This is a genomic window from Embleya sp. NPDC055664, from assembly GCF_053618075.1.
On record NZ_JBSHGZ010000015.1, the window covers coordinates 173,015 to 223,965 of the forward strand.

The 50,951-nt window shown below is 71.7% G+C and carries 46 protein-coding genes, 1 other RNA gene and 2 pseudogenes (1 of these 49 cut by a window edge); 23 read left to right on the plus strand and 26 right to left on the minus strand.

From position 1 onward, the window contains the following. A protein-coding gene (locus ACWGR4_RS24525) for a prolyl oligopeptidase family serine peptidase (protein WP_379997280.1) crosses the window boundary here: on the minus strand, nt 1-477 show its 5' portion. Its footprint begins 1,341 nt before the window's first position; 477 of the gene's 1,818 nt are visible here — the first part of the coding sequence; it begins with the start codon at nt 475-477; the stop codon falls past the left edge of the window. 5 nt (nt 478-482) lie between these two features. Next, nucleotides 483-3,473 (minus strand): class IV lanthionine synthetase LanL, encoded by a 2,991-nt coding sequence (gene lanL, locus ACWGR4_RS24530; protein WP_452132824.1) that lies wholly within the window; start codon nt 3,471-3,473, stop codon nt 483-485. 542 nt (nt 3,474-4,015) lie between these two features. Between lanL and ACWGR4_RS24535 the strand changes: the two genes are divergently transcribed. Both ACWGR4_RS24535 and ACWGR4_RS24540 read left to right on the plus strand, forming a co-directional pair. Continuing rightward, nucleotides 4,016-4,522, plus strand: coding sequence for a DUF6879 family protein (locus tag ACWGR4_RS24535; protein WP_452132823.1), 507 nt, complete (start codon nt 4,016-4,018; stop codon nt 4,520-4,522). Nucleotides 4,523-4,919: 397 nt separating this feature from the next. Then, nucleotides 4,920-5,387 (plus strand): hypothetical protein, encoded by a 468-nt coding sequence (locus ACWGR4_RS24540; protein WP_452132822.1) that lies wholly within the window; start codon nt 4,920-4,922, stop codon nt 5,385-5,387. On the opposite strand, the gene ACWGR4_RS24545 is transcribed toward ACWGR4_RS24540, so the two are convergent. The 4 genes from ACWGR4_RS24545 to ACWGR4_RS24560 form a co-directional block, all read right to left on the minus strand. Beyond that, the gene (locus ACWGR4_RS24545; protein WP_452132821.1) at nt 5,384-6,055 is read right to left on the minus strand and encodes a response regulator; all 672 of its coding nucleotides are present in this window, start codon (nt 6,053-6,055) and stop codon (nt 5,384-5,386) included. The two genes, ACWGR4_RS24540 and ACWGR4_RS24545, sit on opposite strands and share 4 nt — an antisense overlap. Next, the gene (locus ACWGR4_RS24550) at nt 6,052-7,317 is read right to left on the minus strand and encodes a sensor histidine kinase (protein WP_379995876.1); all 1,266 of its coding nucleotides are present in this window, start codon (nt 7,315-7,317) and stop codon (nt 6,052-6,054) included. The genes ACWGR4_RS24545 and ACWGR4_RS24550 overlap by 4 nt, the downstream gene beginning before the upstream one ends. A gap of 86 nt (nt 7,318-7,403) precedes the next feature. Next, nucleotides 7,404-8,165, minus strand: a complete 762-nt coding sequence (locus ACWGR4_RS24555; RefSeq protein WP_452132826.1) for an SDR family NAD(P)-dependent oxidoreductase — start codon at nt 8,163-8,165, stop codon at nt 7,404-7,406. Between the two features lie 100 nt (nt 8,166-8,265). Continuing rightward, nucleotides 8,266-9,567, minus strand: a complete 1,302-nt coding sequence (locus tag ACWGR4_RS24560) for a PASTA domain-containing protein (protein ID WP_452132820.1) — start codon at nt 9,565-9,567, stop codon at nt 8,266-8,268. A 165-nt stretch (nt 9,568-9,732) separates the two neighbouring features. On the opposite strand from ACWGR4_RS24560, the gene ACWGR4_RS24565 reads away from it, so the two are divergent. The 3 genes from ACWGR4_RS24565 (at nt 9,733) to ACWGR4_RS24575 (ending at nt 12,698) form a co-directional block, all read left to right on the plus strand. Then, entirely contained in the window at nt 9,733-10,560 is an 828-nt protein-coding gene (locus tag ACWGR4_RS24565) for a Nif3-like dinuclear metal center hexameric protein (protein WP_452132819.1), read from the plus strand. 231 nt (nt 10,561-10,791) lie between these two features. Continuing rightward, complete coding sequence (locus tag ACWGR4_RS24570; RefSeq protein ID WP_380031762.1) at nt 10,792-11,535, plus strand: zinc ribbon domain-containing protein; 744 nt, start codon at nt 10,792-10,794, stop codon at nt 11,533-11,535. Next, the gene (locus ACWGR4_RS24575; RefSeq protein ID WP_379995886.1) at nt 11,532-12,698 is read left to right on the plus strand and encodes a bifunctional RNase H/acid phosphatase; all 1,167 of its coding nucleotides are present in this window, start codon (nt 11,532-11,534) and stop codon (nt 12,696-12,698) included. Before ACWGR4_RS24570 ends, ACWGR4_RS24575 begins: the two co-directional genes overlap by 4 nt. 171 nt (nt 12,699-12,869) lie before the next feature. On the opposite strand, the gene ACWGR4_RS24580 is transcribed toward ACWGR4_RS24575, so the two are convergent. From ACWGR4_RS24580 to ACWGR4_RS24600, 5 genes and pseudogenes are all read right to left on the minus strand, one after another. Further along, nucleotides 12,870-13,007, minus strand: a complete 138-nt coding sequence (locus ACWGR4_RS24580; RefSeq protein ID WP_379995888.1) for a hypothetical protein — start codon at nt 13,005-13,007, stop codon at nt 12,870-12,872. 89 nt (nt 13,008-13,096) lie between these two features. After that, nucleotides 13,097-13,849, minus strand: a complete 753-nt coding sequence (locus ACWGR4_RS24585) for a hypothetical protein (RefSeq protein WP_452132818.1) — start codon at nt 13,847-13,849, stop codon at nt 13,097-13,099. A gap of 31 nt (nt 13,850-13,880) precedes the next feature. Continuing rightward, nucleotides 13,881-15,068: a 4-hydroxybenzoate 3-monooxygenase gene (locus tag ACWGR4_RS24590; RefSeq protein WP_452132817.1), complete on the minus strand. Its 1,188-nt coding sequence runs from the start codon at nt 15,066-15,068 to the stop codon at nt 13,881-13,883. A gap of 201 nt (nt 15,069-15,269) precedes the next feature. Beyond that, nucleotides 15,270-15,679: RNase P RNA component class A (gene rnpB / locus ACWGR4_RS24595), an RNA gene on the minus strand. Between the two features lie 80 nt (nt 15,680-15,759). Next, nucleotides 15,760-16,920, minus strand: a pseudogene (locus tag ACWGR4_RS24600) (RNB domain-containing ribonuclease); the annotation flags it as partial. 386 nt (nt 16,921-17,306) lie between these two features. On the opposite strand from ACWGR4_RS24600, the gene yaaA reads away from it, so the two are divergent. From yaaA to ACWGR4_RS24620, 4 genes are all read left to right on the plus strand, one after another. Continuing rightward, entirely contained in the window at nt 17,307-18,104 is a 798-nt protein-coding gene (gene yaaA, locus ACWGR4_RS24605; protein ID WP_379995894.1) for a peroxide stress protein YaaA, read from the plus strand. 418 nt (nt 18,105-18,522) lie between these two features. Then, a complete protein-coding gene (locus ACWGR4_RS24610) occupies nt 18,523-19,233 on the plus strand; it encodes a DUF732 domain-containing protein (protein WP_452134237.1) in 711 nt (236 codons plus the stop codon). A 125-nt stretch (nt 19,234-19,358) separates the two neighbouring features. Next, nucleotides 19,359-19,646 (plus strand): chaplin, encoded by a 288-nt coding sequence (locus ACWGR4_RS24615; protein ID WP_379995898.1) that lies wholly within the window; start codon nt 19,359-19,361, stop codon nt 19,644-19,646. Between the two features lie 318 nt (nt 19,647-19,964). Then, complete coding sequence (locus ACWGR4_RS24620; protein ID WP_452132334.1) at nt 19,965-20,654, plus strand: bifunctional DNA primase/polymerase; 690 nt, start codon at nt 19,965-19,967, stop codon at nt 20,652-20,654. 44 nt (nt 20,655-20,698) lie between these two features. On the opposite strand, the gene ACWGR4_RS24625 is transcribed toward ACWGR4_RS24620, so the two are convergent. Both ACWGR4_RS24625 and map read right to left on the minus strand, forming a co-directional pair. Continuing rightward, on the minus strand, nt 20,699-21,658 hold the full coding sequence (locus tag ACWGR4_RS24625) for a hypothetical protein (RefSeq protein WP_379995902.1): 960 nt from the start codon (nt 21,656-21,658) through the stop codon (nt 20,699-20,701). 111 nt (nt 21,659-21,769) lie between these two features. Continuing rightward, a complete protein-coding gene (gene map / locus ACWGR4_RS24630) occupies nt 21,770-22,618 on the minus strand; it encodes a type I methionyl aminopeptidase (RefSeq protein ID WP_379995904.1) in 849 nt (282 codons plus the stop codon). A gap of 81 nt (nt 22,619-22,699) precedes the next feature. Here map and ACWGR4_RS24635 point away from each other — a divergent pair, with 81 nt between their 5' ends. Next, entirely contained in the window at nt 22,700-22,918 is a 219-nt protein-coding gene (locus ACWGR4_RS24635) for a hypothetical protein (RefSeq protein WP_246127151.1), read from the plus strand. A 25-nt stretch (nt 22,919-22,943) separates the two neighbouring features. On the opposite strand, the gene ACWGR4_RS24640 is transcribed toward ACWGR4_RS24635, so the two are convergent. Beyond that, a complete protein-coding gene (locus tag ACWGR4_RS24640) occupies nt 22,944-23,717 on the minus strand; it encodes an MgtC/SapB family protein (RefSeq protein ID WP_452132333.1) in 774 nt (257 codons plus the stop codon). A gap of 143 nt (nt 23,718-23,860) precedes the next feature. Next, complete coding sequence (locus tag ACWGR4_RS24645) at nt 23,861-24,349, minus strand: YegP family protein (RefSeq protein WP_379995908.1); 489 nt, start codon at nt 24,347-24,349, stop codon at nt 23,861-23,863. A 135-nt stretch (nt 24,350-24,484) separates the two neighbouring features. On the opposite strand from ACWGR4_RS24645, the gene npdG reads away from it, so the two are divergent. Beyond that, nucleotides 24,485-25,177 (plus strand): NADPH-dependent F420 reductase, encoded by a 693-nt coding sequence (npdG, locus tag ACWGR4_RS24650; protein WP_101897013.1) that lies wholly within the window; start codon nt 24,485-24,487, stop codon nt 25,175-25,177. Between the two features lie 145 nt (nt 25,178-25,322). On the opposite strand, the gene ACWGR4_RS24655 is transcribed toward npdG, so the two are convergent. Then, nucleotides 25,323-25,931, minus strand: a complete 609-nt coding sequence (locus ACWGR4_RS24655; protein ID WP_379995910.1) for an NADPH-dependent FMN reductase — start codon at nt 25,929-25,931, stop codon at nt 25,323-25,325. Between the two features lie 241 nt (nt 25,932-26,172). On the opposite strand from ACWGR4_RS24655, the gene ACWGR4_RS24660 reads away from it, so the two are divergent. The 5 genes and pseudogenes from ACWGR4_RS24660 to ACWGR4_RS24680 all read left to right on the plus strand — a co-directional run bounded on the left by ACWGR4_RS24660 (nt 26,173) and on the right by ACWGR4_RS24680 (nt 30,575). Further along, on the plus strand, nt 26,173-26,364 hold the full coding sequence (locus ACWGR4_RS24660) for a hypothetical protein (RefSeq protein WP_078975031.1): 192 nt from the start codon (nt 26,173-26,175) through the stop codon (nt 26,362-26,364). A 233-nt stretch (nt 26,365-26,597) separates the two neighbouring features. Continuing rightward, nucleotides 26,598-27,611 (plus strand): annotated as a pseudogene (gene recA / locus ACWGR4_RS24665) (recombinase RecA); the annotation flags it as partial. A 25-nt stretch (nt 27,612-27,636) separates the two neighbouring features. Beyond that, a complete protein-coding gene (locus tag ACWGR4_RS24670) occupies nt 27,637-28,620 on the plus strand; it encodes a regulatory protein RecX (RefSeq protein WP_452132332.1) in 984 nt (327 codons plus the stop codon). 123 nt (nt 28,621-28,743) lie between these two features. Next, on the plus strand, nt 28,744-30,111 hold the full coding sequence (locus ACWGR4_RS24675; protein ID WP_379995914.1) for an L-serine ammonia-lyase: 1,368 nt from the start codon (nt 28,744-28,746) through the stop codon (nt 30,109-30,111). Between the two features lie 86 nt (nt 30,112-30,197). Continuing rightward, on the plus strand, nt 30,198-30,575 hold the full coding sequence (locus ACWGR4_RS24680) for an STAS domain-containing protein (protein WP_379995916.1): 378 nt from the start codon (nt 30,198-30,200) through the stop codon (nt 30,573-30,575). 239 nt (nt 30,576-30,814) lie between these two features. Here the strand turns inward: ACWGR4_RS24680 and ACWGR4_RS24685 are convergent, their stop codons facing one another. Continuing rightward, nucleotides 30,815-31,777, minus strand: a complete 963-nt coding sequence (locus ACWGR4_RS24685) for an alpha/beta hydrolase (RefSeq protein WP_452132331.1) — start codon at nt 31,775-31,777, stop codon at nt 30,815-30,817. Between the two features lie 168 nt (nt 31,778-31,945). Between ACWGR4_RS24685 and ACWGR4_RS24690 the strand changes: the two genes are divergently transcribed. Further along, the gene (locus ACWGR4_RS24690; RefSeq protein ID WP_379995920.1) at nt 31,946-33,163 is read left to right on the plus strand and encodes a hypothetical protein; all 1,218 of its coding nucleotides are present in this window, start codon (nt 31,946-31,948) and stop codon (nt 33,161-33,163) included. A 223-nt stretch (nt 33,164-33,386) separates the two neighbouring features. On the opposite strand, the gene ACWGR4_RS24695 is transcribed toward ACWGR4_RS24690, so the two are convergent. The 5 genes from ACWGR4_RS24695 to ACWGR4_RS24715 form a co-directional block, all read right to left on the minus strand. Further along, nucleotides 33,387-35,096 (minus strand): FAD-dependent monooxygenase, encoded by a 1,710-nt coding sequence (locus ACWGR4_RS24695; protein ID WP_452132329.1) that lies wholly within the window; start codon nt 35,094-35,096, stop codon nt 33,387-33,389. Nucleotides 35,097-35,244: 148 nt separating this feature from the next. Further along, complete coding sequence (locus ACWGR4_RS24700; RefSeq protein ID WP_379995924.1) at nt 35,245-36,132, minus strand: amino acid ABC transporter permease; 888 nt, start codon at nt 36,130-36,132, stop codon at nt 35,245-35,247. Then, entirely contained in the window at nt 36,129-36,776 is a 648-nt protein-coding gene (locus ACWGR4_RS24705) for an amino acid ABC transporter permease (protein WP_379995927.1), read from the minus strand. The genes ACWGR4_RS24700 and ACWGR4_RS24705 overlap by 4 nt, the downstream gene beginning before the upstream one ends. A gap of 149 nt (nt 36,777-36,925) precedes the next feature. After that, nucleotides 36,926-37,876 (minus strand): glutamate ABC transporter substrate-binding protein, encoded by a 951-nt coding sequence (locus tag ACWGR4_RS24710; RefSeq protein WP_379995929.1) that lies wholly within the window; start codon nt 37,874-37,876, stop codon nt 36,926-36,928. 107 nt (nt 37,877-37,983) lie between these two features. After that, complete coding sequence (locus tag ACWGR4_RS24715; protein ID WP_126641699.1) at nt 37,984-38,763, minus strand: amino acid ABC transporter ATP-binding protein; 780 nt, start codon at nt 38,761-38,763, stop codon at nt 37,984-37,986. Nucleotides 38,764-38,988: 225 nt separating this feature from the next. On the opposite strand from ACWGR4_RS24715, the gene ACWGR4_RS24720 reads away from it, so the two are divergent. Further along, nucleotides 38,989-39,666, plus strand: a complete 678-nt coding sequence (locus tag ACWGR4_RS24720; RefSeq protein WP_452132328.1) for a response regulator transcription factor — start codon at nt 38,989-38,991, stop codon at nt 39,664-39,666. Between the two features lie 36 nt (nt 39,667-39,702). After that, nucleotides 39,703-41,118: an ATP-binding protein gene (locus tag ACWGR4_RS24725; RefSeq protein ID WP_452132327.1), complete on the plus strand. Its 1,416-nt coding sequence runs from the start codon at nt 39,703-39,705 to the stop codon at nt 41,116-41,118. A 123-nt stretch (nt 41,119-41,241) separates the two neighbouring features. Here ACWGR4_RS24725 and ACWGR4_RS24730 read toward each other — a convergent pair whose 3' ends face one another. Together ACWGR4_RS24730 and ACWGR4_RS24735 are read right to left on the minus strand one after the other, a co-directional pair. Next, entirely contained in the window at nt 41,242-43,161 is a 1,920-nt protein-coding gene (locus ACWGR4_RS24730; RefSeq protein WP_452132326.1) for a bifunctional serine/threonine-protein kinase/glutamate ABC transporter substrate-binding protein, read from the minus strand. A 210-nt stretch (nt 43,162-43,371) separates the two neighbouring features. After that, nucleotides 43,372-44,373: a TAXI family TRAP transporter solute-binding subunit gene (locus ACWGR4_RS24735; protein ID WP_452132325.1), complete on the minus strand. Its 1,002-nt coding sequence runs from the start codon at nt 44,371-44,373 to the stop codon at nt 43,372-43,374. Nucleotides 44,374-44,441: 68 nt separating this feature from the next. On the opposite strand from ACWGR4_RS24735, the gene miaB reads away from it, so the two are divergent. After that, entirely contained in the window at nt 44,442-45,923 is a 1,482-nt protein-coding gene (miaB, locus tag ACWGR4_RS24740) for a tRNA (N6-isopentenyl adenosine(37)-C2)-methylthiotransferase MiaB (protein ID WP_379995938.1), read from the plus strand. A 28-nt stretch (nt 45,924-45,951) separates the two neighbouring features. Here miaB and ACWGR4_RS24745 read toward each other — a convergent pair whose 3' ends face one another. Beyond that, entirely contained in the window at nt 45,952-46,539 is a 588-nt protein-coding gene (locus ACWGR4_RS24745; RefSeq protein ID WP_379995940.1) for a histidine phosphatase family protein, read from the minus strand. A 61-nt stretch (nt 46,540-46,600) separates the two neighbouring features. Between ACWGR4_RS24745 and ACWGR4_RS24750 the strand changes: the two genes are divergently transcribed. Then, the gene (locus ACWGR4_RS24750; protein WP_379995942.1) at nt 46,601-47,320 is read left to right on the plus strand and encodes a class III extradiol ring-cleavage dioxygenase family protein; all 720 of its coding nucleotides are present in this window, start codon (nt 46,601-46,603) and stop codon (nt 47,318-47,320) included. Between the two features lie 167 nt (nt 47,321-47,487). Here ACWGR4_RS24750 and ACWGR4_RS24755 read toward each other — a convergent pair whose 3' ends face one another. After that, complete coding sequence (locus ACWGR4_RS24755) at nt 47,488-47,829, minus strand: hypothetical protein (RefSeq protein WP_452134106.1); 342 nt, start codon at nt 47,827-47,829, stop codon at nt 47,488-47,490. A 181-nt stretch (nt 47,830-48,010) separates the two neighbouring features. Between ACWGR4_RS24755 and miaA the strand changes: the two genes are divergently transcribed. Next, entirely contained in the window at nt 48,011-48,916 is a 906-nt protein-coding gene (gene miaA, locus ACWGR4_RS24760; protein ID WP_452134105.1) for a tRNA (adenosine(37)-N6)-dimethylallyltransferase MiaA, read from the plus strand. A 197-nt stretch (nt 48,917-49,113) separates the two neighbouring features. Next, entirely contained in the window at nt 49,114-50,904 is a 1,791-nt protein-coding gene (ggt, locus tag ACWGR4_RS24765; protein ID WP_452134238.1) for a gamma-glutamyltransferase, read from the plus strand. The last annotated feature ends 47 nt before the right edge of the window (nt 50,905-50,951 follow it).

Here is a 50,951-nt window from a genome sequence, read left to right on the forward strand (position 1 = left end):
GTAGCCGTCCGGGTCGAGCCAGACCCCGCCGCTGTACAGCCCCGACAATTCGGCGACGGGGTCCAATCGCCCGTCCTCGCGGACCAGCCACACCGTCGTCGACGGCGACGTGTCCGCCCCGAGGGCGAGGGCGAGCGCGTCCGTACCGGGGTAGGGGAGCAGTCGCAGACCGGGCAGCCGCACCATGGCCAAGTGCCGTTCGCTGCCCGCGTCGTCGGCTTCGAGCAGGACCAACTCGTGGCGCCCGGGCTCGTGTCGGCAGGCCAGTACCCGACCGTCGGGGAGGGCGAGCAACTGGGTGTGCAGCCGCTCGGGCGCACCGGTGCCGACCGGGATCGCGCCACTGGCCCGCCCCGGCCGCAACGACCACGACTCCACCCGCCACGTGCCGTCGCCCGGCGTGGCCAGGCACGCTGCGTGCCCGCCGTCGGCCGCGAACGACCAACTGATCCGGCGCATCGGTCGAGTCGTCACCATGGTGCTCACGCTTCCTCACCGTCCAACCACAACCGCGGTCCGCCGTGGCGGAGCCGGAGCAGGAAGCCGAGGACACCGGCGGTGCCGGTGCCGTACGAGGCGGACACACCCGTGGCGCTTTCGTCGGCCGGCACCCGCAGGCCGTCGACGATCGCGGTTCGCACCCGCAGCTGATCGGCGAGCTCGGCGGCCCGCGCACGATGGATCGGCTCGTCCAGCGCCTCGGCCAGGTCGAGCAGGAACTCCCCGTTGCCCGCGAGGCCGTGGCACGCGGTGGTGCCCGAATGCCACCGGGCACGATGGGCCGCCGCGCCGGCTGCCTCGGCCAGGTCGCGGTGGAGCGGATCGTGGTCCGCCCGCCACAGCCGGATCAGGAACGTCCCGACGCCGGCCGAGCCGCTGCACCAGTACGCCAGCCGGACCCCGGCCGGATCGCCCGGCCCCTGAGGCCACCACGCGCCGTCGCCGTCCACGCGCGCGGTGCGGGTGAGGGTGCGCGCCGCCGCCCGGGCGCCGTCGAGGTAGCCCTCGCGGCCGGTGGCCAGCGCCGCTTCGAGGAGGAACGTACCCACCCCGGCGACGCCGTGCGCGAATCCGAGGTGCGCGGCGCCGGCGAGGCGCGAATCGAAGTCCTGCGGTACGGGCCACAGGGTCAGGTCGCCGGCCTGCCGGGCGGCGCCGAGCAGCGAGTCGGCACACGCGACGACGCGCTGCCGGAAACGTTCGTCGCCGGTGGCCCGCCACATCCGGACCTGGAGCAGACCGGCCCCGGCGGCGCCGTGGCACACGTCCGGGTTGGGCCAGGCGATCGGTACGCGCAGGGCGAGGTCGGCGGCGTCGGCGGCCAGTTCGGCGTCGCCGAGCAGCGCCGCCGCGTCGTGCAGCGCCCAGGCGGTGCCGGAACGCCCGAAGTGCAGCCCGGGTAAGACCACCGGCTCGGCCGCGGCCCGATCGCGCAGCCAGGCGGCGCCGTCCTCGACCGCGCGATGCAGGGTGTAGCGCAGCCGGGGTTCGAGCGTGGTGGTGTGCGCGGCTCGGGCCAGTACGCCGAGCACGCCGGCCGCGCCGTACTGCACGCTGCACGGATCCATCGCCGCCGCGCCGGCCGTCATCGGCCACAGCCGATCCACCCGCCCGGGCGTCATCGTGGCCACGAGGTGCGCGAGCCCGTCCCGAAGCAGCACGTCGTCCTCGGGCGGCTGCGGATGCGGCGGCACCTTGTCGCCCTCGGTATCCGGATGCGGCCGAGGCCCATCCGGCCCGTCCCGCCGGCCGGCACACCCGCCACGCCCATCGACGGCACCGCCAACGAGGCCGGCCTCACAACGAGGCTCCGCCTCCGACAGCCCCGCCGACACGCGATCCGACGCATCCTTCGCCCCACCCCTCGACCCGTCGCCCGAGCCCGAGTGCGCATCCTCGACCGCGTCTGCCCCGCCCCCGCCCCCGCGCGCAAGTCCCGCCACGAAGGCCGACGTCCGCTCCGTCGACCAGCGTTGTGTCGGGTCCTCGCGCCACAGGCCGCGGATCGCCGGGGCCAGGCGCTGTGCGGTTTCGCCGTGTCGGGCCGCCAACTCCAGCCACGTACCCAGGCGTTCCACCGTGTCGCGGGTGGTGCCCACGTCCTCGGGCAGGGTCGGGTCGGCGCCGGTGGCGAGCAGGAAGAACAGGCCGCCGAGGCTGTACAGGTCGGCCGAGGGATGCGCACGATGGTTGCCGTCGACGCCCGGCCGCTGCTCCGGCGCCCGATAGCCGGGCGTACCCGCGGCGCCGGCCGGCACACCGATCTCGGCGGCCAGCTCCAGATCCACCAGCCGCAGCGCGCCGTCCGGCCCGACCAGCACATTCGTCGGCGACAGGTCGCGAATCACCAGACCCTCGCCGTGCACGGTCCGAACCAGTCGGATCAGCCCCTCGACGAGAGGCCGAGCGAGTGTCCACGCCACACCCGGATCCGCGGCGTGTCGGACCACCCAGGCACGCAACGGCTCGCCCGGTATCCGCTCCTGGGCCAGGAAGATCGTCTCGGCCTCTTCGAGCAGCGCGACGTGCCGAGGGGTCACGCCGGTGTGCTCCAGCCGCCGCATCAGCACCGCCTCGTGCCGCAGCGCCGCACACGCGTCCCGCCCGGAGCGGTCCACCTCGATGTGCGCGCGGGCCTGCTTGACCACGACGTCGGCATCGTCGGTGGTGTCCTTGCCCAGGAACACGCCGCCCTTGGCGGAGTGCCGCAGCGCCGAGGTGACCGCGAATCGGCCGCCGATCAGCACCTCCGCCCGCCGAGGCGCCGGCTCGGACGCGGCGGCCGGTGCCGAACGGGCCCGCCGTACCAGCGGATCGGGCGCCCACGACGGCGGAGTGAACCACGCCTCCCGGGCGTCGTCCACGGCCGACCCGTCGGGATCGGTCAGCACCGCGCGATAGCCGCCGTCGTTGCCGAGCACCGCTCGACGGCCGAACCCGCCGTAGCGGTAGTGCACCACGCTGCCGGGCCGGCACGGCCGGTCGGAGAGGATGCCCGGGCCGGTCAGCTCGCGGGTGACCTCGTCGAGCGCGTCCACCAGTTCCATGAACTGCTCGTCGTCGTCGGGATAGACGGTGATGAACTTGCCTGCCGAAGCCCGGTCCGCCTCACGGGAGTTGAGCATCCGCAACCGCTCCAGGTCACCGGCGAACTTGAACGCCACCCGGCGCGGCAACAACACGTCGCACACCCGGCCGAGCACATGCGGGGCGTCCCCGGTCCGCGCGCTGACATGGATCTTCCAGCCCTGCGCGCGAGCCGCGTGGCCCGGCGGCCGTACGGTGCACCAGAAGTCGTCGGAGCGCACATCCCACGCATCGGCCGAGCCCGGGGCCTGCTCCCCGTTTCCCTGTTCCCGGGCACCGACCGCATCGCGATCGAGCGCCGCACGGACGCGGTCGACCAGGTTCGTACCCGGCGCGCCGTGGCCGCCGGTGCGCTCCGCCCGGTGCCCACGAGTCGTCGTCGCCATCCCTGGACTTCCCCCCTCGACAGTGCCCTCGCGCCCCGGCCGACGACGCGTCGCGCGCCCGTCGACCGATGCCCGGAAACGGTTGTCGAGCGACCGGGTGCCCCGGTCGCCGACGCGGCCGCCCCGCCTCGGATCGCTCCCCCCGACGGGACGGCATGACCGTACGCAGCGCCTTCGGGCCACCTCAACGAGTTGCGACTCCCTTCACCCAATTGAGTGAAGTGACCCGCATCGAGCACCGATTGGTCAGTTCATCTGCATATTCCCGCCCAATCACCATCCCCCCAGCTCAGCCCTCCCACCGCCCCGCCCCCAAACGCCAGAGGATGGCCCAATCGAGCGAGCCCCACCCCGATCCCCACACTCGGCAATCGGCCCTCAATGCCAGTGCCGAATCGCCTCTGCAACGCCGGGCAGCGCAGGCGGCGTACGGGGAGCGTGACCAAAGCAGATTTCCCGTTCCGGAAAGTGACGAAGCTTGGACCCGGCCTTCGCTGCCGAAGCAGCATCGGACGTAACGGAGCGTGCACCGCCGAGGGGGAATGAGCCGCGTTCATGTCCTCAAATCACCGCTCACCGACTATTTTTGGTTCGAACTGGGATGGGGATATCCAGGAAACATCGCGGCAGGTGAAGATATCCGAATCCTCGACGTGGCGGAGAAGGTCGTGAGCGACCTCCCGGGTCACGACTTCTGGATCTTCGACGACAGTCGGGTCTATCGCATGCATTACACCGATGGCGGGCAGTTCCTCGGCGCCGCTCCCCAGGCCCATGAATCACTTGAGCGATATCGCAACTACCGGGATACGGCTCTGTTTCAGGCGAGCCCCCGGAATCCGGCGGTGACGATGACCGCTTGGTCGGTGTGTGTGGAAAATGCGCGGCGCGAAGATCGAATCGATGCATTGGGAGGTTCGATGATGGGGCGGCACGAAAAGCCGGGTGACGACGGGGACGGCAAGACTCCGCTTCGTGAGCGGGATGGGAAGTTCCCGAGGCCGTTGCCGCCGGATCCGAAGGACAAGGACAAGGGCAAAGAGAAGTGACTTCGGTCGACTGGGATCGTGTGTTCGCGGAAACGCCTCGGCGTCCGTACATCCCCGACGTGGTGTGGGGGAACGACAACACGCCACTCGACCGCACGACGGACCCGCGAGCGTGGGCCGAAGCCGTGGCGGCGGATGTTCCCCTGGTCACCCAGATGGATGATGGGGCGGCAACCGGCGACCTGATGTCGTCGTCGGCGTCGATGCCATCGCTGGTCCGGCTCACGCTCGATCGGCTCGACGTCGACCCGCGTCATGCCGTCCTGGAAATCGGCACCGGCACCGGTTGGAATGCCGTGTCATCCTCACGCCGTGGGGCACGGATACCACAACTCCGGGGTTGCTGTGTTTGGTCGTCGCGGACGACGGTACGGCGTCGGGCCCGTTCGTGGGAGGCGTGAACTTCATGTGGGCCCGGTCGCAGCGTCGCCGGTTCGACAACCGCGAATTCGTGGGCGACGTCATCCCGAGAGAGCGGGCCCCGCGTACCCGACACACCCCGATCGACCCGCGCCCGATGCTCGACGAATACGCCGACTTCGCGATCGGACTCCGTCTCCCCGACGTGGAGCAGCGCGTCTACCAGGGGCGCGGGGAGGCAGCGTGCGAATACACACAATGGCTCAGCGACGGCCGGTCGTGGGCGTCAGTGGACTACGCGCCGGGGGACGAGTTGTTCGAGGTGCAGGAGGGCGGACCGCGAAGTCTGTGGGCGGAGACCGAGCGGGCCTACGCGGAGTGGCGCGATCAGGGTGAACCGCCCCGGGAGCGGCACGGGGTCACCGTGTCTCCCGAGGGTCAATGGGCCTGGGTCGAGGGTGCGCGTGGACGGGTGGAGATCGGGGCGATCGTGGGGTCGTGTTAATCGGCGATGCCGCGTTGTTGGGCCAGGATTGCGGCTTGGACTCGGCTGTTGAGGCCGAGTTTGGTGAGGATGCGGCTGACGTGGGTTTTCGCGGTGGCCTCGGCCATGTCCAGGTGGGCGGCGATGCGTTGGTTCGACATGCCGCGGCCCAGGCAGGCCAGGACGTCGCTTTCGCGTGGGGTGAGTGAGGCCAGGGCCTCGGCGGGGACCTCCGGGCCGTCCGTCGGCCGGGTCGGGGGCGGGCTCGCGAACGCGTGGATCAGCCGACGGGTGACCTCCGGCGCGACGAAGCCGTCGCCGCGCGCGACCAGGCGTACCGCCTCGACCAACCGGGCGGCGTCGGCCGTCTTGAGCAGGAACCCGGCCGCGCCCGCGCGCAGTGCGCCGAAGACGTACTCGTCCAGGTCGAACGTGGTCAGCACGAGCACGTCCAGGCCCGCCGCGGTCAACTCCCGGGTGGCGCTGATCCCGTCGAGGCGCGGCATCCGTACGTCCATCAGCACCACGTCCGGCCGCAGCGTCCGGGCCAGCGCCACCGCGTCCTCGCCGTCGGCGGCCTCGCCGACCACCTCGATGCCCGGCTCCGCGTCCAGGATCAGGACGAGCCCCGCCCGGACCGCCGCCTGATCCTCCGCGACCAGCACCCGCAGCGTCTCGGCGTCGCTCACCCGGTCCCACCTTTCGGCCCCATCGGGGCGTTCTTGATTCCGGCGTCGAGCACCACGTCGTCACCGCACGGGAGTTCGGCCCGCAGATGCCACCGGCCGTCGCGCGGGCCCGCCTCGAACAGGCCGCCGAGCAACGAGACCCGCTCCGACATGCCGACCAGACCTGCCCGCGCGCCGGGCAGTCCGGTGACGTGGTCGGGGTCGATCCCGTTCTCGCCGGTGATCACCACATCATCGGCGCGATAGGTGAAGACCAGGCGCAACCGCTGCGGCGTGGCGTGCTTGAGGGCGTTGGTCAGTGTCTCCTGGACCACCCGATAGGCCGCGAGGTCGACCGGGGTGGGCAACTCGCGCACCACGCCGACGATCTCGATGTCCACGAGCAGTCCGGCCCGGCGCACGTGTTCGACCAGTCGATCGGTCTCGGCCAGCCGAGGAACCGACACCGGCTCCTCGGGAGTGTTCTCCGAGCGCAGCAGACCGATCATCCGGCGCATCTCGGTGAGCCCCTGCACGCTGCTCTCCCGGATCACCTCCAGCGCCTCGCGCAGCCGCGCCTCGTCCAGGCTCTTCACGGACAACGCGGCGGTGGACTGGACCGCGACCGCGCTCAGATGGTTGGCGATCACGTCGTGCAACTCGCGGGCCATCCGGGCACGTTCGGCGATCACGGCGGCCTGGTGGTCGAGTTCGGCCAGCCGTGCCGTCTGGGCGGAGCGCAGTCGTTCCACCTCGGCCTTCTCCCGGTGCTCGCGCACCGAGAACCCGGTGAGCGCGGGGGAGATGGCGACCAGGCCGATGTAGAAGACGGCGAGGACGAAGATCCGGAAGCTGCGGGTCGTCGCCCAGATGGTGATCGTACTCACCACCAGCACCGTCAGATTGCCGTACAACAGGCGCCAGGCCAGCCGCGAACTGCCGTACACGCTGACCGCGTACAGCACGTCCGACCACATGATCAGGCCGCCGATCGAGGGCCCGAGCACGGTGTCGACGCCCTCGCCGACGAGTCCGATGGCGAGTGCGAAGCGCGGCGACGAACTGCGGTGGCATTGGGCGACGGTGAGCAGCAGCAACGGCGCGAGCCGCAACCACGGACTCGGATCCCACACGTTCCAGACCACATACGAACGGGTGAAGAGCAGGACGAGCGCGCCCGCGAACACCACGCCGCCGATCGCGCAGTCGCGACGGATCGGCGGCGCCAGTCCGGGCAGGTGCAGGGGCAGGGGACGCTGCCATGCGGAGGTCTGATCGCTCACGACCCCATCCCAACATCATGGGGACGGGTGTGCCGACCATTGCCGCCGATCGACGGGGGAAATCTCCCGGTTCACAGCGATTACCGCTATTTCGGCTGAAAGCGAATCCCGCCGTCGAGCCGGATCACCTCGGCGTTGAGGTAGCTGTTCGTGAGCAATTCGTACGCCAGCGAGGCGAACTCGTCGGGCACGCCCATGCGCTTGGGGAAGAGCACCTGCGCGCCGAGGGTGTCCTTGACCGCCTGCGGCGCGGCGGCGAACAGCGCGGTGTCCATCGTGCCCGGCGCGATGGTGTTGACCCGTACGCCGATCGCGGACAGATCGCGTGCCACCGGCAGGGTCAGGCCGACCACGCCGGCCTTGGAGGCGCCGTACGCGGCCTGCCCGATCTGCCCGTCGAACGCGGCCACCGAGGCGGTGCACACGATCGCGCCCCGCTCGCCGTCGGCCTGCGGCTCGACCGAGGCCATCGCGGCGGCGGCCAGGCGGACGGCGTTGAACGTGCCGATCAGGTTCAGCCGGACGATGAACTCGAACGCGGCCAGCGCGTGCGGGGTGCCGTCCCGGGCCACGGTACGCGCGCCCATGCCGGTGCCCGCGCAGGACACCAGGGCGCGCAGCGGCGCGACGGCGACGGCCGCGTCCACCGCGGCCTGTACCTGGTCCTCCTGCGTGACGTCGGTGGCGACGAAGACACCGCCGATCTCGGCGGCGACCGCCTTGCCGCGTTCCTCGTTCTTGTCCGCGATCACCACGGAGGTGCCGCCGGCCGCGAGCCGGCGGGCGGTGGCCTCGCCGAGCCCGGAGGCCCCGCCGGTGACGATCGCGGACGCGCCGGTGAGATCCAGCATGAGCAAGCTCCCTTCGCCTGTTCTTGACTGAAGCAAGCTATTGCATGGCATGGGGAAGCGGCCAGGCCCGCAGCGTCGACCGGCTCCGGCCCCGCTGTCAGCGCGGCGCCGGCGACCCCGTGCTCGGCGCCGTCGCCACCTTCACGGTCACCGTCGAGCCGCGCCCAACCTTCGCCCCCTCGCCCGGAGCGCAGTCGACGACCGTGTCCTCCGGCGTATCGGCGGTCGGCACCCGCACGATGTGCGCCACCAGGTCGGCCCCGCGCAGCCGGGACTCCGCCTCGGACGACGACGCGCCGATCAGCGGCGGCACCGTGGTCGTCGCCGGCGCGGTCGCCGTGGGGGAGGAGATCGGCGCGGCGGTGGTCGGCGGCGGGGTCGTCCTGGCCCCCGACATCACCACCACGACCTCGGCCCGGTCCCGGTCCAGCTTCGTCCCTGCGGCCGGATCGGTGGACACGATCGTGCCGCCGCTGCCCCGGACGGTGCCCCGGAAGCCCTTCTCGCGCAGCAGCGCGACGCCCTGCGCCTCGCTCATCCCGACCACGTTCGGCACGGTCAGCCGGGTGGGCGCGCTCGTACTCGGTACGGCCGAGTCGCTCGCATCCGGCGTGCTGGTCACCGGCGCCTCGGTGGTCGGCCCGGCGGCCGGCCTCGGGCTCGTCGACTCCGGCACGGACGTGGTCGGACTCGTCTTGGCCGCCGGCGAGGTGTCGTCCGAATCCGCCATCGCCATGCCGACCACCACGGCCACCACGATCGCGGCCACGGTGGCGAACACGGCCGCGACGACCTTCGTCCGCCGATTCCCGTTCCGGTGCTCGCGGTCGACCGCCGCGCCCGCGGCCGCCCCCGTCGCGCCCCACGCCCCCGCACCGCCGCCGGCGACCACCTGTACCGAGAACGGCGCGCACGCCGCCACCCGCATGTCCCGGGCGGAGACCACCCGCACCGGCACGTCGTTCTCCTCGACGACCCGGGAGTCCTCTTCGAACGCGCTGCCGCCACCGTCCGCGCCGACCTCGCCGAGGCCGAACATCCCGTTCGGCGCGAGCTGGTCCTCCACGTCCGGGGGCACCGTGTACACGATCGTCCAGGTCCGCACCTCGCCCGGATGCAGCTCGGGCGGCCCGGGCCGGTCGAGGCCGATCCGCCGGGCGGCGTCCCGGGGCAGTTCCGGGTCGTAGACGTCCGACACGCTGCCCGTGTTGCGCAGGGTCAGCGTCACCATGACCGTCTCGCCGGGAACCGCGGTGATCCGACGGGGCTCGCACCACGCCTGTACCGCGCAGGCCGGGTCGCCCATGCGCTGGCCGTGCAGGTCGGTGCCGCATTGTTCGCCCGGGCAGTACGCGTCCGTCTCCAGATAGGGCGTACCGCACAGCAGACAGTGCAGCATCGTCGTCGTCCCCCTCGTGTGTACGACAGTGCGAGCCTGCATACCGCACAAACGCTTCGGATGGGGCCGACTTCACACAACCCGGAGGCATTCCGGTGTGCTCCGTCACCGTCCGTCCGGGATGCCCGAATCGGGGCGGCGGGCGCGGAGAGGTAACCTCCCTTCGTGCCCAAGCTCTCCGACGTCGTCGCCACCCTCGAACGGATCTACCACCCCGACTGGGCCGAATCCTGGGACGCGGTCGGGTTGGTCTGCGGCGACCCGGACGCCGAGGTGCGCTCGGTGCTGTTCGCCGTCGACCCGACCCTGGCGGTCGCCGAGGAAGCGCTCGCGCGCGGCGCCGACCTCCTGGTCACCCACCACCCGCTCTTCCTGCGTGGCGTGCACTCGGTGGCCGCGACCGGGTTCAAGGGGCGTGTCGTCCACCGACTGATCACCGGTGGCTGCGCCCTGCACGTGGCGCACACCAATGCCGACTCGGCCGCCCCCGGCGTCTCCGACGCACTGGCCACCGCCCTCGGACTGACCGTCACCGCGCCGCTCGACCCGGCCCCGGCCGACCCGAGCGAGTGCCGGGGTATCGGCCGGATCGGCGAGTTGGCCGCCCCCGAGACGCTGGCCGCGTTCGCCGCCCGGGCCGCCCGAGCCCTGCCCGCCACCGCGACGGGCCTGCGGGTGGCCGGCGACCCGGATCGCCTCGTGCGTACCGTCGCGGTGTGCGGCGGCGCGGGCGACAGCCTCTTCGCCGCGGTCCGGCGCAGTCGCGCCGACGTCTACGTCACCGCCGACCTGCGCCACCACCCGGCGTCCGAGGCGCTGGAGGCCGGCGGCCCCGCGCTGCTCGATGCCCCACACTGGGCCACCGAGTGGCCGTGGTTGCGCTACGCGGCCGACGAACTCACCCGTGCGCTGACCGCCGACGGTACTACGGTGGAAACCCACGTCTCGGAACTAGTCACCGACCCATGGACGTTCCACACACCGCATCCCTGAACACCGCCGTACACACAGCGACACCGTCACACAGCCACACCGTTACACAGCCACACCACACTTGCCACACCGCGACCGGGCACCGCGACGCGGGTGATCGGGCCCGCCCGGCCCGTCCGCCGTCCGCAGCACCCGAACCCACCCACCGAACGCACCCGGGTGGCCGGGTGGGAACACAACCTCCCGCCCACCCGAGCCGTATCCACCCGAGCCGTATCCAAGGAGCCTCCGCTGAACGCCGCGCCCGCCGACCAGCTTCGCCTGCTCGACCTCCAGGCCCTGGACTCGCGAATCGACCTGCTCGCCCACAAGAAGCGCACGCTGCCGGAGAACGAGGAGATCGACCGCCTCGGCTCGCAGCTCGCCCGGCTGCGCGACCTCGTGGTCGCCGCCGAGACCGAGGAGAGCGACGCGGCCCGCGACCAGGCCAAGGCCGAGCAGGACGTCGACCAGGTCCGCAAGCGCGCCGAGCGCGACCGGCAGCGGCTCGACTCGGGCCACGTCACCTCGCCCAAGGATCTGGAGAACCTGCAGCGGGAGGTGGCCTCGCTCGCCAAGCGCCAGGACGACCTCGAAGAGGTCGTCCTGGAGGTCATGGAGCGTCGCGAGGAGATCCAGGGCCGCCTGGGGCAGCTGGTCGGCGAGCGGGACGCGGCGCAGACCGCCCGGGACGCCGCCGAGGCACGCCGCGGTGCCGCCGAGGCGGAGATCGACGCCGAGGCGGACGCCGCCCGCAAGCAGCGTACGGTGGTCGCGAGCGCGATCCCGGCCGACCTGATCAAGCTGTACGAGCGCATCCGCGAGCAGTCGCACGGCGTGGCGGTGGCCCCGCTGTTCCAGCGCCGCTGCGAGGGCTGCCGGCTGGAGTTGGGGATCACCGACCTGGGCGCGATCCGGGCCGCGGCGCCGGACGCGATCGTGCGCTGCGAGAACTGTCGGCGCATCCTCGTCCGCACCGCCGAGTCGGGCCTGTGAGGCTCGTCGTCGAGGCCGACGGCGGCTCCCGGGGCAACCCGGGCCCGGCGGCCTACGGCGCGCTGGTGCGCGACGCGGACACCGGCGAGGTGCTGCACGAGATCGCCGAGGCGATCGGGGTGGCCACGAACAACGTGGCCGAGTACCGGGGCTTGATTGCGGGGCTGACCGCCGCGCACACGATCGACCCGACGGCGACCGTGGAGGTGCGGGCCGACTCCAAGCTCGTGGTCGAGCAGATGTCGGGCCGCTGGAAGATCAAGCACGCCGACATGCGCGACCTGGCGGCCAAGGCTCGGGGGATTTATTCACCGGGGCAGGTCACCTACACGTGGATCCCGCGCGAGCGGAACAAGCACGCCGACCGCCTCGCCAACGAGGCGATGGACGCGGCGGCCAAGGGCCGGGCCTGGACCCCGCAGAACTCCACCGCGTTCGCGACGGCCGGGCCGGCCGAGGCCGCGCCGGCCGCCGAACCCGCGCCGAGCGAGTCGACCGCGGCGCCCAAGGTGCGCCCGACCGCTCCCGGCTGGGGGCCGGACCTGGGCCGCCCGACCACCCTGGTACTGCTGCGCCACGGCGAGACCGCGCTCACCCCGCAAAAGCGCTTCTCCGGCACCGGCGCCGACCCGGACCTGTCCGAGCGCGGCCGGTGGCAGGCCGCCCGCGCGGCCGAGGCGTTGGCCGAGCGCGGCACCATCGAGGCGATCGTGTCCTCCCCGCTGGGTCGTTGCCGGCAGACCGCCGAGGCGGTGGCGCAGCGGCTCGGGCTGAAGGTGCGCGAGGAGCCGGGCTTTCGGGAGACCGACTTCGGCGCCTGGGAGGGGTTGACCTTCGCCGAGGCGCGCGAGCGTACGCCGGATGCCCTGGACGCGTGGCTGACCTCGGCCGACGCGGCTCCGCCCGGCGGCGAGAGCTTCACCGAGGTGGCTCGCCGGGTCGAGGTGGCCCGGGACAAGACGATCGCCCGGTACGCCGGCCGCACCGTGCTCGTGGTCACCCACGTGACGCCGATCAAGACCCTGGTCCGGATCGCCCTCGGCGCACCGGCGGAGTCGATGTTCCGGATGGAGCTGTCGGCGGCGGCGATCAGCGCGGTCCAGTGGTGGTCCGACGGCAACGCGTCGCTGCGCGTCTTCAACGAGACCGCACACCTGCGCTGACCGACCCCGGATCGAACAAAAGTTTGACCTCGGTGCGGAGCGTGTGGCATAGTGGCGAGTGCCTTCAGCGTGCCCGCCAGTGGAATCCGGGCGGACCACGCGGAGGACCAAGCTTCCGAAAGCCCCGAGCCGATCCCGGCCGGGGCTTTCGTCGTATCGAGCCCCCGGGCCTCAGGGACGTGACGTGTCGGCCCTGCGGGCGTGCAGCACACTCGCGCCCAACGGCAGCGGCGAGGCGTCGACGAGCCGGAGCCCGACCTCGGCCGGCAGCAGGCGCTCGACGACGAGCAGGTCGGCGTGCGCGGGCATGGCGGTCGCGCAGTGGCGTGAGCGCGGCGGGGAGCCCGAAGGGCGGATGCCGTGCATCGGCGTGCCGGAGAAGCAGGTGCATAGTGGTTTTATTCGCCTGTTTCTCCGGGGCGGCGAGGTGCGGTGCCGGGCGTCGTGGAGCTCGGCGGGGGTTTGAAGACACGCGCTGGGCGGGCGGCGAGCACTTGGCGGTGGTCGCCGCCCGCGTACAGCTCCAGGCGGCCGTACCCGGCCTTCGAGTCGGCGGGAGCGGTGAAGTAGAAGACCGTGCCGTCCTCGTGCGGGTTGTACCCGCCGCCGTCGGCGAGCGCCCCGTGCCGGGCGAACGTCGCGCACAGCCCGCGCAGCACCAGCGGATCGGGCCGCTCGACGTCGAACGCCAGGTGCGTCTCGTGTTCCCGCTCCCGCTCGTGCGCGGCGATGTCCGCCAACCCCGACCCCGGCGGCACGGGGAGCACGAACACCTCGACCGCCCGGCACTCGCCGTCCAGACCCCGTACGGCGGGGCGCAGGATGCCCACGTCGAGATCGGCGATGTCGCGCCGGTGTCGTAATGCGAGCCGTTCGCGGACCACCACGCTGGGGTGCCGCGGGCCGTCCGCGTCCAGCCCGTGCGCGGCCAACTCCGCGCGCAACTGCGCCATGCTCGGCGGGCACACGAGCAGCCCGGCGTGCGCGAAGCGGCAACGATCCACGAGCGCCCGCAACTCCGGTCCGTCCAGGCGCGGCAACAGCAGCGCGAGCAGCGTCGCGGTGTCCTGGTGTCGGACGATGTCGATCGCCGCGCTCAGGCGGGCCGTGTCGTCACCACCGTTCGTCCTCGTCGGCGGGTGTGCGGTCATCAAAGGGACTCCCTCGTCGCGATGGATCTCGTCACACGCCGACGTAGTTCTCGGCGAACCAGTCCTGTTGGGCCCGTGAGGTGCGCAGCGATTCGACGCGCGCGCGGCGCAACCCGTCCCGGAACAACGTCTCGTCGTCCGACCCGGGCGTGCGGTGCAGCAGCCGGATCATCCACGACGAGAACTCCTGCGCCCGCCAGATGTACGCCAGGCAGCGCGCCGAATAGCGGGCCAGTGGCTCGGGGTCGGCGTGCACGAGGTCCGCGATCAGCGCGTGTGCCAGGATCTCCGCCTCCAGGACCGCGAGGTTCGCGCCCTTCGCGGCGGACGGGCTCACCAAACTCGCCGCATCCCCGACCAGGAACAGCGAGCCGTACCGCAGCGGTTCCAGCACGTCCGACTCCAGGTCCACGACGGTGCGCTGCCGGATCGGACCGGTCCGCAGCGGCCCGTAGTCCGGCGCGCGCATCCGCACCGCCAACTCGTCCCAGATCCGCTCGTCGGGCCAGGCGTCGATCGAGGTGCCCGGCTTGCACTGGAGGTAGTAGCGCGTGGTGTCCGGGGTGCGCGCCATGTGGCCGGCGAAGCCGCGCGCGTGCATCGCGTAGCCGACGGCGTCCATGCTCGGCGGCGCGTCGGCGAGCACGCCCAGCCAGGACACGCCGTGGTCGCGCCGGTGGTGCCGGACCGCACCGGGCGGGATCGACCGCCGGGCGGCCCCGTGCCGGCCGTCGCAGCCGGCGACGTACCCGGCCGTCCAGCCGCCGAGGCGCCCGTCGGCCTCCCGCACCCGCACGGACGGCCGTGAGGTGTCCGCGTCGATCACCGCCGTCGCCTCGGCCCCGAACCGGATCCGCCCGCCCGCGTCGAGATACCGCGCCAACAGGTCGGTGACCAGATCCTGTTGCGGGTAGACCGTGTGCGCCTCCCCGCTGCCGAGCCGGCCGTAGTCCAGCCGGAAGCGCTCACCCTCGGTGCGGAACTCGCAGACGCCGTGCTCGCGGCCCCGCCTGCGCAGGCCCTCGGCCAGACCGTTGCGCTCCAGCACCCGCACGGTGTTCGCGGCCAGGAACCCCGCCCGCGCCCGGGTCTCGATGTGTGCCCGGGCGGCCCGTTCCAGGACGACGCAGTCGATTCCGTGCCCGTGCAGGATGTTCGCGAGGACCAGCCCGGCAGGCCCGGCGCCGAGGATGAGCACGTCGGTCGTGTCGCGTAACATCCGCGCATTGTGATGTTCTGTCACGTGAATGGATGCTAATCGTCGGTAAATGCCCAACTATTCGGCCATCACCCGAATGCCGATCACAACAGTCGCGGCAGGCGAATCCCGTGTCGATCGGGGCACTTCCCAGGCGGCCGGCAATCGCACCCGCCAGGCGGCCGGGACCCTGCGGGAAGCTTTTCCCGGGCGCAGAGGCGGCGGATGAGTCGGCCTCTACGCCGGGTTCTGTCTCCCGGGAGCCTTGCGGCGCCCGGGGAGGCGGCCATCCATCTACGACTGCCGTTGCCGACAGCCTCCAGCGGTCTACCCGCGAACTCGGGCGGGCCGCCCTCGAACGTTCGCGCAGAGCACGTTTGACGGTGCCCCTCTTGACCTTGCTCCGGGTGGGGTTTACCTAGCCGCCCGAGTCACCTCGGGCGCTGGTGGTCTCTTACACCACCGTTTCACCCTTACCGGTCGTCCGAGGACGCCGGCGGTCTGTTTTCTGTGGCACTGTCCCGCGGGTCGCCCCGGGTCGGTGTTACCGACCACCCTGCCCTGTGGAGCCCGGACGTTCCTCGGCGGAACCCTCCGAGGAGGAATCCCGACGCGGCCGCCCGGCCGACTCATCCGCCGTGTCGTCCATCCTAGCCGGGGCGAAGCGAACCCTTCGCCGGGTGTCGTCGGCCTCGGTGAGCCGCACCCGCACCCGCTCGCCGAGCCCCAGGCCCGGCCCGTCGAAGCGGGCCCGGACGGCCGGCTCGGCGAGTTGTACCGTGCCGCCGTCGCCGCGCTCGTTGAGATCCACCACCACCGCGTCGAACACGTCGCCGACGTGGTCCGCCAGCACCACCGCCTCGACCAGGGAGACCGCCTCGCGCTCGACCTCGTGGGCCCGGCGATCGCCGGTCTCCATCGCCTTGGGCAACTCGTGCAGCCGCGCGCCCACCCACTCGGGCACCTCGACGCCCGCGACCAGCGAGACGCAGATCTCGCCCGCGTACCGGTCGACCAGGCGCCGCAGCGGCGCGGTCACGTGCGCGTACTCGTCGGCGACCGCCGCGTGTCCGGCCTGCTCGGGCGCGCCCGCGTCGAACGCGGTGTAGCCGGCTCCGCGCAGCAGCCCGGTGGCCTCCTCCAGGAACGCGGCGTGCCGGGGGTTGTCGGGATCGAGCGAGCGGATCACCGCGCCGTAGGTGGCGCCCTCGGGCCACGCCACGTCGAGCGCGCGCCCGACCCGGCGGACCCGGTCGAGCGCCTCGGGCGCCGGTTGCGGCAGGGTGCGCAGGACGCCGATGCCCGCGCGGGTCATCAGGTCGGCGGCGGCGATCCCGGTGAGCAGCGAGATCTGCGCGTTCCAGCCCTCGGCGGGGAGTGGCGCGCGGTACTCCAGTCGCCACGAGTCGCCGTGCTCGACGATCTCCTGCTCCGGGATCGGCAGGCTCACCCCGCCGCGCTCGATCTCCAGCCCCTCGCGCAACCGGCCGATCTCGGCGAGCAGCGCCAACGGCTCCGCCGCCGACCCGCTCTCGACCGCCCGCTGCACCCCCGGATAGTCGTACCGGGCGCGGCTGCGCACCAGCGCGCGAAAGACGTCGGTGCCGACCAGGTCGCCGGCCCCGTCCAGGTCGAGCACCCACACCAGGGCCGGCCGGTCACGACCCGGCAGCAGGCTCGCCGCCGCCTCGGACAGGGCCGGCGGATGCAGCGGGATGCGCTCGTCGGGCAGGTACAGCGTCTCCACCCGGCGCATGGTCTCCGCGTCCAGCGCGCCGCCCGGGACGACCCACGCCGCGACGTCGGCGATCGCGTAGTGCACCCGATAGCCGCCGTCCCGACGGGCCAGGTGCATCGCCTGGTCCAGGTCCATCGACTCGGCCGGATCGATGGTCAGGAACGGCAGCCCGGTCAGATCCCGCCGCCGAGTCGGCGTGGGCCCGCGCCGCACCGCCGCGTCGGCCTCCGCCAGCACCTCCGGGACGAACGCGCCCGGCAGCGCCAGATCGGTGCGCAGGCGGGCGAAACCCGCCCGCAGGAGATCACCGTCGGCGGACCTGATGTGGAGATGACGACGAGGCACGAGTCGAGCTTAGGAAAGATCCGCTGCGCCGAGAAGGACTTTCCCGGCTTTTCGCCCGCGCGCCCGGAGCGCCGGCGGCGCCTTCCGTCCGGGTCGTCCCCATAAACTTGATCGTCGCCCGCCGTCCGCAAACCCGGTCGGCCGCCCTGCCGTCCGCGTCGCTTGGAGTTGCGCCCGTGCTCGTGTTGTTGCCGCCCTCCGAGGGCAAGGCCGCCGCGGGGGCGGGCCCCGCGCTCGATCTCGCCGGTCTTTCGATGCCGGAACTGAACTCCGTGCGGCGGCAGGTGCTCGACTCGCTGATCACCCTGTGCGAGGGCGACGAGCGCAAGGCGCTGGAGGTGCTCGGCCTCGGCCCGAAGCTGCGCGGCGAGGTGCTGCGCAACCTCGACCTGCGCGAGGCGGCGACGCTGCCGGTGGCCGGGCTGTATACCGGAGTGCTCTACGACGCGCTGGACCTGTCCTCGCTCACCGGCGCGGCGGCGGCGCGCGCGGCCGGGTCGATCCTGGTCTTCTCCGGACTGTGGGGGGCGCTGCGCCCGACCGACCGGGTGCCGCCCTACCGCTGCTCGATGGGGGTACGGCTGCCCGGGATCGGCGCGCTCGCCGGCCAGTGGCGCGCGGTGACGGCGCCGGTGTTGCCCAGGCTGGCGGGCGACGACCTCGTTTTGGACCTGCGGTCGGCGGCGTACGCCGCGGCCTGGAAGCCGGTCGGTGCCGTGGCCGAACGCACCGCGACCGTGCGGGTGCTGCACGAGCGGATCGTGGACGGGGTGGCCAAGCGCTCGGTGGTCAGCCACTTCAACAAGGCGACCAAGGGCCGGATCACCCGCGACCTGCTGGTCTCCGGCGCCGAACCGCGCAACCCGGCCGAACTCGCCGACGCGCTACGGGAACTGGGCTGGACCGTGGAGACCGCCGAGCCGAAGCAGGCGGGCACCCCCTGGGCCCTGGACGTCGTGGTCGCGGCGGTCTGACCCCTCACCCCCGCCGCCGCAACACCTCCCGCCCGGCCGGCGTGCCGACGAACTTCCCGAGCCCCGGGTGTCGAAGCAGTCGAGTTCGCCCGCGACGTCGACGCCGGCCCGCTTCGACTGCTCGACGGCGAAACGCTCCGCGGCCGAGCGGGTCACCGCGTCGGCGGCCCCGCCGATCCGATCCCCGGCCTCCCGGGTGCCCTGCGCGACAACCTTCCTGGCATCGTGTCCGGTGCACCCCACGGCAAGTGGCAAGAGGGCGATCGCGATCGCCGTCGATCCCATCTTGACAAAACCGGGGAGCTTCATGATCCTGACGCTTCCTCCGCAGACGGAAAACAAAGCATTTCGTCCTACCTTCGGACGATCCGCGCGTCACGTCAGACGGAGTGGACGACCCGACATCCATGGGGGATGAGTGAGTTACCCGCCGCCGCCCGGCCAGGACCCGAACCAGCCGTACGGCCAGCCCCAGTACGGGCAACCGCCCTATCCGGGTCAGAGCCAGGGCCAGGGCCAGTACCCCGGTCAGTACCAGCAGCCCCAGTACCCGCAGGGGCAACCGGGCCCGTACGGACAACCGCAATACCCCGGCGCCTACCCGCAGGGCGGCGGCTACCCGCCCCCACCGAACCAGAGCCGCAAGGGGCTGTGGATCGGCGTCTCGGTGGTCGCCGTGCTCGCGATCGTCGGCGTGCTCGTCGCCGTGGGGTTGTCCGGCGGCGACGACGACAAGAAGTCGACGGCCTCCTCCACGTCGTCGGCGACCACCACAGGCGCCCCGAAGTCGGGTTCGCCGACCCCGACGGGCAAGGCGACCAAGCGCACCGTCGCGCCCGATCCCACCTCCGACGACGACGCGACCACCGGCCCCGGCCCCGGTACGCGCGGGCTGGGCGAGGACAACTTCCTCACCACGATGCACCGCCTGATCCCGGGCACGAAGTCGACGGCGGACGCCGAGCTGATCTCGCAGGGCAAGCAGGCCTGCTCCGACCTCAAGTCGGGCAAGACCCTGCTCGACACCGCGATGAAGGTGACCGCGGTCAGCGGCGTGTCCGAAAAGGGCATGCTCGTCGGCGGCGCCATCGCGGCGTTCTGCCCGGACCAGTCGGGCAAGGTCTCCTGACCCGCCCCACCGCCCGAACGCCGGCCTGAAAACCGGCTCGGCGCCGGACGATCCCGGCCCGCGAGGTGAACGAGTGAATCTCGCGGGCCGGGCGTTTCCCCTTCACGATCACGTCGTTGACCAGCATGCCGAACCTGGTCGGCACGCTACGTGGAGGAACGAACGCAGTGACGAACATGAAGAAGATCGCCGCCGTCGCGGCCATGGCCGGTGGCATCGCGGCCATGGGCGCCGGAATCGCCAACGCGAGCGCCGACGCGGACGGCGCGGCGGTCAACTCGCCCGGTGTCGTCTCGGGCAACAACATCGAGGCCCCCATTCACGTGCCGGTCAACGTCTGCGGCAACACGGTCGACATCCTGATCGGCGTGCTCAACCCGACGTTCGGCAACACCTGCGTCAACGCCGGCTGACTCGCCGCCCCGGCCCGCCTCCTTGGTCGGTGGCCGGCGCAACCGCCCCGTTCCCGGTTTTCCGGGAACGGGGCGGTCGTCGTTGTGAGCGCCGCACCGAACACAAGCGATCCGCGATGTACATTTCTCGCAGGCTCGCGGCGTCTTACCCGTGCCATTCCGCGCCATTTCACACCGGTCCGGTCATCTCCGAACCCGGTCGGCAGATGGACACGGGCGACCCGCGATGATGGGGATTGCCCAGACGGGTCTTCCGCGTTGTATACGCAGAGGCGCCGTGTGGGGCGCGCACGAAACGCACGCGGAAGAAGGGGTTCCATGGAGCGAATGGGCAGAATGGCCGGATGGCTGCGCCGTCGACCGCGTGAGGATCCGGACATCGTTCGCGACCGGCGGGCCGGACTGCTCATGGACGTGGTGGAGCGCGGCTGGCCCGTCTGTCCGGCGGCGCACCCGGTGGGTTTCGGCTGTTCCTGCGACCGGGTCGGCTGTCCGTCGCCGGGCATGCACCCGGTCTCCTTCGCCTGGCAGACCCAGGCGTCCACCGACCCCGTACAGGTGGCGCGCTGGCTGGAGCTGTATCCCGACGCCAACTTCGTGACCGCGACCGGCACCGGCCACGACGTGCTCGACGTGCCCGCACGGGCCGGCGAGATCGCCCTCGCGGTGTTCGCCGAGCAGGGCATCGAGATCGGCCCGGTGGCCTCTTGCGGCCCCGACCGCACGCTGTTCTTCACCGCGACCCGAGGCACCCCCGCCGACGAGGACGAGTGGTGGCCCTGCGAGTTGGACTGCCACCCCGAGACTCTGGACGCCCACCCGGGGCTGCGCTGGCACTGCCGCGGCAGCTACGTCCTGGTGCCGTCCTCGCAACACCCCTCGGGGCAGTCGGTGCGCTGGATCCGCGGCCCCGAACTCGCGCTGCCCGACCCGCTGCGGGTGCTCGACGTCCTCACCGACGCGTGCGACACCGTGGGCGCCGCGGCGGCCGACGGACACTGGTCCTAGGGCGCCACAACGGCCGTCGGGTCGGCGACCGTCCCGCCGACCGCTCACTCGCCCTCGGCGCCGACCAGGCCGTACACCCAGCCGACCAGCTGCACTTTGCCACCGGCCTTCGGAACCACCGCGACATACTCCGAGAGCCGGTGCTCGGTGACCGACCGGCTCGGCTTGCCGGTCAAAAACGCCAGCGTCGAGGGGTCCACGTCGCCGAGTCGGCGCGGGGGCTGCACGGTGAGCTTGATGCTGTGCTGGAGCGCGAACAACACCAGCGCGCCGCCGTCCGCGGTACGCACCGCCAGCGGCGGGAACTGCGCCGCCGGGCTGTCCACGGCCTGCCGGACGTAGCCGTCACCGATCGGCTCGTCCCGCTGCTTGCGCAACTGCGCGGTGTACGGGTCGGGCCCGAACAACTCGGCGCGGGTCTTGCCGTCCTTGAGGAACTCGCTGAGTACGGGAGCCAGTTCGCCGGGCGAGGCGGCAAGTCCGGTAGCGCCGGCAGAGACCTGCTCCAGGTAGCCGGACGAATCCCGCTTCAGCTTGGGCAGTTCGCTCTGCAGCGTCGGCCCCCACGCCGCCTGCCACACCGCGTCCGGGCCCGCCCGGAGGAAGACCAGGAACTGCGGCTTGGCGTTGTTGAAGTTCGGCGTGTTCTGCACGGCGAACCACTTGGGCCAGCCGATCACCTTGGGGATCAGGAACTCCGGCCGCTCGTGCAGGATCGGCGCCCGGCCCAGATTGCCGTTCGGGTCGGTGAAGGCGAGGATGCGCAGGCCGGCCTGGTCGAGCACGCCGAGCGAGCCCGTTTCGGCCCGCGCGTTGAGCGGGAGATCGCGGTTCGCGTACGCCTGGTTGTTCTGCACCTCGTACTCGTGCAGCACCTTGGCGGCCTCGTGCTTGTCCAGCGCCGCGACGGGCGTGCTCGCGCCGCTGACGGTGACACAGCCGGTCGCGGCGAGCGCGATCGCGAGCAGGGCGGCGACCGCGGCCGGCATGCGGGATATGCGCATCGGTAGTCGGCAACTCTTCCGGGGGAGCGGGCAGGAGGAGATCTCGCGAAACCATACTGCCCGCACCCCGCAACACACCGCGCCCGCCCGGCGGGTGCGTCGAGACAAGCCCTATGCCAGGGTGAGGATCTCGGCCCCGGTGTCGGTGACGACCAGCGTGTGCTCGAACTGGGCGGTGCGCTTGCGGTCCTTGGTGACCACGGTCCAGCCGTCGTCCCACATGTCGTAGTCGTGGGTGCCCAGCGTCAACATCGGCTCGATGGTGAAGGTCATCCCGGGCTCCATCACGGTGGTCGCCCGCTCGTCGTCGTAGTGCGGGATGATCAGGCCGGAGTGGAACGAGCTGTTGATGCCGTGGCCGGTGAAGTCGCGCACCACGCCATAGCCGAAGCGCTTCGCGTAGGACTCGATGACCCGGCCGATCACATTGATCTGCCGACCCGGCTTGACCGCCTTGATGCCCCGGTTCAGCGCCTCGCGGGTGCGCTCGACGAGCAGCCGCGACTCCTCGTCCACGTCGCCCACGAGGTAGGTCGCGTCGGTGTCGCCGTGCACGCCACCGATGAACACGGTGACGTCGATGTTGACGATGTCGCCGTCCTCGAGCCGGGTGGTGTCGGGGATGCCGTGGCAGATCACCTCGTTGATCGAGGTGCAGATGGTCTTCGGGAAGCCCCGGTAGCCCAGGCAGGACGGGTAGGCGTGGTGGTCGAGCACGTACTCGTGGGCGACCTTGTCCAGCGCGTCGGTGCTCACCCCGGGCGCGATGTGCGCGGCGGCGGCCTCCATGGCGCCCGCCGCGATCCGCCCGGCGATCCGCATGCGCTCGATGGTCTCGGCGTCCTGCACCTCGGGCCCGGTGTACGGGGTGGGGGCGGGCTTGCCGACATACTCCGGCCGCGGGATGTCGGCGGGTACGGAGCGGATGGGGGTCGGCTTACCGGGTACGAGAATCGCCATAACCAGCGAGTGTAGCCGGCGCCGCGACCGAGCCGGCGGGTGATCCGGTCGGCGACGGCATCGAGTGGGTGGAGGACGGCCGTGAGGTTCAGACTGTGGCGCAGGCCCGAGGGTCGCGCCGGCGAGTGGTACTACTGCATCAAACACGGCAAGGTCGAGGAGGGACCCGACTGTCCGGCCCGCGACCGGCTCGGCCCGTACGCGACCCGCGCCGAGGCGGCGAACGCGTTGGAGACCGCCAAGACCCGCAATCAGGCGTGGGAGAACGATCCGCACTGGAACGACCCCGGGCGCCGCTGACCTGGCGTACGGCGCGGCGGGCGGGTCACTCGGCGGGTTCGGGGACCCGCCCGCCGCCGACGGTGAGCACCCCGGGCAGTTCGGACAGGCCCGACACCAGCTCGCCGGGTTCGCCCGGCCCCTCCAGGAGCAACACCACCGCCGCCGCTCTCGGTTCCGTCGCCGGCGCCTCGCCGACATCCTCGACGGGCTCGCGCTCGCGGTTGTGCACGGAGACGTCCACCACGGTGAATCCGGCGCCGGTACAGGCCATCAGGACCGCGGACAACACGCCGTGTCCGGGCAGGTAGGAGATCCGGATCTCGGCCGCCCGGTCCCGGGGGCCGCCGATCCGGCGGATGATCGGCGGATAGCCGTAGACGACCACGAAGTGCAGCGTGGTGACCCCGATCGCCAGATACGGCAGGCCCGCGCCGCAGGCCATGCCGATCGCGCAGGTGAGCCAGACCACCGCGGCCGTGGTGAGGCCGCGCACGGTGTCGCGGCGGACGAAGATCAGGCCGCCGCCGATGAAGCCGATGCCGGAGACCACCTGCGCGGCGATCCGGGAGGGGTCCCAGCCGACGTGGCCCGCGGGCAACACGTCGGCGAAGCCGTACTTGGAGATCTCCATGAACAGCGTGGTGCCGACCCCGACCAGCGCGTGGGTGCGCAGCCCCGCGCTCTTCTGCCGCACCTCGCGCTCGACGCCGATGACGCTGGAGAGCACGAAGGAGAGCATCAACTCGGAGAACTGGGTCCACCCCTGACTCGCGCCGATTCCCTCCGACCACGCCGCCAGGGTCGTTCCGGAATGCACGCGCCCACCTCCTCCGCCCGGGACCGGGGTCCCGGGGCTGCTCGATCTTCTTCCTCTGCTCGCACGCTATGACTCCATACGGAGCAATGGGTCACGGCCGAGGTTCGGATACCGCGATCGAGGGAGGGGTGGGCCGGCGAAAATCAGGCGCGCGAGCGAGCCGTGCTGCGCTTGCGCGAGGCGGTCGTCCGGGTCACGGCCTTACGCGGACGCGACGTGGCCGTCTTGGATACGGCCTTTCGGGGGCGCGAGCCGGCCGTCTTGGATACGGCCTTTCGCTGGGACGCGGCCTTTCGGGGACTCGATACCGCCTTTCGGGTACCGGATACCGCCTTTCGGGGACGCGAGGCGACGGGTTTGGACACCGGGCGCTTGCGCATCGCCGCGGGCGCCGCCGGGGCGTCGACCGTACGGTCGTCGACCGTTTCGGTGTCGCCGTTGCGCTGAATGTAGCGAAGTGCGGTGAGCGCCTCGCGCTTCGTTTCATAGGACGCGGACTTGATGACCGTCGAACCGTTGGCGGCGGTCAGCACGAATCCGAACTTGCCGGAGCGTCCCTTGGTGACGATGAATTTGGCCGGCACGACATCTCCTTGGGAGAGAAGAGAAAGTTTTCTCCTCCACGGAAACATGGTTCGTCCCGGTTGTCATATATAAGGGCTATTTACGGGTGAATCGACCTCCGCAGCCGAAAACCACTGTGACGTCGACTGCATCCGGGCGCGGACCCCGTGTTCTCTTCGGTTTCGGCCGGCAGGATCGCGCCCATGACAACCCCCTCGTCCCCCAAGCGTGACCCGCGTGACCTGCCGAACATCGACGATCTGGTGGTCGGCGTCCTCGGCGGCACCGGTGAGCAGGGCCGCGGCCTCGCGTACCGCCTGGCCGTCGCCGGCCAAAAAGTGATCATCGGCTCGCGCAGCGCCGACCGTGCGGCGTCCGCCGCAGCCGAACTCGGTGCCGGCGTGCGCGGCGCCGACAACGCCACCTGCGCGGCCGAGAGCGACATCGTGATCATCGCCGTGCCCTGGGAGGGCCACCGCGATCTGCTGCTCTCCCTCACGGGCGAGCTGGCGGGCAAGATCGTGGTCGACTGCGTGAACCCGATGGGCTTCGACAAGCAGGGCGCGTTCGTGCTCGACGTCGAGGAGGGCAGCGCCGCCCAGCAGGCCGCCGCCGTGCTCCCCGACTCGACCGTCACCGCCGCCTTCCACCACGTGTCCGCGGTGTTGCTGCTCGACCCGAACGTGGAGTCGCTCGACACCGACATCATGGTGCTCGGCGACAAGCGCGAGGCCACCGACGCGGTGCAGGCGCTCGCGTCGCGGATCCCCGGCATGCGCGGGGTGTACGCCGGCCGGCTGCGCAACGCGCGGCAGGTCGAGGGGCTGACCGCCAACCTGATCTCGACCAACCGCCGCTACAAGGCACACGCCGGACTGCGCGTCACCGACGTGTGAGCCGGCCCGGCCGCGCCCGCACGTGCCCGTCCGACGCACGACGGCGTGCGGCCCCGCGCATCCGAGGATGTGGGGGCCGCACGCCGTTCGTGCTTTTCGGGCCGGAGCCGAGGGTGCCGGGAGATCGCCCGGGGTCGCCCGGGGATCAGACCTGGGCGGCGTTCCAGGTCTGGAGCGGGCGGGTGACCAGCTCGCCGGCGCCGTTGTCGATCGCGTCCCGCAGGCCGCCGAGCACGTGGGTGACCATGCCGGCGGTGACCGGGTCGGTCAGCACGTGCTGTACGTCGGCCTCGACGCCGAGCCGGGTGTGCACCTCGGGCACCGCGATCTCCGGGCCGGAGACGACGAAGTTGCCCAGGTCCCGCAGCAGCGCCTTGAGCTGGATCAGCGCTCGGATGCCGCCCTGGGGGCCGGGCGAGGCGGAGATCGCGACGATCGACTTGCCGGTCAGCACGCCCTGGGCGTACGGACGCGAGGCCCAGTCCAGCGCGTTCTTGAGCACGCCCGGCAGGCTGCGGTTGTACTCGGGGGTGGTGATGATCAGGCCGTCGGCCTCGGCGATCGCCTCGCGCAGGCGCACCACGGTGGCGGGCGGGTTCGGCTCCAGGTCCTGGTTGAAGTGCGGCAGTTCGTCGAGACCCTTGAACACCTCGATCTGCATGCCCTCGGGCGCGTACGGCTGGAGGGCGTTCAGCAGTGCCGTGTTGAACGACTCGGCGCGCAGCGAACCGGAGATGGCAAGGATGCGAGACATGGTTCCTCCGTGGATGGAGAGAGGGTGCCGGGTAGGGCGCGAAGCATGTTGTTGAACGTTTAACAATGTAGCGCGGGCTTGTTGCGGATTCAACTTCCGATTGCCGAGTGGGCGCCGAGGGTGCCGGGTGTGGGTGCCGGGTGGGTGCCGGTCGGGCGGTCGTCGGGGGCGACAATGGAGCCGCGTCGCGCCGGAAAGCGCCGCGACCGAGGTCCGTCCGCACCCCTCTGGAGCCCCCGCCATGCCCCGCATCGTCGTCCTCGCCGTGATCGTGTGTGTGCTGGCGCTCGCCGCCGCCGTGGTGGCCTTCGTCAACGGGAGCTGGCTCGGCCTGCCGTTCGTGCTCCTCGCTGCGCTCGACGGCAACATCGCGTTCTACTACCTGCGCCGGCAGCGGGTGCGCCGTGCGCGCGACCTCGCCGCGCGGGCCTGATCCCCGCTGCCCGACCCCCGCTGCCCGACCCCGCTCCCGCCACCCGCCGGCCGTCCCCCGTAAGGGTGGATGCCGGTGCCGGATGGCGTGTCGGCATCAATTCGAACAAAGGTTCGGGCTACGCTTCGATCCGACGTTGTCCACAGGCGTGCGCCGGTCGTGCCTCCGTGTCGGTGCGACGGGTTAGCGTTCAAGGTGTGAAGCGAACACCACAGACCGGCAAGGCGGCATCCATGGCTGGACAGGATCGCGAGAAGGCGCTCGAAAACGCCCTCGCCCAAATTGAACGGCAGTTCGGGAAGGGCTCGGTGATGCGCCTCGGCGACGAGGTGCGCGCACCGATCGAGGTCATTCCCACCGGCTCGATCTCGCTCGACGTGGCGCTGGGCATCGGCGGGCTCCCGCGCGGCCGGGTCATCGAGGTCTACGGCCCGGAAGGCTCCGGCAAGACGAGCCTCGCGCTGCACGCCATCGCGAGCGTCCAGCGGGCCGGCGGCATCGCGGCCATCGTCGACGCGGAGCACGCGCTCGACCCGGAATACGCCAAGAAGCTCGGCGTCGACACCGACGCCCTCCTGGTCTCCCAGCCGGACACCGGCGAGCAGGCGCTGGAGATCGTCGACATGCTGACCCGCTCCGGCGCGGTCGACATCATCGTGATCGACTCGGTGGCAGCGCTCGTGCCGCGCGCCGAGATCGAGGGCGAGATGGGCGACTCGCACGTGGGTCTCCAGGCCCGACTGATGAGCCAGGCGCTGCGCAAGATCACCGGTGCGCTCAACCAGACGAACACCACCGCGCTGTTCATCAACCAGCTGCGCGAGAAGATCGGCGTGATGTTCGGTTCGCCGGAGACCACGACCGGTGGCCGGGCGCTGAAGTTCTACGCCTCCGTCCGCCTCGACATCCGGCGGATCGAGACCCTCAAGGACGGCACCGAGGCGGTCGGCAACCGCACCCGGGTCAAGGTCGTCAAGAACAAGCTCGCGTCGCCGTTCAAGCAGGCCGAGTTCGACATCCTCTACGGCATCGGGATCAGCCGCGAGGGCGGCCTGATCGACATGGGCGTGGAGCACGGCTTCGTGCGCAAGTCCGGCGCCTGGTACACGTACGAGGGCGACCAGCTCGGTCAGGGCAAGGAGAACGCGCGCAAGTTCCTCCGTGACAACCCCGACCTCTCCGACGAGATCGAGAAGAAGATCAAGGAGAAGCTGGGAGTGGGCCCGCGGGTCGACGCACCGGCGGAGGCGGAACCCGAGGAGGGCTGAGTCCGTGGTTCGCCCTGCCGGCGAGTGGTCGAACACGTGGGGAGACGGGTCCGCCGACGGATCCGTCTCCCCAGCCGCCCGGCCACCCGTCGATGCCGCCGAACTGCGAGCCGCGATGGCCGCCATCGAGGCCGCCGCTCCCTCGGGCGCCGACACCGGGGCCGGTGGCGCACACGGTGGTGGTGGCGGCGGGCGACGCGGTGCTCCGGGAGCCGGCACCCGCCGGACCCGCGCGGCGCGCCGTGACCCGCAAGAGCACGAGGCGGGCGAACAGGATCCGATCGACGACGGCTCGGGGGCCGACGTCACGGGCACGGACCGACACGCTCGCGGTCGTGGGACCGGGAGTGGTCGGGCGAAACGCGACAGGCGGGCCGGGACTCGGGGCCGGGCCCGTCGTGACACCGAGGACTCGGAGCGGCCGGCCGACGAGGACGTCGACGCGGCTCCGGAACCGCTCGCCGATCCGGAGGCGACGGCGCGGGCGATCTGTCTGCGGCTGCTGACCGGGCGGGCGCGCACCCGGGCCCAACTGGCCGACGCGCTGCGCCGCCGGGAGGTGCCCGACGAGGTCGCGGAATACGTACTGGGCCGCTTCGCCGACGTCGGTCTGATCGACGACACGGCCTTCGCCGACGCGTGGGTGAGCACCAGGCACACGGGCAAGGGGCTGGCCCGACGGGCCCTCGCCCAGGAACTTCGCCGGCGCGGGGTGGACGCGGTCGTGGTCGACGAGGCGGTCGCACAACTGGAACCCGAGCAGGAGTTGGAGACCGCCCGGGCCCTGGTCGCCCGCCGGTTGCCGGGCACGCGTGGCCTGGACCGGGACAAGCGAATCCGCAGGTTGGCGGGCATGCTCGCGCGCAAGGGATACGGCGAGGGGCTGGCCGTCCGCGTCGTCCGCGAGGCGCTCGATCACGAGGCCGAGGCCGACGAGAACGACGACCCGGCCGAGACCCCGTGGCACGCCTGGGACGGGCCGGCCTGATCCCGACCCCCGCCAGGTCGGCCGGTGACCTAGCCTGGGAGCGTTGTCCCAGCCGTCGGGGCGTCACAAGCGTGTCCGTCGGCACCGTTGCGCTCCAGCCGTCCGCTTGAAGGGCCATCCGCCTTGGCGATCAGTGTGTTCGACATGTTCTCGATCGGGATCGGCCCGTCGAGCTCCCACACGGTGGGTCCGATGCGCGCCGCGCGGATGTTCGCGCAGCGGCTGAAGAGCGAGGGTGTCCTCGACCGGGTCGCCTCGGTCCGGGTCGAGCTGTACGGCTCCCTGGGCGCGACCGGGCACGGACACGGCACCCCGCGCGCGGTGCTGCTCGGCCTGGAGGGTTACTCGCCGCGCACGGTCGATCCGGAGGAGGTCGAGCCGGAGCTGGCCCGGATCCGCGAGTCGGGGATGTTGCGGCTGCACGGCGTGCACGACATCGCCTTCGACGGCGACCGCGACCTGGTGCTGCACCGGCGCAAGGCGCTGCCGTACCACGCCAACGGGATGACCGCGTGGGCCCGGGACGCCGACGGCACCGAGCTGCTGAGCAAGACCTACTACTCCGTCGGCGGCGGCTTCGTGGTGGACGAGGACGCGGTGGGCGCGGACCGGGTCAAGCCCGACGACACCGTGCTGCGCCACCCCTTCCGCACCGGCGACGAGTTGTTGCGGCTGACCCGCGAGACCGGGTTGTCGGTGTCCGCGCTGATGCTGGAGAACGAGAAGGCCTGGCGCACCGAGGCGGAGATCCGGGCCGAACTGCTCGAGATCTGGCAGGTGATGCGCGGGTGCGTCGAGCGCGGCCTGGCCACCGAGGGCATCCTGCCGGGCGGTCTCAAGGTGCGCCGTCGCGCCGCCCGTACCGCCCGCACGCTGCGCGCCGAGGGGGACCGGCCCACGCACGCGATGGAGTGGGTCACCCTGTGGGCGATGGCGGTCAACGAGGAGAACGCGGCGGGCGGGCGGGTGGTCACCGCACCCACCAACGGCGCCGCCGGGATCATTCCGGCCGTGCTGCACCACTACGTGGAGACCGTCCCCGGCGCCGACGACGACGGTGTGGTGCGCTTCCTGCTCGCCGCGGGAGCGATCGGCATGTTGTTCAAGGAGAACGCCTCGATCTCCGGCGCCGAGGTCGGCTGCCAGGGCGAGGTCGGCTCGGCCTGCGCGATGGCCGCCGGCGGTCTGGCCGAGGTGCTGGGCGGCACTCCCGAGCAGGTGGAGAACGCCGCCGAGATCGGGATGGAACACAACCTCGGGCTGACCTGCGACCCGGTCGGCGGCCTGGTCCAGATCCCGTGCATCGAGCGCAACGGCATGGCCGGGGTCAAGGCGGTCACCGCGGCCCGCATGGCGCTGCGCGGTGACGGCCGGCACCACGTGTCGCTGGACAAGGTCATCAAGACCATGAAGGAGACCGGCGCCGACATGAAGACCAAGTACAAGGAGACCGCCCGGGGTGGTCTCGCGGTGAACATCATCGAGTGCTGAGTCTCGTCGGGGGCCCGGTCGCGGGGGTGCGCGATCGCATCGATGGGTGAGGTGTGCTTGTGGAGACGAGGGGTAGGGATGCGCCCGTGAATGACGAGAGTGGTCCCCTCCTGGTGCAGGTGTCGGCCGTCGGAGCCGGTCATACGTTGGTGACCGTGCACGGTGAGATCGACATGGACAGCGGCCCGATCCTGGACGACGCGTTGGGTCGACAGGTGTCGGCCGAGCCGACCCGTCTGCTCCTGGACCTGTCGTCGGTCGCCTTCATCGACTCCTTCGGACTGCGCATCCTGGTCCGCGCGGAGCGACGGGTGCGGGAGGCGGGCGGTTCGCTGCGGCTGATCGCGCCCACGCGCGCGGTCGAGCGGGTGTTGCGGCTGACCGGCTTCACGCTGATGGTCGCCGTGCACGACACCGTGCGTGAGGCGCTGGACGCCGAGGGGGCCACGGTCGGGCACGAGTAGCCGCGCCACTGTCCGATACACGCTGCGCTGTGAGCGGAATCGGTACCAGACATGATCAAAGTCCGGTCGAGGGGTGGCCGGATTCGATCATGCACGCCACACTTGGAATGTCCGCGCGCCGGATGTTTCTGCTGTCGCCCGAAGGCCGTGGACCTGTGGCCGTCCCGTCGAGCGCAAGCCCGACGGGACGGCCGCCGCATGTTCGGGGCGGGGGCGGGTGAGGCGGCCCCGAGCCCGGATCAACCCAGGGTGCGCTCGAGGAACTCCGCCATCGTCGAGCGATACTCGCGCGCCTCGGGAAGCAGCGCGGTCAGCTCGCCGGCCCCGTGCACGAAACCGTCCCAGCGCTTGCTCTCGACCGCGACACCGGCCTCCGCCAGGCGCTTCGCGTAGGCCTCGCCCTCGTCCCGCAGCGGGTCGTACTCGGCGGTGAGCACCAGCGCGGTGGGCAGCCCCGCCAGGTCCTCGGCGTGCAGTGGTGAGGCCAGCGGGTCGGTGGCCTCGCTGCGCGGGCTGGACAGGTACTGCGCGATCGCGAACTCCAGGCCGGCGCGGGTGAGCAGGTACCCCTCGCCGTTCTCCGTCACCGACGGCTGCGCCAGGGTCAGGTCCAGGATCGGGCAGTCCAGCACCTGGGCCACCGGGGTCGGCTGGCGGCGGTCGCGCAACATCAGGGCGCAGGCGGCGGCCAGGTTGGCCCCCGCGCTCGTGCCGCCGATGGCGACCTTGTCCGCGTTGACGCCCAACTGGAACGCGCGCTCCTGGACCCAGATCCACGCGGCGTACGCGTCCTCCAGGGGCCAGGGGAACTTGAACTCGGGGGCAAGGCGATACTCGACCGAGACCACCACCGCGCCGCTCTCCGCGGCGATGTGCGCGCAGTGGCTGTCGGACGCGTCGACCGAGCCCAGCCACCACGCGCCGCCGTGGAGGTACACGTAGCCTGGACGACCGCCCTTCGGCGCGGGTCCGGCCGGCGTGTACACGCGGGCGGTGATCTTCCCCGGCTCGGGCTCCTTGACGGTGATGCTCACTTCCCGCGTCGTCACATCTTTCGGCGTGGGCTCGACGGACGCGAGGATGGTCGTCTCGAGACCTTTGTTCGACGCGGCACGACGCTCCGCCAGGGGCAGGTCGGCCGGAAGGGGCGGCGCGGCGGCGACAGCGTCGAGGATCGGCTGGATCTGCGGTGCGACGGGCATGCGACTCCTCCGAACGGAACTACGAAGCAGCACAGTAGAACTTCACGCCCGGAGTTGACAGAGCGTCAGAAGTCGAGCGCGTGACATAGGCCACACAGAAACGGCACGAAGGGCGTCAACCGTCCCAGTTGCCCCCAGCGTTCAATAGACGAACCCAACGAGGAGTACGTGTTGACCGTCATCGACGAACCCCGGATACCGGGCGCGCCCCCGTCCGGACCGGGCCGGGGCGCATCCGACGAGCGCGTGTCGGGAGCCCTGTCGTTCGTGGAGCGCGGCCTTCGCCTCCTGTGGCGCCCGCTGGCCGTCTACGCCGCCACCGCGCTGGCGCAACTGCTCGTGCTCTCGTGGATGATCCCGCCGGGCGGACCGAGCCTGCGCGATCGGCTGTTGCAGTGGGACGCGCACTGGTACGTGGACGTCGCCGCGCACGGCTACCCGGACAGCTTCACGTACACCCCCGAGGGCGACCTCACCGGGAACACGCTCGCGTTCTTCCCGCTGTATCCGGGCCTGGTCCGGATCGTGCACTACCTGACCGGCACCGACTACGAGACGGCCGGCCTGATCGCCGGGCACCTGGCCACCGCCGCCGCGATGTGCGTGCTGTACGTGTTCATGACGCGCCTGTACGACCGGCGCGCGGCGTTGGTGATGGTCGTCCTGGTGGGCGGCGCGCAGCCGATGTCCGTGGTGTTCTCGATGGCCTACAGCGAGACGCTCTTCCTGGCGCTCGCGGTGGGCACGCTGTTGGCCGCGCATCGCAAGGCCTGGTTGACCGCGGGCCTGCTCGCGTGTCTGACGAGCGTGACCCGACCGGCGGGCATCGCGGCGATCGCCGCGCTCGGGGTGGCGGCGCTGATGGAGATGTGGCGGCATCGGCGGCTGATGTCCGCGCCGATCGCCGCGTGTGCGATCGCGTGCATGGGGATGCCGCTCTACCTGTTGTGGGTGGGCGAGCGGCTGGGCGAGATCGACGCGTGGTTCACCATCCAGGACGCCGGGTGGGGCACCAAGTGGGACAACGGGGACGCGGTCCGGCACTTCCTCACCGACACGCTGCGCAACGGCGACCAGTGGATAGCGGTCAGCACGGCGGTGCTGATCATCGCGGCGGTGGTCGGCTCGCTGGTCGCGCTGAACCGGCGCATCTGGCCGCCGTTGGCGGTGTACGGGCTGTCGATCCTGGTGATGACGCTGTGTCAGAGCAACTACTACCACTCGAAGTTGCGGCTGATGATCCCCACGCTGCTGTTCTTCGTCCCACTGGCGACGGTGCTGGCGAGGGCGCGGACCCGCACGGCCGTGCTGGTGCTGGGCGGCGCGTGCCTGTTCGGGATGTGGTACGGCGCGTACATGCTGACCACGTGGCACTACGGAATCTGACCGAAGCCCGGCCGGCCTGCGGCGCCGCGTCCTCAAGCGCCGGACGGGCTGTGTTTGTTCGGCACGAGTGCGGTGCCGGCTGTTTCGGGTGTCCTCGAACGCCGGACGGGCTGTAATCAATCCGTGCGGTGCTTGGTTTTGCCGAGGGCGGGTTCCGAACCCGGCGGCACACTTCGGCCCGGCCGGCGGTCGAGGACGACGTGGGCCGGGCCGTTTCCGGGTGTCAGTGGCCGGCTCCGCGGGCTCGGTTTATGGATTCCTCGAGGATGTCCAGGTTTTCGGGGGGCAGGTGGGCGGCTATGTAGCCGTCGGGGCGGATGAGCAGGATCGTGTGGGCGGTGGTGCCCGGGTAGTCCGGGGTGACCACCAGCTCGGCGGGCGCGGCGAGTTTGTCCAGCCGGCCGCGCAGCCTGGGCATCAGGCCGGCCTCGCGCCAGCCGTCGCCGTGCCACACCTGTATGCCGGGGGCGATCAGCAGCACGACCAGGCCGCGGTCCAGGCACTCGCTCAGCCATCCCTCGGCGCCGTCCGCGCGAAACACCTCGACGTCGCGGATCCATTCGCCCACACCCGGCCCGGGGGTGAGCAGCGGCGAGCCGGCGTAGTCCGGGCCGGACGTGCTCGCCGCCGGCCCGCGCGGGTCGAGCCGGCGCAGCGTGGTGCCCTTGCCGCGCGCGCCCATCAGGGTCAGCCGGCGGCCGACCTTCTGCGCCGGGCTCGCGGGCGCGAGGAAGTGGAGCGCGTCCTCCCCGAGCGCGAGTCGACGGCGGGCGGCGCCCCGGCGTTCGCCGTGGTACGTCTCCAGGAGCCGGATGGGCGCGTAACCCCGCAGCGTGAAGGCCAGCTTCCAGGCCAGGTTGCGCACGTCCTGCAGGCCGAGTTCGACCGCGTCGGCGGCGGACGGGTGGACCAGGTGCGCGGCGTCGCCGGCGAGCAGCACCCGGCCGACCCGAAATCGCCGGGCGAGCCGCTGATGCACCTCGTACTCGCCACTCCACAGCAGGTCGTGCGCGGGATCCTCGGACGCGTCGGGCTCGGGCGAGAGCGCGTCGAGGGTGCGCAGCACCGAACGCACCCGCGCGGCGATGCGCTTGGGGTCGGCCGGATCGCCCGTCACCGGGATCACCCGCGTCTCCTCGGCCGCCTTGGCCACCCCGTGCGCCATCGGCAACTGCCAGGTCAGCCGCCACACGTCGTCCGGCAGCGGCTGGGCCAGGACGGTACCGCCGCGATGGAACGGCGGGTCGACGAACAACCACGGCGTGGCCGGCCCGCCGAGGTCCGGGCTCGCGGGCTCGTCGGCGAGCGAGGGGTCCGGCGGCACCAGCGCCGTCGCGGTGATCCGGCGCGGCAGCCGTACCTTCACGTCGGCGCACAACAGCCGGTCCACCCGCGGCCGACCCGGAAAGCGCACGTCGACCGCGCGGCGCACCACCGAGCGGGCGCCGTCGCAGCCGACCAGCCACTGGGCCCGAAACCTGACCGGCCCGCCCGGGCCCCGGGCGAGCACGGTGACCGATGTCTCGTCCTGCTCGACGCCCTCGATCCGGTGACGCCACGCGGTGGTCACCAGGGGACTGGCGTGCGCTGCGTCCAACAGGGCACGCTCCAGCCGCTGTTGGGACAGCCCGTAGCGCACCGGAGCCTCGGGCTCGGCCACCGGCTGCGGTACGTCGCGACTGCGGCGGCGGATGCGCTGGACCCCCCACGGTTCGGCGGCGCCGTCGAGCCGGGTGCCGGTCAGGTCGTAGACGAAGGCCAGCGTCGAGGCCTCCAGACCACAGGCCCGCGAACCCGCGCGCGGCGTGCCGTTGCCCATGTCGAGCACCACCGAGCGCACCCCGCGCCCGGCCAGCGCCAGTGCGGCGGCCAAACCGGCGGGCCCGGCGCCCGCGATGATCACCGAGTCCGCGCGCGGAGCGTTGCCCGCCATCGTGGCCCCCCAAGTGTTGCAAGACGTGTCGTACTCGTCGCCCATCATCCGGCACCGGGGCCCTACGACGACAAAGCGACGCCCCGCGGGTGGCGTTCACCGCGGGGCGTCGGTCGGTGGTGCGGGGTGGGACGGCGTGTCGACGGGGTCAGACGATGGCCATCTTGTCGAGGGACGACTCGGCCTGCGTCGGCGGGACGACGACCGGCGGCTTGCCCTTGCGGGAGGTGCGCAGCCTGCGCTCCAGCCAGGTCGCGAACGCCGACAGGATCATGCACATCGCCACGTAGATGGTGCCGACGATGATGGTGACCGGGATGAACGGCATGTTGTAGTCCTGGTAGCCGCCGATCAGCTTGGCCGCCGCGAGCAGTTCCGGGTAGGTGATCAGGAAGCCGAGCGAGGTGTCCTTGAGGGTCACCACGATCTGGCTGATGATCGTCGGAAGCATGGTGCGGATGCCCTGGGGGACCAGGATCATCGTCATCACCTGGGTCTTGCGCATGCCCAGCGCGTAGGCCGCCTCGCTCTGCCCCTTGGGCACGGCCAGGATGCCGGCGCGGATGTTCTCCGCCTGCACGGTGCCGTTGTAGATGGTCAGACCGACCACCAGCGGCCACATCGGATCCCACTTCCACCAGCCCTGGCTGCCCGGGACGAGGTAGAGCATGAAGATCAGCACCAGCAGCGGCATGGCGCGGAAGAAGGTCACGAACGTGGTCGAGGCCCAGCGCACGATCTTGTGATCCGAGAGCCGGCCGGCGGCCAGGAAGGCACCGAGCACGATGGAGAACACCGCAGCCAGCGCGAACGCCTTCAGCGTGGCCTTGAGGCCATCGAAGATGAACTGCTGGACACCGTTGTACTGGAACGGGTCCCACTTGGCCGACTCGAACTGGCCGGTGTCGTTGAACCGCACGATCACGAAGACCAGGAACGCGGCCAGACCCAGACTGCCGACGACGCCGATGATCAGGTTGCGGCGACGCGCCCTGGGGCCGGGGACGTCGAACAGCACGCTCGCTTCGCGGCTCATCGGACCACCGCCAGCTTCTTTTCGAGCGCGGCCAGCGCGGCGCTCATGGACAGGGTGATGATCAGGTAGCCGACCGCGATCCACAGCAGGACCCACAGCGACTTGTAGCCGTTCTCGACCATCTGCGCGCTGGTGCCCATGAGTTCGGTGACGTTGAAGGCGCTGGCGATGGCCGAGTTGCGGACCATCGCGATCAGCAGGCTGCCGATCGGCGGGACCGCCGCCCGACCGGCCTGGGGCAGCACGATCTGGCTCAGCGTCTGGGTGAAGGACATCCCGAGGCTGCGGGCCGCCTCGGCCTGGCCGATCGGCACGGTGTTGATGCCCGAGCGGATCGCCTCGCAGATGAACGCGGCGGTGTAGGTGCTCAGCGCGATGACCGCGAACTCGAAGTAGGAGAAGTTGAAGCGCAGCTTCGGGAAACCGAGCGCGACGGCGAAGAAGATCAGCGTCAGGGGGGTGTTGCGGAAAAGGTTGACGTAGGTGGCGCCGAACCAGCGCAGCGGCGGCACCGGCGAGACCCGACACGCGGCTATCAGCGTGCCGAGCAGAAGCGACACGATCCCACAGACGACGGTCAGCTTGAGCGTCCCGACGAAGCCGTGCCGCAAGAGGTCCCAGTTGTCCTGGATCACTTCGAGCATCGTGATCGAGCCCTCCTCTCCGTGATCGTGGGTTCAGGGGTTGGCGTGACGGCCCGTACCCACGGTCTGGTGCGGCGGGGACGGGAGGGGGCACGCGCCGGCCGGTCGAGGGGGAGCCGGGACCGGCCGGCGCGCGGGACTGCGGACGATCAGTAGCGGACGAGCGCCGGGATGGCCGGGGCCGCCGAGCCGGACAGGCCCAGGGTGGCGTCGTACGCCTTCTTCCAGTCGCCGTTCTTCTCGTGCGCCTCGATGGCGTCGCTGACCGCGTTGCGGAAGACCGAGTCGTCCTTGTTCAGGCCGACGCCGTAGTTCTCGGTGGTGAACGGCTCGCCGACCACCTTGAGCGCCTTGGGGTCCTTGGCCGCGTAGCCCTTGAGGATCGCGTCGTCGGTGGAGACCGCGTCGACCTGGTTGGAGAGCAGGCTCTCGACACACAGCGAGTAGGTGTCGAAGACGCGGGTGGTGGTGTCGGGGAAGTTGGTCTGGAGGTTCTGCAGCGGGGTCGAGCCCTTCGCCGAGCAGACCGTCTTGCCCTTGATGGTGTCCTTGCCGGTGATCGCGGTCTCGTTCTTGCGGACCAGGAGGGACTGGCCGGCGATGTAGTACGGACCCGCGAAGGACACCTGCTGCTTACGCTTGTCGGTGATGCTGTAGGTGCCGACGTAGTAGTCGATGTCGCCGTTGACCAGGGCGTTCTCACGGTTGGTCGAGGCGATCGCCTTGAATTCGATCTTGTCCGGGCCGAAGCCGAGGTCGGCCGCGATCATCTTGGCGATCTCGATGTCGAAACCGGAGACCTTGCCGGTGGCCGGGTCCTTGGAGCCGAGGAAGGGCTGGTCCTCCTTGGCGCCGACGACCAGCTTGCCGCGCGACTTGGCCGCGTCGAACGTCTTCGAGCCGGTGAGCGCCACACCCGTCTTGGGGGTGTAGGTGGGCAGTTCGGGCGCGGCGCCGCCGGGCGCGCCGGGGGCACCTTGCGAACCGCCGGTCGAACCGGCCGGGGTCTTGGCCTCGGGCGAACCGTCCTTGCCACACGCGGTGCCGAACAGGGCGAGCACGGCGATGCCGGCGACGGCCACGGATGAGCGCATCTTCATGATCAACGTCCTTCGGAAAAGGGGAACAGGCCTGGCGGTGGCCGAACCACGGGCTGCGGAGCGGGAGTCGCGACGTCGTCGGGCGGGCTGGGGGCGCCCGACGGCGCTCAGTGGTGCAGGATCTTGGAGAGGAAGTCCCGGGCCCGGTCGCTGCGCGGGTTGCTGAAGAACTCCTCGGGCGTGTTCTCCTCGACGATGCGGCCGTCGGCCATGAAGATCACCCGGTTCGCGGCGGAGCGCGCGAAGCCCATCTCGTGGGTCACCACGACCATCGTCATGCCCTCGCGGGCCAGGTCGCGCATGACCTCGAGGACCTCGTTGATCATCTCCGGGTCGAGCGCCGAGGTGGGCTCGTCGAAGAGCATCACCTTGGGCTCCATGGCCAGCGCGCGGGCGATCGCGACGCGCTGCTGCTGGCCACCGGAGAGCTGGGCGGGGTACTTGTCCGCCTGGCTGCCCACGCCGACCCGGTCGAGCAGCTCGTGCGCGCGCCGGGTGACCACATCGGCCTTCTCGCGGCGAACCTTGAGCGGGCCCAGCGTGACGTTCTGCAGCACGGTCTTGTGCGCGAACAGGTTGAACGACTGGAACACCATGCCCACGTCGGAGCGCAGCCGGGCCAGCTCGCGGCCCTCCTGGGGCAGCAGGGCGCCGTCGATGGTGATCCGGCCGCCGTCGATCGCCTCGAGGCGGTTGATCGTGCGGCACAGGGTCGACTTGCCCGATCCCGACGGACCGATGACGACGACGACCTCGCCCTTGTGGATGGTCAGGTCGATGTCCTGCAGCACGTGCAGGGCGCCGAAGTGCTTGTTGACGTTCTCCAAGACGACAAGGGGTGCGCCGGGGTGGACGGCGTCCTTGCCGACTTCGCTCTTGGTGAGCACCGGCGGCTTCGGTGTGGTGTCAGAGGCATCCGTCGTCACGATGGCGGGCTCCGTCCAGAGTCGTCCCGTATCTTTTTGCGCGACCGGGTGGCAGGTGGGTTCGAGGGCTCCCGGCGAGGCCGGGTGGTGCGTGACACTAAGGCAGGCAGCACCCCTCCAGTCAGTGCACTTGAGCTTGTCTTGAGGTCAAGAGTCGGTAACGGACCGTCAGATGTGAGGAACCACGTGCGCCTCCTGCTCGTTGAGGACGACCTGCGTGTCGCCGCGCCGCTACGCGCGGTGCTGGGCCGACACGGATTCACCGTGCGGCACGCCACCACCGGCGAGGAGGCCCTCGCCGCGCTCGACGACGTGCCCGACGTGGTGCTCCTGGACCTGTCGCTGCCCGACCACGACGGCTTCGAGGTGTGCAGCCGGATCCGCAGGCTGTGCGACGTCCCGGTGATCATGGTGACCGCGCGGGCGGACATTCGATCCCGGATACACGGGCTGAACCTGGGCGCCGACGACTACGTCACCAAGCCCTACGACATCGGCGAACTGCTGGCCCGAATACACGCGGTGAGCAGGCGTACGCGCAGCGACGCGCCCGCCGCGGAGACCCCGCCGTCCGCCAAGGGGCCCGGCGGCATCGAGCTGGACCCGGCCACCCGGCGGGTCACCGTCGGTGGCGTCGACGTGGTGCTCACCCGCAAGGAGTTCGACCTGCTCGCCCTCCTCGCCCAGCGTCCGGGCGTGGTCTTTCGCCGCGAACAGATCATCAGCGAGGTCTGGCACACCAGCTGGGCGGGCAACAATCGCACCCTGGAGGTGCACGTCGCGTCGCTGCGCTCCAAGCTCGGGAACCCGGCGATCGTCGAGACGGTGCGCGGCGTGGGCTACCGTGTCGTCCCCGAGGCCTGATCCCACCGGCTTCCCGAAGGATCGTCACCGGTTCCCGTGCGCACCCGCCTGCTCGCATTGCTCCTCGCCCTGATGACCGCGGTGCTGATCGCCCTCGGCATCCCGTTGGCCATCTCCCGTGCCGCCGCGCATCAGCAGGAGCTGATCCGCGATCGCGTGGACGACCTGACCCGCTTTGTTTCGGACACCCAGCTGACCGTGGTCTCGGACACGCTGCGCGCGCAGACCGAAAGCGACGTGCCGCCCGGACCGGACGCCGTCGACCTCGACATGCTCCGCTCCGAACTGGAGCGCTACGAGGCCGTCTACGGCATCCGGGTCGGCGCCTTCGACCGGCGCGGCCAGCCGATTGCCGTGTCCCATCAGGGATTTCGGGTCGATCCGCGCTCGCCCGCATTCACCGAGGCGCTGGCCGGACGGCGCAGCGACGACCCCGGACAGGTGTGGCCCTGGCAGCGCGATCGCATCGTGGTGGCGGTGCCGGTGATCCACCGGGGCGATGTGGTCGCGGTGGTGCTCACCGACTCGCCGACCGGTCGCATGCGTTCGAAGATCCAGCAGGTGTGGCTGATTCTGTTCGCCGGCGAAGTGGTCGCGGTACTGGCCGCGTTGCTGCTCGCGACCCGGCTGACCGGCTGGGTGCTGCGCCCGGTGCGAGTGCTCGACTCGGTGACCCACGAGATCGCCACCGGCCGGCTCGGGGCGCGCGTGGCCGGCGCCCAGGGGCCGCCGGAACTGCGGCGCCTGGCACGGTCGTTCAACGAGATGGCGGACCACGTGGAGACCGTGGTGGACCAGCAGCGGGCGTTCGCCGCCGACGCCTCGCACCAGTTGCGCAATCCGCTGTCGGCGCTGCTCCTGCGGATCGAGGAACTGGGTCTGTCGTTGCCGCCGGGACACGGCGAGACGCTGGAGGGGGTGCGGGACGAGGGCCGTCGGCTCACCCGCGTGTTGGACGAACTCCTCGAACTGGCACTGGCCGAGAACGCGCGCCCGTCCGCCCGGGCCGTCGACGTGGCGGCGCTGGTGCACGAGCGGGTGGACGCGTGGCAGACCCTGGCCCGCTCGCGCGCCCGGCGGTTCGAGCAGGAGGGCCCGCTCGCGCTCACCGGGAACGTGGACCCGGTCACGCTCGGCAGCGCGCTGGACGCGATCCTGGACAACGCGCTCAAGTTCGCCCCGGAGGACACCACGATCACCGTCGCGTGCGCGGCGGTGGGCGGCGAGGTGGAGATCCGGGTCAGCGACCGCGGCCCCGGGCTCACCTTCGAGGAGATGCGCCGGGTGGGCGACCGCTTCTGGCGCAGCCCCCGGCACCAGAACGTGGACGGCTCCGGTCTGGGACTGTCCATCGCCCGCACGCTGCTCGCCGCGAGCGGCGGCACGATCGACTTCGCCGCGCGCGAGGGTGGCGGCCTCACCGTCACGCTGACGGTCCCCAGGGCCGACTGAACCGGCGCCGCGCGAGAGGCGATCCACCCGGTGCCGAAGCCGCCTCCGGTTCACCTCGCGCCGGGTTCACCCGCGCGGACCCGGCCGCCGGGAAGGCGGACGCGGGCCCGTCCGGTCGGCGGCCTACTCGTTCACCCGGCACTGCGGCGCGCGCGGCTGCGGCAGGCCCAGCGGGCGCAACCGCGCGTCGTAGGCGCGCTGCCAGTCGCCGTTGGCGATGTGCCGGTTCAACGCGCCGCATACGGCTTCGGCGAGCGCCACGTCGCCCTTGCTCAGGCCCACTCCGTACGGCTCGTCGGAGAACGGCCGGCCCAGGATCCGCAGCGCCCCCGGGTGTTGCACGACGAAGCCGGACAGGATCGCGTCGTCGGTGCTGACCCCGCGCACTCTGCCGGCCAGCAACTCGTCCACACACTCCGAATACTTGCCGCGCTCCTCGACCCGCATGGTCGGGAACTCGCCGCGGATGCGCAACGCCGAGGTCGACTCGCGCACCACGCACACGGAACTGTGCGCGAGGTCCTCGGGGCCGTTGACCCCGGGATCGTCGGTGCGGACCAGGAAGTCCTGCCCGGCGATGTAGTACGGCCCGGCGAAGGAGACCTTCTGCGCGCGGATCGCGTTGATCGTGTAGCTCGCCACGACCAGGTCGACCTGGCCGCTGGTGATCCGGTACTCGCGGTTTTGCGTCTCCACGTCCATGAACGTGACGCGGTCCTTGAACCCCAGGTCCTCGGCGATCATCAGGGCCACGTCGTCGTCGAAGCCCTGATACGCCTGATCGCCGGTGCGCACGCTCCACCCCGGCTGGTCCGGCTTGACCCCGATGATCACCCGGCCCCGGGCCACCATCTCCCGGTAGGTCGGCGAGTTCTTGCGCAGGTTCGCGAGCGGGTCGGCCTGATGCGTGCCGCCCTCGGCCCGGTTGTTCTCCACCGCCAGCCACGACACCCCGACGGCGACCAGCAGGAAGGCCAGCGCGGCGGGCAGCGCGATCCGGGTACGCCGCCACCAGCGGGACGGGCGCGCCGGGCGCGCGGACGACTCGTCGGCCGGCGGCTCGCCCGCGAAGGTCGCGTCGACGTCCTCGTCCCGATCGGCGCGCTCGTCACGGCGGGGCAGCGGATCACCGCCCCACGTCACCGGCACCGAGTCCTGCACCACCCGGGTCAGCAGCGCGTCGGTCTCCTTGGCGTCCAGGCGCCGGGTCGGGTCCTTGCGCAACAGGCCCATGATCACCGACTCCAGCGGACCGGCGTGCCTGGGCGGCGCGGGCGGCGCGTTGACCACCGCGTCCACGACCTCCACCGGCGAGGCCCGGCGGAACGGGGCCATGCCCTCGACCATTTCGTACAGCGTCGCGCCCAACGACCACAGGTCCGAGGCGGGATCGAGCCCGTCCGGCCGGTCGGCGAGCGTGTGGTCCCCGTTCGCGTCGTCGGTGAGCACGCTAGGCCGGGACCGGGCGAACTGTTCCGCGCGCTCGGGCGCCAGATAGCCCGGCGTGCCGAGCAGTTCGCCGAACTGGGTCACCTGCGGCGCGTCGACGAAGGTGGCGATGCCGAAGTCGGTGAGCACCACCCGGCCGTCCATGCCGAGCAGGACGTTGGCCGGCTTCACGTCACGGTGCAGCACACCCTTGGCGTGCGCGGCGCGCAACGCCCGCAGTACGTCCAGGCCGATCCGGGCCGCCTCGGCGTGGTCGAGTCGACCCTCCGCGCGGATCACGTCGGCCAGCGACCGCGAAATCACCAATTCCATGACGATCCACGGCAAACCGTCTTCCTCGAAGACGTCGTGGACCGTCACCACGTTCTCGTGGCGAATACGGGCCGCCGCGATCGCCTCGCGCTTGCTGCGCTCCAGCCAGGAACGCTGGGATCCCGCGTCCAGCGACTTGGGCAGCAGCAGTTCCTTGATCGCGACCTCGCGACCGAGGGCGGTGTCGACGGCCAGCCAGACCTCGCCCATACCGCCTCGGCCGAGACTGCGGCTCAGCCGGTAACGATTGTTCAGTATTCGGCCGATCTCCCCCTCGGACACCGCGGTCGCACCCTCCTCCCGAGCAAGCGGGCCTCCCTGAACATGCTGTGCAGCCTTCCCCCCGGTCGGCTCACGGCGTCGGTTCGGGGACCGCGCACGGTCTGGCCCACAGGCTCAGAGCGTAGATGGCGGTCCCGAACACGATGACACGACCCAGCATGTGCCATCGAAGCCGTTCGCGCGACGCCCTGGGCATCACGATCTGTCCCATCAGGGTTTCACCGATCGGTACCACCGCAGCGCGCCCGTGTGCAGCGGCAGCGGATCGGTGAAGATCGCCGTCCTCGGGTCGACCAACTGGGCGGCGTGCACCTCGCGTCCGATCGCCTCGCGGTTCTCCATCACCGTCTCGGTCACCCGCCTGATCAGCTCCGGATCCTGCGACGCCCGGGTGACCAGCAGATTCGGCACCGCGATGGTCGGCGTCTCGGTCCCGCCGGGATAGGCGTCGGCCGGCACCACCGCCTCGCGGTACACCGGCCCGTAACGATCGCGCAGCTTGCCCGCGAGGTCGCCGAGTTGCACCAACCGCACCTGCCAGTGCTCGGCGAGATCGGAGACCGCGCCGGTGGGCAGCCCGCCGGACCAGAAGAACGCGTCGACGGTGCCGTCCCTGAGCCGCTCGGTGGCCTCGCCGATGCCGACCCGCACCGGGGTGATGGCCTGCTCCATGTCGCTCATGCCCACCTCGCTCAGCAGCCGGCGAGTGATCAACTCCACCCCCGAGCCGGGCAGCCCGACCACCACCCGACGCCCGCGCAGGTCGGTGATCTTCTGCACCGGCGAACCGACCGGCACCACGAGTTGCACGTAGTCGTCGTACAGCCGCGCCACCGCGCGCAACTGGTCCCGGTCGCCCGGTCCCAGGTCGGCCACCGCGTCGGCGGTGGAGATGCCGAAGGTGTCCACGCCCGCGACCACCCGACGCAGGTTCTCCACCGACCCTCCGCTGGCATCCACGCTCACCCGCACGCCCAGGTCCGCGGACAGCCGGGGCCGCAGCAGTTCGCCGTAGCGGTGGTACACCCCCATCGGCACCCCGGTGGCCAGCGAGACCGGCCCGCTCGGCGCCTGCCGGTCGTCCCGGCCGATCACCAGGTAACCCCCGACCAGGCAGAACAGCAGCAGCGTCGCCACCCCGGCCTGCACCAGGCGGGGGCGTCGCGCGTAGGCGTCGCGCAGGGAAACGGGGAGGAACGACAAGGAGGGCACGGCGGCGATATTGCCATGGAGGTCGGCCACACACGCCAGGAAGCAAACCCCGTACCCTGTCGGGTGTTATGACTGCGCGAAGCTATGAGGTCCGCACCTACGGGTGCCAGATGAACGTCCACGACTCCGAGCGGCTGTCCGGCCTTCTCGAGGAGGCGGGCTACGTCCGCGCGCCCAAGGGGGAGCCGGCCGACGTGGTCGTCTTCAACACGTGCGCCGTCCGGGAGAACGCGGACAACAAGCTGTACGGGAATCTGGGCCATCTCGCGCCCGCGAAGGCCGAACGCCCCGGGATGCAGATCGCGGTCGGCGGCTGCCTCGCGCAGAAGGACCGGGACACCATCGTGCGCAAGGCGCCGTGGGTCGACGTGGTCTTCGGCACGCACAACGTGGGTTCGCTGCCGGTGCTCCTGGAGCGGGCCCGGGTCGAGCAGGAGGCCCAGGTCGAGATCCTGGAATCGCTCGACGTGTTCCCCTCCACGCTGCCCACCCGCCGCGAGTCGGCCTACGCGGCCTGGGTGGCGATCTCGGTGGGCTGCAACAACACCTGCACGTTCTGCATCGTGCCCGCGCTGCGCGGCAAGGAGAAGGACCGCCGCCCCGGCGACGTGCTCGCCGAGATCGAGACGCTGGTCGGCGAGGGCGTGATCGAGGTCACCCTGCTCGGCCAGAACGTCAACGCGTACGGCTCCGACATGGGCGACCGCGAGGCGTTCTCCAAGCTGCTCCGCTCGTGCGGGCGGATCGACGGCCTGGAGCGGGTGCGCTTCACCTCGCCGCACCCGCGCGACTTCACCGACGACGTGATCGCCGCGATGGCCGAGACGCCGAACGTCATGCACCAGCTGCACATGCCGCTGCAGTCCGGGTCCGACTCGATGTTGCGGGCGATGCGCCGCTCCTACCGCCAGGACCGCTACCTGGGGATCATCGAGCGGGTGCGCGCGGCGATGCCCGACGCGGCCATCTCCACCGACATCATCGTGGGCTTCCCCGGGGAGACCGACGAGGACTTCGAGCAGACCCTGCACACGGTGCGCGAGGCCCGCTTCGCCGCCGCATTCACCTTCCAGTACTCCAAGCGCCCCGGCACCCCCGCCGCCACGATGGACGGCCAGGTGCCCAAGGAAGTGGTCACCGAGCGCTACCAGCGGCTGCTCGCGCTCCAGGAGGAGATCTCCTGGGCGGAGAACCGCACCCAGGTCGGTCGCACCCTCGAGGTGCTGGTCGCCGAGGGCGAGGGCCGCAAGGACCACGACACCGCGCGGTTGTCCGGGCGCGCCCCGGACAACCGGCTCGTGCACTTCGAGCGCCCCGCCGACGGCGTGCGGCCCGGCGACATGGTCGCGGTCGAGATCACCTACGCCGCGCCGCACCACCTGCTGGCCGAGCGCCCCCCGCTCGCTGTCCGGCGCACCCGCGCGGGCGACGCGTGGGAGCGCCGCACCTCGACCCCCGCGCCGAGCCCGGGCGTACTGCTCGGGATGCCGAGCATCGGCGCCCCGGTCACGGTGGGGGCGCCGTCGGCGCCGGCGGGTTGTTGCGACTGACCGGTGGGGCCGCGTTTGGGCCGTTCGGTCAGGACACGTTCCAGCCGAGCATCGCCGGCTGTTCACGCTCGTAGCCGAGGGTGGACAGCCGGGCGGTCTCCAGGCGGAACAGCCGGCCGTCCTCGGGCGGCAGGCCCAGCCAGCGGGCGGTGAGCACCCGGAGCAGGTGGCCGTGCGCGACCAGCACCGCGTCCTCGCCGCGCGCCAGCACCGGGCGCACCTTCTCCAGCACCCGGTCCACCCGCCGGCCCACGTCGGCGATCGACTCGCCGGGGTGGGCCGCGTCGCCGGGGATCACCCCGTCGCGCCACAACACCCAGCCGGGCACCCGCTCGCGGATCTGATCCGTGGTGATGCCCTCGTAGCCGCCGTAGTCCCACTCGACCAGGTCGGGTTCCGGGGTCCCGCCGGTGATCCCGGCCAGTTCGGCGGTCTGCCGGGCCCGGCTCAGCGGGCTCACCAGGGTCAACCCGAACTCGCGTCCGGCGAGCAGGTCGGCCACCGCCTTCGCCTGCGTCTCGCCCTCGGGGGTGAGCGGGATGTCGGTCAGCCCCGTGTGCCGCCCGGACCTGCTCCACTCGGTCTCACCGTGTCGCACCAGCATCAGTTCACGCATGTGATCCATCCCATCATGCGACCCGGGAGGCGTCGCGGCGGCCGCTTAGTACTCTCCCTGAATGCTCGTAGCCGCCGCGGTAGTCCCGTGCCCCCCGATGATCGTGCCCGAGCTGGCCCGCGGGGCCGTAGCGGAGCTGGACGCGCTGCGTGCGGCGTGCGATCAGGCGCTGGCCGCGCTGGCCGCGAGCGCGCCGGACCGGTTGGTGGTGGTGGGGGCGGGCCCCGTCGAGGCGACCCTCGGCGACGGCGGGATCGGCTCCTTCGCGCGGTACGGGGTCGACCTGGAGGTCACCCTCGGCGGCGGCGCGGACCACGAACTGCCGCCCGCGCTGGCCGTCGGCGCGTGGCTGCTCGGCCGTTCCCCGTGGGCCGCCGACCGGATCGCCGCGGGCACCGCCCCGAGCCCGGTGTCCGGCGCGGTGATCGCCGCCGACGCCGATCCGGCGCGCTGTGCGACGCGGGGTGCGGAGCTGGTCGCGGGAGCGGATCGGGTGGCGCTCCTGGTGGTGGGCGACGGGTCCGCGTGCCGGACCGAGAAGGCCCCCGGCTACCTCGACGCGCGCGCCGAGCCGTACGACGTCGCGCTCGCGGCGGCACTGGATGCGGCCGACCCGGCGGCGCTGGCGGCGCTCGACCCCGCGCTCGCCGACGAGCTGTGGGTGGGGGGCCGACCGGCGCTCCAGGTGTTGGCCGGGGCGACGGGCCCGGGCCGGAGCGGGCGGCTGCTGTATGACGAAGCGCCTTATGGCGTGGGGTATTTCGTGGCGCTGTGGTCCTGAGGCCTGAGGCCTGAGGCCTGAGGCACGCCTGACGGGTGACTGGTGGGAGGCCGCGGGCCGGCCGTCGGCCGCGCCGGTGGCGCCGCCGCCGTGCCCCGGTGCACGTGCCCCCGTGAACGCGACGGGCGGCGGTCACCGGATCCGGTGACCGCCGCCCGCTGTCCGACTCACGCGCCCGATGCCGCCGCGGGTTGCTTCCCGGCCGCCTCGGGCGCGGCGTCGCCGGTCTCGGCAGGCGCGTCCTCCGCGTCGGCGTCGTGGGCGACACCCGTGTCCGCCTCCTCCGGGGTCTGTGCCGCCTCCGCCGCGACGACCGCGTCCCCGGCGGTCCGGGGCGTCGGGGTGGCGACCGGTTCGTCGGTCTCGGTCGCGGCGTGCCCCTCGGCCGGCGTCCCGGGCCGGTCCTCGACCAGCGTGGCGGTGTCCGTGCCCGCCGTGTTGCCCGAGCAGCACGAGCCGCCCGTCTCCATCGTGTCGGGGCGCCGCTTGAACCAGTCGAAAACACTCACGTTTGCTCCTTGACCGTATGTCTGTGTCCGAGCTCAACGAGAGCGAACGTGGCCGGTCACGACCTTGCGCACGGCCGTACCGCAACGAGCGACGGCGCGCGCACGCCGGCGCGTGCCGGGACAGGCGCCGTCGTACCCCGCCGTGCGCGGCGACCGGTCGGCGATCCGGCAGACTTGGGGGGTGAGTCCCCGTGTCATTGCCGTCGTCGGTCCCACTGCGGCCGGAAAGTCCGATCTGGGGGTCGCCTTGGCCCGTGCGCTGGACGGGGAGGTGATCAATACCGACTCCATGCAGCTCTACCGAGGCATGGACATCGGTACCGCCAAGCTGACCGTCGCCGAGCGCGGCGGCGTCCCGCATCACCTGCTCGACGTGTGGGAGGTGACCAGCTCCGCCAGCGTGGCCGAATACCAACGCGACGCGCGGGCCGTGGTCGACGACCTGCTCGCGCGCGGGCGGACCCCGATCCTGGTCGGCGGCTCGGGGTTGTACGTCCGCGCCGTCCTCGACGACCTGGAGTTTCCCGGCACCGACCCGGAGATCCGGGCCCGCCTGGAGGCCGAGGCCGAGCGGGTGGGGCCCGGGCCGCTGCACGCGCGCCTGGCGGTCGCCGATCCGCCTGCCGCCGCGGTGATCCTGCCGAGCAACGCCCGGCGGATCGTACGCGCGCTGGAGGTCATCGAGCTGACCGGGCGGCCGTTCACCGCGACCCTGCCCACCCACCGCTCGCTCTACGACAGCGTGCAGATCGGGGTGGACGTTCCCCGGCCGGTGCTGGACGAGCGGATCACCACACGGGTGGACCGCATGTGGGCGGCGGGCCTGGTCGAGGAGGTGCGTGAGCTGGAGCGGGTCGGGCTGCGCGAGGGCCGCACCGCCTCCCGCGCGCTGGGCTACGCCCAGGTGCTGCGCATGCTCGCGGGCGAGTGCGGCGACGAGGAGGCCCGCGAGGACACGGTCCGCACCACGCGCCGGTTCGCCCGCCGCCAGGACACCTGGTTCCGCCGCGACCCGAGAATCGAATGGCTGGACCACACCCGCGCCGACCTGCTCGAAGCGGCCCTGGAAAAGGTGAGTGCTCCCTAGGTGTACTGCCCACCGGGCGGGTCGATGCGCGTCCGCTCCGCGCCGGGTGCGCGGTGGTGCGCACAACCGGGTGAACCTTGGCCCGGTCGGGGACTTGGGGGTGTTGCGGGTGGGGCCGGCGTGGCACGGTGGGGGTTCGTGACACACCGGAACCTGTTCGGGGGAGGCTGGTCGTGATTCGCTCGGTTCGTCGCGCCATGGCGTCGGTCGCGGCGCTGGGGCTCGCAATGACCATCCCGGGAGTGGCGTCCGCGTCGCCCGGTGAGCCGGCGCAGGCGCCGGCCAAACAACCCGTGGCCACCGGGTGGGGCGGCGCGGTGTCCAGCGTCGATCCCGACGCCACCCGGATCGGCCTGGACGTGCTGCGCCGGGGCGGCAACGCGGTGGACGCCGCGGTGGCCACGGCCGCCGCGCTGGGCGTGACCGAGCCGTACTCGTCGGGGATCGGCGGTGGCGGCTACTTCGTCTACTACGACGCGCGCAGTCGCAGCGTGCGCACCCTGGACGGGCGGGAGACGGCGCCCGCGAAGATGCGGGAGGACGCGTTCCTCGACCCCGCCACCGGGTTGCCCATCCCGTTCGACCAGGGGGTCAACTCCGGGCTTTCGGTGGGGGTTCCCGGCACGCCGCAGACGTGGAACACCGCGCTGCGCACGTGGGGTACGACCAGTCTGCGCTCCGCCCTCGAACCGGCTCGGCAACTGGCCGAGCGCGGGTTCGTGGTGGACCAGACGTTCCATGACCAGACCGCGGCGAACGCGTCCCGGTTCGACGACATCACGCCGACCGCGCAGTTGTTTCTGCCGAACGGGCAACCGCCGGTCGTGGGCAGCGTGTTCCGCAATCCGGACCTGGCCCGCACGTACGAGCAACTCGGTCGCAACGGCGTCGACTGGTTCTATCGCGGCGGCCTCGGCCGCGAGGTGGTGCGCACCGCGCAACAACCGCCGGTGGCACCGGGAGCCGACCGGGTCTTCCGGCCCGGACTGATCGAGAACGGCGACCTGGCGAACTACCGGATCCGGGAGCAGCGGCCGACCCACCTCGACTACCGGGGCCTGGACGTCTACGGCATGGCCCCGTCCTCGTCGGGCGGCTCCACCGTGGGCGAGGCGCTGAACATCCTGGAGACCACCGACCCGCGCACGCAGGACGAGGTCGCCGCGACGCACCACTACCTGGAGGCGTCGCGCCTGGCCTTCGCCGACCGCAACCGCTACGTGGGCGACCCCGCGTTCGTGGACGTGCCGCTCAAGGGCCTGCTCGCCGACGGTTTCGCCAAGGAACGCGCGTGCCTGATCGACCCGGACCACGCCGCGGTGAGCCCGGTGCCGCCGGGTGACCCGAAGCCGCCGTACGACCGGCCGTGCCGGGCGAGCGGCACGCCGGAGGCGACCGAGCCGATCGAGGGGTTGTCCACGACGCACCTGGTCACCGCCGACCGCTGGGGCAACGTGGTCTCCTACACGCTGACCATCGAGCAGACCGGCGGGAGTGCGATCACCGTGCCCGGACGCGGGTTCCTGCTCAACAACGAATTGACCGACTTCAACTTCGCGCCGCTGACCCCGGGCGTGTTCGACCCGAACCTGCCCGCGCCGGGCAAACGCCCGCGCAGCAGCATGTCGCCGACGATCGTGCTGCGCGACGGTCGGCCGTTCATCGCGGTGGGCTCGCCCGGTGGGGCGACCATCATCACCACGGTGCTCCAGGTGCTGACCGAGCGGCTCGATCGTGGCCTCTCGCTGCCGCAGGCGGTCGCGGCGCCGCGACTGTCGCAGCGCAACGGCGCGGCCACCGAGGTCGAACCGGGGGTGCCGGCGTGGTTGCGCACGGCGCTGGAACAACGCGGGCACGTGCTCAAGGCCAACCCGGAGATCGGCGCCGCGGCGGCGCTGGAATTCCTGCCCGGCGGGCGCGTCCAAGCGGTGGCCGAGCCCACCCGCCGGGGCGGCGGCGCGGCCGGCGTGGTGCACCCGGACCGATAACGGGCCAATGAAAACGCGCGAGCGGCCTCGGCGGAATCCGCCGAGGC

Coding starts and splice junctions, on each gene's coding strand:
- lanL (WP_452132824.1), bottom strand. CDS start 3,473: ATGGCGACGACGACTCGTGGGCACCGGGCGGAGCGCACCGGCGGCCAC.
- ACWGR4_RS24535 (WP_452132823.1), top strand. CDS start 4,016: ATGAGCCGCGTTCATGTCCTCAAATCACCGCTCACCGACTATTTTTGG.
- ACWGR4_RS24560 (WP_452132820.1), bottom strand. CDS start 9,567: ATGCTGCACTGTCTGCTGTGCGGTACGCCCTATCTGGAGACGGACGCG.
- ACWGR4_RS24580 (WP_379995888.1), bottom strand. CDS start 13,007: ATGCCCGCGCACGCCGACCTGCTCGTCGTCGAGCGCCTGCTGCCGGCC.
- ACWGR4_RS24585 (WP_452132818.1), bottom strand. CDS start 13,849: ATGACCGCACACCCGCCGACGAGGACGAACGGTGGTGACGACACGGCC.
- ACWGR4_RS24590 (WP_452132817.1), bottom strand. CDS start 15,068: ATGTTACGCGACACGACCGACGTGCTCATCCTCGGCGCCGGGCCTGCC.
- ACWGR4_RS24615 (WP_379995898.1), top strand. CDS start 19,359: ATGCCGAACCTGGTCGGCACGCTACGTGGAGGAACGAACGCAGTGACG.
- ACWGR4_RS24620 (WP_452132334.1), top strand. CDS start 19,965: ATGGAGCGAATGGGCAGAATGGCCGGATGGCTGCGCCGTCGACCGCGT.
- ACWGR4_RS24625 (WP_379995902.1), bottom strand. CDS start 21,658: ATGCGCATATCCCGCATGCCGGCCGCGGTCGCCGCCCTGCTCGCGATC.
- map (WP_379995904.1), bottom strand. CDS start 22,618: ATGGCGATTCTCGTACCCGGTAAGCCGACCCCCATCCGCTCCGTACCC.
- ACWGR4_RS24645 (WP_379995908.1), bottom strand. CDS start 24,349: ATGTTTCCGTGGAGGAGAAAACTTTCTCTTCTCTCCCAAGGAGATGTC.
- npdG (WP_101897013.1), top strand. CDS start 24,485: ATGACAACCCCCTCGTCCCCCAAGCGTGACCCGCGTGACCTGCCGAAC.
- ACWGR4_RS24655 (WP_379995910.1), bottom strand. CDS start 25,931: ATGTCTCGCATCCTTGCCATCTCCGGTTCGCTGCGCGCCGAGTCGTTC.
- ACWGR4_RS24660 (WP_078975031.1), top strand. CDS start 26,173: ATGCCCCGCATCGTCGTCCTCGCCGTGATCGTGTGTGTGCTGGCGCTC.
- ACWGR4_RS24685 (WP_452132331.1), bottom strand. CDS start 31,777: ATGCCCGTCGCACCGCAGATCCAGCCGATCCTCGACGCTGTCGCCGCC.
- ACWGR4_RS24695 (WP_452132329.1), bottom strand. CDS start 35,096: ATGGCGGGCAACGCTCCGCGCGCGGACTCGGTGATCATCGCGGGCGCC.
- ACWGR4_RS24700 (WP_379995924.1), bottom strand. CDS start 36,132: ATGAGCCGCGAAGCGAGCGTGCTGTTCGACGTCCCCGGCCCCAGGGCG.
- ACWGR4_RS24705 (WP_379995927.1), bottom strand. CDS start 36,776: ATGCTCGAAGTGATCCAGGACAACTGGGACCTCTTGCGGCACGGCTTC.
- ACWGR4_RS24710 (WP_379995929.1), bottom strand. CDS start 37,876: ATGAAGATGCGCTCATCCGTGGCCGTCGCCGGCATCGCCGTGCTCGCC.
- miaB (WP_379995938.1), top strand. CDS start 44,442: ATGACTGCGCGAAGCTATGAGGTCCGCACCTACGGGTGCCAGATGAAC.
- ACWGR4_RS24745 (WP_379995940.1), bottom strand. CDS start 46,539: ATGCGTGAACTGATGCTGGTGCGACACGGTGAGACCGAGTGGAGCAGG.
- ACWGR4_RS24750 (WP_379995942.1), top strand. CDS start 46,601: ATGCTCGTAGCCGCCGCGGTAGTCCCGTGCCCCCCGATGATCGTGCCC.
- ggt (WP_452134238.1), top strand. CDS start 49,114: ATGGCGTCGGTCGCGGCGCTGGGGCTCGCAATGACCATCCCGGGAGTG.